We start from the raw sequence: 57,671 nt of genomic DNA on the forward strand, positions 1-57,671 counted from the left end.
CGACGGGCGACTTAATGTTGAGCGCCGCCCACAGGGCCGCCGTGGCCGCGACGACTGCGATCAGGACGGAGAGTCCGACGAGTACGGGGTCGTAGCTGACGTCGCCGTGGAGTCGCACCGCGGCCATACCCAGGTAGTGCATGCTCGCGACGCCGAGCCCGGTGGTGAGCCCGCCGAGGAAGAGCGCGCGGGTCCGGTCACGGCTGTAGCCGACGGCGAAGACGCCGCCGCAGACGACGGCCATGGCGACGAGGAGGCTCACGATGGTGAGCGGCACGTCGTAGCGGATGTCGGTGCCGCTGACGCTGAAGCCCAGCATGGCCACGAAGTGCATGGTCCAGATGCCGGTGCCGATGGCCGAGGCGGCGGTGATGAGCCAGTTGCGGCGCGACCGGCCGGTGGCGCCGAGCGCGCGGACGGTGCAGCGCAGGCCCAACGCGGCGCCTATGCACGCCATCACGTACGACAGCACGGGGGTCAGCCACCCGAGGGCGGCGTGGTCCAGGTGTCCCATGGCTCCGGGACGCTAGCCGGGGCAGGGGCGCGCGGTGGGGGCGCATTTCGAAAGCTGTTGGAATATGACACAGAGATGCAGCGGAACGATCGCGTCACGCTCGAACGTGTGCACAGCGGCGCCATCCGTGCCAGTGAGGAATCATGCGGAACATGAGCGACGACCACACACATGTGCAGGAGTTCTTCACGGCCCGCGCGGCAGACTGGGACAGCAAGTTCCCCGGCGACGGGCCCGCCTTCGCGGCCGCGGTCGCCGAACTGGGACTGCGCGAGGGCGACCGCGTACTCGACGCGGGCTGCGGCACCGGGCGCGCCCTGCCGCCGCTGCGTGCCGCCGTGGGGCCCTCGGGAGTGGTCCTCGGGGCCGATCTGACCCCGGCCATGCTGGAGGCCGCCACCCGGGCCGGACGCGGCGCCGACGCGCAGTTGCTGCTCGCCGACGTGGCCGCGCTGCCGTTGCGGGCGGAGTCGCTCGACGCCGTGTTCGCGGCCGGTCTCATCGCGCACCTGCCCCATCCCGCCGAGAACCTGCGGGAGTTGGCCCGCACGGTGCGCCAGGGCGGCATGCTCGCGCTGTTCCACCCGATCGGCAGGGCGGCGCTCGCGGCACGCCACGGCCGCCAGATCACCCCGGACGACCTGCGGGCCGAGCCCAACCTCCGGCCACTGCTGGCCGGTTCCGGGTGGCGCATGACGTCGTACGTCGACGAGGACGACCGTTTCCTGGTGCTGGCCACGCGGGAGTCCTGAGGTCTCAGCCCTACCCGACGACGGCTGCCACGAAGGCGTCCGGATTGTCGAGCATGATGTTGTGCCCGGCGCGGGGCACGGTCACCACGCGCACTCCGGCCGCCTCCAGAGCCTGCCTGCCCAGGAGTTCTCCGCTGAGCTCACCCTGAAGGAACACACGATCGATCGACAGCCCTTCGAGGATGTCCCGCATGACCGGCCCGGAACCGCGCCGCAGCCCCACCGCGCTGCGGTGCAGGGCCCGCGGATCGGCCAGCCGCATGGTCGCCGCCCACAGCGGCCCGACCGCGTCCAGCACGCGTGCGTACGCCCCGCCGACGAACTCCTCCTCCTCGTATGCCGTGATCCATACGCTCCCCGCGGCGGGTGGCGGCGAGGCGTCGAGGTTGGCCTCGGTGAGGACCAGCCGGGAAACGAGGTCGGGCCGCCGATGGGCCAGCACGAGGGCGACGGAGCCGCCCATGCTGTGCGCGATCAGCTCTGTGTCGCTCTCCCCCGCCGCGTCCAGGGCCGCCGCCAGGGCGTCGGCGTGATCCTCCAGCCGGTACCCGAAGTCCGCGGGCCGGTCACTGATGCCGTGGCCCGGCAGATCGACGAACAGGCTCCGTCGACCCGCGACTTCCGGCCGGGCGGCGATGTGGGCGTGGTACACGGAGGCCATCGACCCCAGTCCGTGCACGTACACGCGCGCGGGTCCAGCCCCCGCTGTTTCCGTCCAGCGGATACAGCTGCCCTTGCCGTCGAACTCGGCCTGCCTCATCGCATCCTCCCTGGAGCCTTGTCGGCCACGTTGCCAGCCCTTCGACTATATACATCGGCACCGATGCATCAAGACTTCGATGTACCCCGCCTATGATGTACAACCGATGTGAGCGAGAATGCGGGCATGCTGGAGCTCGCCATCCTCGGATTCCTCTACGACACCCCGCTCCACGGCTATGAGCTGCGCAAACGCCTTACCGCGCTGACGGGGCACGTGAAGCCGGTCGCCGAGGGCACGCTGTACCCCGCGATCAAACGGCTGGAGAAGGCGAGCCTGCTCGCCCGTGCCACGGAACCGGGCTCAGTGGCCGCTCCGCGTCACGTCCTGACGCTGACCGAGGCAGGCCGACAGGAGTTGCGCCGCCGGCTCGCCGAGCCCGACCCCCGCGACATCAGCGACGAGAACCGGTGGTTCACGCTGCTCGCCTTCCTGCGGCACCTGGACGATCCGGCCGCCCAGTCCGCCGTACTGAGGCGTCGACTGGCTTTCCTCGAAGAGCCCGCGAGCTTCTTCTACGACGGCGACCGGCCCCTGCGCGCCGAGGAGCTGGACGATCCCTTCCGACGCGGCATCCTGACCATCGCTCGGGCCACGTCCCGGACCGAACTCACCTGGCTGCGCGAGACGATCGCTTCGCTCGAAGGCTGACCACGCGCGCGTACCGGCCGGCAGCTCTCCGACGCCTCGCAAGGACACCTGGCAAAGACGCCTCACAAAGGGACCGTCCGCCGGCTCTGTTCGAACGGCTCGAAGCGCTTCACCGCGCCGTTCCCCTTCTGCCGCCGAGACTCCAACTCTACGTTGGATAGGGGAAGATGGAAGATCAGTCGGATCAGCCACGCAGGGGGAAGGCGGCCAGTATGTGGGACAGGGTGCGCAAGTTGTGGACGAGATTGCTCCGTTCCCCGCACACGGAGGAGGACACCAACAGAGCCGAGCCCACGCACAAGGACAAGCGCACGCACAATCTGTTCGAGGCCGCCGCCGTCTATGTGTCGGCCTGCGCGGAGGACGACCAGGAGCAGATCGACGAGGCCACCGGCTGGGTGTCTCCGGAGGCGCTGTCGTTCGGCGTGAGCGAGCTGGCGTGCCGGGCGGTCATCGCGCTCGCTCGGGAGCGCGACGAGTCGCCGCAGACCGTCGCCCGCACCCTCCTCGGGCTCCCGGCGGCCTGACGCTGTGCACGATCTCGGTCGATTCGCCCCGACCAGTCGGAAAGCTGCAGCTCGGGTGTGCCGGGGAGTCGTGACAAGCGGCTTCCGCTCGCACTAGGGTGCGCGCCGATGGACGAACCGATGGGGAGGCTGGGATGGCCGGGACGGACGAGGAGGCCGTCGCCGCCGCGGACGATGCGCTCTATGTGCTCACGGCGGTGCTGCTGACGCCGGCGAAGTTCCCGAGCGTGCTGGGCGACGACTATCCGGAGGCCTGCGCGGCGCTCGGCCTCGCGCCGCTCGCCGACGGATACGGCCTGGTACTCGGCCAGGACGGCGACGGGGCCCGGTGGACGGTCGTCATCGACGACGTCTCCCTGGTCGCCGTCGCCATCGCGTCCTGGGACTGCGGCATGGAGTACGACCTGTCACCGGACGAGCGTACGGTCGTGGCCGCGCTGCCCGGCTGGCCCCTCGCGGTCGCCGTCGCCGCCCCCAATGTGCCGGAGCCGCACGATCCCGACCCCGAGGTGGCGGACGGTCCGGCGTTGACACCACCGGACACGAGCGTGTGGGGGCCGGCCCAGCGGCGCCTGGGCGCCGACGAAATCGCCCTGCAGTGGGCAATGTGGCGCGAGCAGATCGACGACACCGACTTCGCGACGCCGGGCGGTGGAGCGGCAGACGCCACCGAGGGCACGGACACGGGCGAGCGCGAAGGCGCAGGGGCCGAGCCGGGCGAGAAGGGCGAGAACCAGGGCGGCCACACGGGGATCCGGCGGGTCCTCACCGAGGCTCGCGCGTACGTCGACTCCCCGCCGCCCCTCGGCCGCGTACGGTCGTCCTTCGCGCCCGGCGACGCGCGGACCCTGCGCGCGGACGGACCCGGCTGGTCGCTCGTCGCCAGGACCGACGACATCGCGTTCGTCCTCCTCGACGACGAGCCCGGCGAAGTTCTGCCGGTGGGCCGCGGGCCCGAGCTGCCCGGGTTGCTGGAGGCACTCGACAAGATGGCCGTACGCCCCAGCTGAGCTGCGCGCCGGACGACACGGCAGCGGGCCCGGACAGAGCAGTCGGTGTCTGGTGGCCCCATCCCACTGCGACCTCCCATGTGGCCCCAACCCATGGATGGCACGGAGCCAGGACCGCACTATGAGCCAGCCGTCACGGCTCCGCTCTCTCATGCGTCCGTCCCCCGCTGCCAGGAGGCTGTCATGCGCCTGTCCCGAGGTGTTCCGTTCGTCGCCGCGATGCTGCTGGCCGGCGCTTTCAGCGGGCCGAGTCCGGTAGCTGCCACTGCGGCCGCGGAAGTCGACGAGCAGCACTGCGCCCGGCAGGAACGCGTACGGGTGCCCGGCGCGGCCTACCAGCAGGGCGCCTGCCTTGCGGATCTGACCACGGCGGGACTCGCCGGCACGCCCTACACCGACATGGCCGACCAGGCAGGGCTGACGGCCCGGGGCACCCGGACACCGGCCGGGGTTCCGGGGGTTCAAATCGACGGCTATTTCCCCGACTCCTCCCACTCCAACACCACCCACGGATGGCGTCATGACGCGCAGTTCGTGATCCGGCTGCCGGACCGCTGGAACGGTGGACTGGTCGTCACCGGAGCCCCCGGTACCCGTAGGCAGTACGCGACGGACACGGCGATCTCCGACCAGGTGCTCGCGCTGGGTTATGCCTACGCCGCGACCGACAAGGGCAACAACGGCGCCGACTTCTACCGCGACGGCAAGCGGCCGGGTGACGCCGTCGCCGAGTGGAACACGCGGACCACTCAGCTCACCCGGGCCGCCCGCACGGCAGTGGCCCAGCGTTACGGGCACCCTCCCCGCCGTACTTACATGACCGGCATCTCCAACGGCGGCTACCTCACCCGCTGGCAGTTGGAGAACCATCCCGAGCTGTACGACGGCGGCGTGGACTGGGAGGGCGCCCTGTGGACCGCGAACGGCCCCAACCTGCTCACCTCCTTGCCCACGGCAGTCGCACGCATGCTCGGCTCCGCGCGGGACGAGGATCTGTACGCGGTCGGGTTCGCACGTGGCTCCGAGTTTCTGTGGCCGTACCACGAGCACGCGTACTGGGGCGTCACGCAGAAGATCTACCGCGCCGAGTTCGACCCGGCCTTCGACCCCGGCTGCCCCGGCAAGTCCACCGGGACGACGCCGGAGCAGATCCTGGCCCCGTGCGCGTCCGACGCCTCGTACGCTTACGCGTCGCGCCCGACGTCCGTCCACCGCGCCGTGGCCCGCGTCGCACTGACCGGGCGCATCGGACGACCGCTGATCACGCTGCATGGCGATCTGGACGCGCTGTTGCCGAAGACGGCCGACTCGGACGTGTACGCGCGCATGGTCGACGCGAGCGGTCGGGGCCCGCTGCACCGCTATTTCACGATCGCGGGCGGCACTCATGTCGACGGCCTGTACGACACCTATCCGGATCGGCTTCGGCCGATCCTGCCTTGCTACCGGTCGGCCTTCGACGCGCTGGCCTCCTGGGTGGAGCGAGGCACCCGACCGCCCGCGGACCGTACCGTCGGCAGGCCCGCGAGCGGCGATGTGCTCAACTCCTGCTCGCTGTCCGCCCCGGTCGCGCGGGCGGCCGGGTGAGGGTCAGCGACCGAGTTCCTTGCGCGAGACGCGGCGCAGCCTGCGCCGCTGTGACGGGTCGAGCGTGAGGTACGCGGCGGCCGGGACTCCCAGGACTATCAGGAGCGCGGCCCACCAGGGCAGCCAGATCAACAGGATGAGACCGGCCGCCACACCTCCTGCGGCGATCTTCGCGTTCTTCGACATGTGCGTCGCCTCCTTCGCGGCCACTGCCGCTCTCTGACCTGAAAACGGGTCCGCGCTTCCAGCGGTTCCGGACCGCGACCCTGAGACGACCCTGAGGTGTGGCCCCTACTGGTCGCGGAGAGCCGGTTTCCGCCGATGTGCGGTCGACGCGCCGGGGTCCGCACCAGGGAGATACCCCGACGGTCGGCGGGTGACCCAGGTCACGGAGTCAGCATGCCCGACTTGCCCCGGGCGTGCTGTACCCTCGGCCACTCGACCAGGTAGTCAAATTTGAGGAGTAATGCAGAGCCGTGCCGAGGCTTCCCGACGCAACACCGTCCGAGATCTCCGAACTGGCCTCCTGCTGTGCCGTCTTCGTCCCCGGTGATCCGGCCCGCACCGGCCGGGTCGCCTTCTGGCGAGCGGACGGTGGTGCCGTTCCACTCATCGCGTCCGGATCCGTCGAGGAGCTGGCCGTCGCACTGCCCGGCGACGACGGTGTCGAGCTGGTGAGCGTGCCGGCCGTTCTGCTCCCCGTGCGCGCCGCTCTGCCTGTGCTCACACGCGCGCGTACGTCCGCGCAGTCGCCCCGAGCGGGCGTCTTCTGGGGTACGGCCGCCGTGCTGGCCCTGCAGCTCGTGGCACGTGGACTGCTGTTGCCCGGCCTCTCGGCGGACGACCACGACGCCTGGCGCACCGGCCCCCTGCGAGCGGACGACGTCGAACGGGTCCGCGCCCTCGCCGCCGCGATGCCGCCTGAAGCGCACGCCCTGCCGTTGATCGGCGCGCAGCCGTTGCGGCTGCCGGATCCGGAGCGGCTGCTGCGTTCCTTCCTGGACGCGGTCGCCGATGCGCTTCCCCGTTCCCCCGCGGCGGAGCTCGTGACGGGTGGGCCCGCCTACGCCGCGCAGGAGCCGCAGCACGTGCCCGGTCAGCGCGCGTGGGCCGCGGATGTCGCGGCGGGCCACGACGCAGGCGTACGGCTCTCGCTGCGGCTCGAGGTCCCCGGCCTCGCCGCGGAGACGCAGGACGATGCGGCGCTGTCGTTCCGGGCGGTGCTACAGGTGCACAGCGTCAGTGACCCGACGCTGGTCGCGGACGCCGCCGACGTGTGGGCGGGATCCGGCGCCTTCGGCCCACGCGCGCGGATGGACACCCTGCTGGCCCTGCGCCGCGCGGCCCGCGCCTGGGCGCCGCTCACGCCGCTGCTCTCCGCAGCAGTGCCGGATGCGGTGGAACTGGCCGACGAGGAGGTGACCGACCTCCTTCAGGAGGGCACTCGGACTCTCGCCGGAGCCGGCGTCGACGTGCACTGGCCCAAGGGGTTGGCCCACAAGCTGACCGCCCGCGCGGTGATCGGTCCGCCGGATGAGGAATCCACGCCCGGCAGGGCCTTCTCCGACACTCCGTCGTTCCTGTCCGCGGACGCGCTGCTGGCCTTCAACTGGTCCTTCGCGCTGGGTGACGAGCGGCTCACACGTGAGGAGCTCGACCGTCTCGCCGAGGCGAACCGCCCCATGGTGCGGTTGCGCGACCAGTGGGTCCTCGTCGATCCCCAGGAGGTACGCCGCGCCCGCGCACAGCAGGACCGCAAGGTAACGGCCATAGACGCGCTCGGCGCCGCACTGACAGGCGCCACGGAGGTCGACGGCCGCCAGGTCGAGGTGCGGCCCACGGGCTGGCTGGCGGCGCTGCGTGAACGGCTCGCGGACCCCGAGGGCCAGGCGCCGGTGGGCCAGCCGGCCGCCCTCACCGCCACGCTGCGGGACTACCAGCGGCGGGGACTGAGCTGGCTGGCCCGGATGACGTCCCTGGGCCTGGGCTGCTGTCTGGCCGACGACATGGGCCTCGGCAAGACGATCACCCTGATCGCGCTGCATCTTCACCGGCAGTCCGACGCCTCGTCCGCCGGTCCGACGCTCGTGGTGTGCCCGACGTCCCTGATGGGCAACTGGCAGCGAGAGATCGAGAAGTTCGCGCCCGGCACGCGCGTGCGTCGCTTCCATGGGTCACGGCGTGATCTGGACTCCGTGACGGACGGGGAGTTCGTGCTCACCACGTACGGCACGATGCGCATGGACGCGCGCCGCCTCGCCGAGGTGCCGTGGGGCATGGTCGTGGCGGACGAGGCCCAGCACGTGAAGAACCCGTACTCGGCGACCGCGCGGGAGCTGCGCTCCATCGGCGCACGCGCGCGCGTGGCCCTCACCGGCACCCCTGTGGAGAACAACCTGTCGGAGCTTTGGGCGATCCTCGACTGGACGACGCCCGGACTGCTGGGCCGCCTGGGCACCTTCCGCGCGCGTTACGCCCAAGCCGTCGAGAGCGGCCAGGACCCGGCCGCCGCGGAGCGCCTCACCCGGCTGGTGCGCCCCTTCCTGCTGCGCCGACGCAAGTCGGATCCCGGGATCGCACCAGAGCTCCCACCGAAGACGGAGACCGATCGTGCCGTGTCCCTCACCACCGAACAGGCGGGTCTGTACGAGGCCATGGTCCGCGAGACGCTCGCGGAGATCGCCGGAGCCGACAGCATGGCGCGGCGCGGTCTGATCGTGAAGCTCCTGACGGGCCTGAAGCAGATCTGCAACCACCCCGCGCAGTTCCTCAAGGAGGAGCGCCCCAGGATCGCCGGGCGCTCGGGAAAGCTCGAGCTGCTGGACGAGCTGCTCGACACCATCCTCTCCGAGGAGGCGAGTGTCCTGATCTTCACGCAGTACGTGCGCATGGGACGCCTCATCGAACAGCACCTGGCCGCTCGCGGTATGCCCTCGCAGTTCCTGCACGGCGGAACACCCGTCACCGAACGCGAGACGTTGGTGCGGCGCTTCCAGGAGGGTGAAGTGCCCGTCTTCCTGCTGTCGTTGAAGGCCGCGGGCACCGGCCTGAACCTCACCCGCGCCGAACATGTCGTGCACTACGACCGCTGGTGGAACCCCGCCGTCGAGGCACAGGCCACCGACCGCGCGTACCGCATCGGCCAGACCCGGCCCGTTCAGGTGCACCGGCTCATCGCCGAAGGAACCATCGAGGACCGTATCGCCGACATGCTGAGCCGCAAGCGGGAGCTGGCCGACGCGGTGCTCGGCGCCGGCGAGGCGGCACTCACCGAGCTGACCGACGCGGAGCTGGCCGATCTTGTGGAACTGCGAGGGGGCGCCCGATGACTCGATACGGCGGTGACATGGAGCGCACGTTCGCCGCGCTGCCGCCCGCGCAAGGGCGCGGGTTCGCACAGACCTGGTGGGGGCAGGCCTGGCTGAAGGCTCTGGAGGAGACGGCGCTGGACTCCGGTCAGCTCAAGGCAGGCCGCAGGCTCGCGCGGGCGGGAGCGGTCGGCGCGGTGTCCGTGCGCCCGGGGCGCATTACAGCCGTCGTTCAGGGCCGCGACCGTACGGCGCACCGGGCCGACGTGCTGCTGGAGGAGCTGACCACCGAACAGTGGGACCGCTTCCTGGACATGGCGGTCGAGCGGGCGGGGCATGTCGCGGCGCTGCTGGACCGCGACATGCCGCCGCACCTGGTGGAGGACGCGGCCGCCACAGGCATCGAACTGCTGCCGGGCATGGGTGATCTGGAGCCGGAGTGCGGCTGCGGTGCCTGGGACCACTGCGGGCACACAACGGCCCTCTGCTACCAGGTGGCGCGGTTGTTGGACCAGGATCCCTTCGTTCTGCTGCTTATGCGCGGACGGGGCGAACGCGGCCTCCTGGACGACCTCCAGGCCCGCAGTGCCGCACCGGCCGCACCCGCAGATACGCCGTCCGAACCGTCCGCGTCACCCGAACCGGAGGGCGTGGACGCCGCCGAGGCCTATGCGACCGGCGCCATCCTGCCGCCGCTGCCCGCTCTGCCCGAGCTGCCGGCCGAGCCGGGAGTGCCGCCGTCCCTCGACACCGAGACGCCTCCCGCGCCCGGCGTCACCCCGGCCGCCCTGGAGTTCCTGGCTGCCCAGACAGCCACCGAAGCACACCGCCTGCTTGCGGAAGCCCTGCGGACGGATCTGGAGCACCACGTCCCCGGCTCGGAGTTGACGCTCGACCAGGACGCGGTACGCCTCGCCGCAGGCGCCCCCGCCGCCGGCGTCGCCGAGCGGCTGGCCGAGGGATCGGGACGCGGCCGGGAAGGGCTGGAGATCGCAGTACGCGCCTGGCACCTCGGCGGTGTCGCCGCGCTCTCCGTGCTGGAGGAGGAGTGGACCGTGGACGGCGAAACGCTCGCACGCGCGCGTGCCGCTCTGGAGTCGGCCTGGGACGAGGGCGAACGGCCGTCGCTGCGGATGAAGGGCAACCGGTGGACGGTCGTCGGCGCCCCGAGGCAACTGCGCCTGGGGCGGGACGGACGCTGGTGGCCGTACCGCAGGGAACGGAGCCGCTGGGTACCCGTAGGAGGCGCCGCACAGGATCCGGCAACCGCGTTGGCCTCGGCGGAGGTTGCGCCCGAGGAGGCGCCCCGGTGAGGCCGGCGTTGCCGCTCGCAGGGCTGCCCCGGCCAAGGTGACCGGCGACGGTCCGGTCCGCCGGTTCGCGGAAGGTTGACTCGGGGGCGGCGACTCACGGGAACGTCGACTCGGGGACATCGGGCTCACGGAACGCCGGCTCGGGGACTTCGGCTCCGAAGACTTCGGCTCGACGAGCGCCCGTCTTCCCGAGTTCACCCCACAGTCGTAGGGCGTTCCGCATGGGCTCCAAATCTGGCCGCTGTCAGTGAACTTGGTCCTCAGGAGGCCCGATGTCCCCGCACGCCACCGGTCGGCGCCGCACCCACCGTCTCGTCGCCGGGGGCGTACCCCTCGCCGTGATCGCGGCGCTCGCGGCCGGCGGCCCCGCGGTCGGCGCCGGGGGCGGGGACTGCACCACGCGCGTCGTCCGTACCGCGACGCTCGACGACATCCCGCTCGGCGCGTTCAGCAACGCGCTGCTGCCCGGCACCGTGGGCAACGACCGGGGCGTGGACCTCGGCGGCATCGGCAGCGACATCTATCCGGCGGGCCGCACGGGCGAGTTCTGGACGGTCACGGACCGCGGCCCGAACGGCCAGGTCAAGGTCGACGGCACAAAGCGCCGCACGTTCCCGGTGCCTGGCTTCGATCCCGCGATCGTGAAGATCCGGGTGTCCGGAAACACCGTGCGGGTGCTGGACGCGATCCCGGTCACAACCGCTTCCGGGAAGCCCGTAACCGGACTGTCGAACCAGGAGGGACGCGACGAGGCGCCGTACTCCTACGACGCGCGGACCGCTCTGCAGTACAACCCGAACGGGCTGGACACCGAGGGCATCGTGCGGGCCGCCGACGGGAGTTTCTGGCTCGTCGACGAATACGGACCGTCTCTCGTGCACGTCTCCGCGCGCGGGGAGGTCCTCACGCGCTACGTGCCCAAGGGGCTCGGGCTCACGGGCACGGACTACCCGGTAGTGGAGGCGCTGCCCTCCGTCCTGCGTCACCGGAAGACCAACCGTGGCTTCGAGGGGCTGGCCCAACTGCCCGGCGGTGACCTGGTGATGGCCGTGCAGAGCCCGCTGTCCCTCCCGGACACGGATGCAGGGGAGGCGTCGCGCACCACGCGGCTTCTGCGCTTCTCACCGAAGAAGAAGGCGGTCATCGCGGAGTACGCGTACCGCTTCGACCCGGTGAACGTGGTCGACCCGAGCGAGGACGACACCTCGGAGTTGAAGATCTCGTCGGTCGTGGCCGTGGGCGGGAACCGGCTGTTGGTCGAGGAGCGGACCGACAAGGCCGCGCGCCTGCACACGGTCCGCCTGGACCGTGCCGCCAACATCCTCGGCGGTCCCTGGGACGACGACACCACGTCCCCGTCGCTGGAGCAGCTCGAGGACCCGGCGGCCTCGGGTGTGCCGGTCCTCACCAAGAAGCTCGTGGTCGACCTGGGCACGGTCGCCGGTGTGCCCGGGAAGATCGAAGGCATCGCGCGCGTGGACCACGAAACCCTGGCGCTCATCAACGACAACGACTTCGGGATGACGGACGGCGAGGGTGCTTTCGACGCCCGGGGCAGGCTGGTCGACAGCGGTGTGGAGACCTCGGTGATCTACGTGCGGTTGCCGCACGGAATCTGACGCCCGCCGGCCGTCGCCTCCAACCGCCCGGCACGCGTGCGTGGCCGCCAAGGAGAGGCACGCACGCGTGCCGCTCCCCCATCGCGCTCGGCCTCGGGGTGGTGACTACGGCAGCTCGTCCGGCAGCGACGGGAAGAGCGACTCGACGTCGCTGGGAAAGCCGCTCGGCAACTCCGTGGGGAACCCCGACGGCAGTGATGTCGGCAGTTCGCTCGGCAGCTTGGTGGGCAGTTCGGTCGGGATGCTGAGGGAAGGCCGGGGTGAGCTGCTCGTGCTCTCGGCGGGCGGATTCTCGTCGGGCGCATCGTCACTCCCCGACGCCGTCAGGACCACTGCCACGACAACGCCGACGGCCACGATCACGGCGAGCAGGACGACCAGCGGATTGAGCCGTCGCCCCGGTCCACCGCCACCGCCACCGTCGGACGGCTCCGGCGGAGGCCAACCACCGTACGTGGGCGGGCCGCTGTCTCCCGGCGGGGGACCGTAGCCTCCAGGAGGCGGTCCGAAGCCACCGCCCGGAGGCGGTGTGTCACCCGGCGGTCCTGGCGGCTGAGGCGGTACGGGCGGCATGGCCATACCGTCAAGGGTCGCCTCGTAGCGGTCAGGACGCGACCCCCGCGCGGGAGTTGATACGGGCCCATGCCATGGACCACATGGTTCCGGAACACTACGCGCGAAATTCGGTCACCTGGCCGGACCGCGTGTGACCGGATCCTCGGCGCGCCCGAGGCGGGGGTGGTCACACGCGGTCAGGCACGCGCGCGTGAGCCTCAGCCGCGAGCGCCCAGCAGGTGGTCCATCGCCAGCTGGTCCAGGCGCTCGAAGGCCATCCCGCGCGCGGCGGCCGCCTCGACGTCGAACTCCTCGAAGGCCGCGCGGTCCGCGAGCAGCGCCTTGAGGCCGTCCGCCGCCGTGGGCTGCGCCAGCTCGTCCAGGCGCGAGGCACGCAGCGCCTCCTGGACCTCCGGGTCGGCACGGAAGGCGGCCGAACGCTCCTTGAGGATCAGGTAGTTGCGCATGCAGCCCGCGGCCGACGCCCACACACCGTCGAGGTCCTCGGTCCGCGGCGGCTTGAAGTCGAAGTGGCGGGGCCCGGCGTAGCCGGCACTCTCCAGGAGGTCGACCAGCCAGAAGGCGGAGCGCAGGTCGCCGGCGCCGAAGCGCAGGTCCTGGTCGTACTTGATGCCGGACTGGCCGTTGAGGTCGATGTGGAAGAGCTTGCCCGCCCACAGCGCCTGCGCGATGCCGTGCGGGAAGTTGAGCCCGGCCATCTGCTCGTGGCCGACCTCGGGGTTGACGCCGTACAGCTCGGGCCGCTCCAGGCGCTCGATGAACGCCAGGGCGTGGCCGACGGTGGGCAGCAGGATGTCGCCGCGCGGCTCGTTCGGCTTGGGCTCGATCGCGAACTTCAGGCCGTAGCCCTGGGAGGTCACGTACTCGCCGAGGAGGTCGAACGCTTCCTTCATACGGTCCAGAGCGACGCGTACGTCCTTGGCGGCGCCCGACTCGGCGCCCTCGCGGCCACCCCAGGCGACGTACGTCTCGGCGCCCAGCTCGGCCGCCAGGTCGATGTTGCGGATCGTCTTGCGCAGGGCGTAGCGGCGCACGTCGCGGTCGTTGGCGGTGAAGGCGCCGTCCTTGAAGACGGGGTGGGTGAAGAGGTTGGTGGTGGCCATCGGCACCTTCATGCCGGTCGCGTCGAGGGCCTCGCGGAAGCGCTTGATGTGCGCCTCGCGCTCGGTGTCGGAGGACCCGAAGGGGATCAGGTCGTCGTCGTGGAAGGTGACGCCGTGGGCGCCGAGCTCGGCCAGGCGCTGCACCGTCTCGACCGGGTCGAGGGCACGGCGGGTGGCGTCGCCGAAGGGGTCCCGTCCCTGCCAGCCGACGGTCCACAGGCCGAAGGTGAACCTGTCCTCGGGGGTGGGCTGGTAGCTCATGCCGCGGCTCCTTGCTTGCTGACGACTGCTTGCACGACTCGCTACGACTATTTCGTCATGGCGGTTTACAAATTAGTATGCCCACGCGTCCCTGGGAAGGGACAAGATGTCCCCGAAGGGGTGAGGTCCGGGTCGTGACACTCCGGGCACCCTCGAAACAGCAGGTCAGATCCCCTAAGAGCCGCGGAAAAGGGAGAGCCCGATGTCAGCAGCCGAGGGTCCGCTCGTAGTCGGCGTGGACACGTCCACCCAGTCCACCAAGGCACTGGTCGTCGACGCGTCGACCGGGCAGGTCGTCGCGAGCGGCCAGGCACCGCACACCGTGTCCTCCGGGGCCGGCCGCGAGAGCGACCCGCGCCAGTGGTGGGACGCCCTGTGCGAGGCGCTGCGCCAGTGCGGCGACGCGGCGCACGAGGCCGCCGCGGTGTCGATCGGCGGGCAGCAGCACGGCCTGGTCACGCTGGACGACCGGGGCGAGCCGGTCCGTCCGGCTCTGCTGTGGAACGACGTGCGCTCGGCGCCGCAGGCCCGCCGGCTGACCGAGGAGCTGGGCGGCGCGAAGTTCTGGGCCGAGCGCACCGGCTCCGTCCCGGCCGCCTCCTTCACCGTGACGAAGTGGGCCTGGCTGGCCGAGAACGAGCCGGAGTCCGTCCGGGCCACCAAGGCGGTACGCCTCCCCCACGACTACCTCACCGAACGCCTCACCGGGCAGGGCACCACCGACCGCGGCGACGCCTCCGGTACCGGGTGGTGGGCGTCGGGGACGGAGTCGTACGACGAGGAGATCCTCGCGCGCGTGGGGCTCGACGCGGCGATGCTGCCCCGCGTGGTGCGCTCCGGCGAGGTGGCGGGCACCGTGCGCGACAGCCACGACCTGCCGTTCTCCAAGGGCACCCTGGTCGCACCCGGCACCGGCGACAACGCCGCGGCCGCGCTGGGTCTCGGTCTGCGTCCCGGCATGCCGGTACTGAGCCTCGGCACGTCGGGCACGGTGTACGCAGTGTCGAAGCGGCGCCCCGCCGACCCGACCGGCACCGTGGCGGGCTTCGCCGACGCGCACGGGGACTGGCTGCCGCTGGCGTGCACCCTTAACTGCACGCTCGCCGTCGATCGCCTCGCGACCCTGCTGGGCCTGGACCGCGAGGCCGTGGAACCCACCACCGACCTCACGCTTCTGCCCTACCTTGACGGCGAACGCACCCCGAACCTGCCGAACGCCTCCGGCCTGCTGCACGGCCTGCGTCACGACACGACCGCCGGCCAGCTCCTTCAGGCCGCCTACGACGGTGCCGTCCACGCGCTGCTCGGCGCGCTGGACCTGGTCCTGGACGAGGACGCGGACCGTTCCGCGCCGCTGTTGCTGATCGGCGGGGGCGCCCGGGGCACGGCCTGGCAGCAGACCGTACGACGGCTGTCGGGGCGCCCGGTGCAGGTCCCCGAGGCCAGAGAACTGGTCGCGCTGGGCGCCGCGGCCCAGGCGGCCGGCCTGCTGACCGGCGAGGATCCGGCGGCGGTGGCCCGGCGCTGGAACACCGCACGGGGGCCCGTGCTCGACGCCGTGCAGCGGGACGAGGAGACGCTGGCCAGGATCAGCGGGGTACTCTCCGACGCGGCCCCGCTGCTGGAGCGGAGCCCCGAGGCGCACTGAGGACTGACGGAGGCATGACCGCACCGCTGCACGAGGCCCACCCTTCCGGATCGGGGCGCGCGCTGCCCAACACCCAGCAGGGCATGCGCCGCCGCAACCTCGCCAAGGTGATGCACACCGTCAGCGCCGAGGGTCCGCTCTCGCGTGCCGCCGTCGCCTCCCGCATCGGGCTGACCCGTGCGGCGGTGTCCACTCTCGTCGACGAGCTGATCCGCTCGGGACTCCTGGAGGAACTCGGACCCGAGCGGCCCGGCCGGGTGGGCCGACCCGGGTCGGCGCTTGCGGTCAGCGGGCACGGTCCGGCCGGGATCGGTGCGGAGATCGGCGTCGACCATCTCGCCGTCTGCGCGGTCGACCTGCGCGGAGAAGTGCGTTCCAGGGCGGTGCGGCACGGCGCGAACCGGGGCCGGGCCCCGGAACCGGTGATCGAGGAAATCGGTGAGCTGGTACGCCGGGTCGTCGCCGAGGCCGAGCGCGAGGGGCTGTGGCCCGCCGGCCTGGCGGTCGCCGTGCCGGGTCTGGTGGCGCGGGACGCCCGCACAGTCGTACGTGCCCCGAACCTCGACTGGCGCGACCTGGACCTCGGCGATCTGCTGCCCGTGGACTTCCCGCTGACCGTGGGCAACGAGGCCAACTTCGGCGCACTCGCCGAACTCTGGCTCGGCGACGGCACTCCCCATGACTTCCTGCACGTGTCGGCGGAGATCGGCATCGGTGCGGCGGTCGTGGTGGACGGAGGGCTGCTGCGCGGAACGCACGGTTTCGCGGGCGAGTTGGGCCATGTGCCGGTCCAGCCGGACGGGCCCGAGTGTCCCTGCGGAGGCCGCGGGTGTCTGGAGCAGTACGCCGGTGAGGAGGCGGTGCTGCGCGCGGCCGGACTGGAGCCGGGTGAGGACCGCGTCGGGCTGCTCGCCGGGCGGGCCGCCGAGGGCGACGAGGACGTACGGCGGGCCCTGCGCGACGCCGGAACGGCGCTCGGCGTCGCGCTGACGGGCGCGGTCAATCTGCTGGACCCGGAGAGCGTGGTGCTGGGCGGTGCGCTGGCCGGGCTCGCACCATGGCTGCTGCCCTCGCTGGAGGCCGAGCTGGACCGGCGCACCGCCGGGCCCGCCTGTCCGGTGTCCGTGTCGCGGCTGGGCCCGGCGGGACCGTTGCTGGGGGCCGCCCACTCGGTGGTGCGCAGTGTGCTGGACGATCCGGTGGCGGTCGCGGAACACGCCTGATTCCGGGTGGGGGTCGGGGCTGTTCGGACCTGGTCCACTAGTGTGAGTGAGCGAGTTATCCACAATCCCGCGGCTGTCCACGGAACCCCGGCTCGCTCTTCTGCCCAACCCGTCGGCGCCGTACCGTGATTCACGCGAGGCGCAGCCGTCGTGTCACTGCGACGCGGGGCGCATCGCAGTGAACAAGGGGGATTCACATGTCGGGGGAAACGGCTGGGCAGACAGCTGTGGGGCTGCGGCGCGACGCGATCGGGTTGCGGGAGGTCCTGTTCCAGAGCATCACGGCCATGGCACCGGCGGCGGCGGTCGCGGCGTCCATTCCGTCGGGCGCGGCCTTCCCCGGCGGCAGCCTGCCACTGTCGGTGCTGATCGCACTGGTGGCATGTCTGTGCACGGCGTCGTGTGTCGCCGAGCTGGCGCGGGAGCTGCCGAGCGCGGGCTCGGTGTCCACGACCGTCGTCGCGGTCGCCGCCGTACTGGGGTTGGGGTTCGCCTATGACCCCGTGACGGCGTTCATGCTGCTGGCCACGGTGATCGTCACGGTCGTGATCGGCGTTTACATCGTCGTGGACCTCGCCTGTGCCGGCTACTTCCTGCGCCGCAGACGGGAGGCCCTCAAGCCGGTACGGCATCTGCCGCTGCCCGGCCTCGGCATCGTCACGTTCGTGCCCGCGCTGCTGACCGCGGCGGGACTGCCCGTCTTCGACTTCGTTTCCGAGTTGACCGCACCCGCGTCGTACGCCGGAACCGTGGTCGGGGTGTGGATGGCGGCGGGAACGGTGGTGCTGGTCGTGTTGCTGCGGCGCCATCCGGGACGCATAGCCGAGACCGCCCGTGTCCATCTCGACGACCCCTCCCCCACCGGTCTTCCGCAGAACGGAGCTGTCCAGCGATGAGCGACCCCCGGATCCTCACCGTGCGACCCGAGCCCGGCGAGTACACCTGGACGTTCGGCGGCGCACCGCCCGTGGCGCGCATCGCGCCCGGTACGGTCCTCGACCTGTACACGGAGGACTGCTTCGCCGGGCGGGTGCGGTCGGAGAAGGACCTGGTGTCTCAGGTGTGCGAGTTCCCCTACCTCAACCCGCAGACGGGCCCCTTCCACATCGAGGGGGCCGAGCCCGGCGACACCGTCGCCGTGCACTTCGTGTCGGTCGAGCCGGCCCGGGACTGGGCCGCGTCGACCACGGTCCCGTTGTTCGGCGCACTGACCTCCACGCACACCACGGCCACGTTGCAACCGCCACTCCCGGAGACCGTCTGGATCTGGCAGCTCGACCGGACACGACGTACGGCGCTGTTCCGGGCGCACGACAGTGACATCGAAGCCGAGCTGCCCATGAACCCGATGCACGGCACCGTTGGGGTGGCTCCCGCCAACCTGGAGGTGCGCTCGGCCCTGGTGCCCGACGCGCACGGCGGGAACATGGACACCCCCGAGATGCGGGCGGGCGTCACCTGCTATCTCGGGGTGAACGTCGAGGGCGCCCTGCTCAGCCTCGGCGACGGGCACGCCCGGCAGGGTGAGGGCGAGACGTGTGGGGTCGCTGTCGAGTGCGCGATGAACACCGTGGTGATCGTCGAGCTGCTCAAGGGGCTCGCCACACCCTGGCCCCGCATCGAGTCGGACACACACATCATCTCGACGGGCTCGGCCCGGCCGCTGGAGGACGCGTTCCGGATATCCCAGCTCGACCTGGTGCAGTGGCTGGTGCGGGACTACGGGTTCAGTGAGCTGGACGCGTACCAGTTCGCGACCCAGGCCGTCGAGTCGCCGCTGGCCAACGTGTGCGACACCAACTACACATGCGTGGCCAAAATCCGCAAGCAGTGGCTGCCCGCGCGTGAGACGCACCGCGGACTGCATGCCCGACTGCGGGAAACAGCGGCGACGCTGCGCTGAGCACACCCGGCCGACCTCACCCCTGAAAGGCAATCCCCCTCTTGGAACGCGAAAGACCAGGCCCCAGCCGACGGCGACTCCTCCAAGGCACCGCACTCGCCGCCGTCCCTTATGTCCTTCTTCCTGAATGGCAGGCCGGTGCGCATGTCCCGGGACCGGACTACCCGCTCGCCGAGTGGCGACCGGCGAGCACCGCGAACTACACGGCGGCGAACCGCCCTGTGACCCATCCCGTCGATCGGGTGATCATCCATGTGACACAGACCACTTACACCAAGACCCGGTTCGTCTTCGAGAGCCCCAGGAAGAAGGTGTCCGCGCACTATGTCGTCCGGTCGGCCGACGGACACACGTCCCAGTGCGTTCGGGAGACGGACATCGCCTGGCACGCCGGGGACTGGGACTACAACACACGGAGCATCGGCATCGAACATGAGGGCTGGGTGGACCAGTCCAGCTACTTCACCGGCGTCATGTACGAGGCGTCCGCCCGGCTCACTGCGGCCATCTGCACCAGGTACGGCATACCGATGGACCGCACGCACATCATCGGGCACTACGAGGTGCCGGGCACGGATCACACCGATCCAGGCCCGCACTGGGACTGGGCGCGCTACATACGACTGGTCAACGGCGTCTGAAGGCTCGCATGGTTCAGGTCTCCACGCCGGCGTCGTCATCGTTCGGGTGAGCCGGGTCGAAGAGGTTGTCCGCGTGGGCACCCGGAGTGACGATGTCCCCAGCCGCATCGCCTTCCGGGGAGGCCGAGTTGAGCGATCCGTGGGTGGCCCTGGAGCCGGGGACCGACCCTTCCGAGCGTGTACGGATGCTGCGTCGTGCGCATGAGACGTTCACCGAGGTGGGGACCGTGCCGAAGCCGGTGCGTGCCGTGGTCGCTGACTCGTGGCGGCGTTCCGCGCGGGCCGGGGTCGGCCCGGACGGGACGGCGAGCGTGGAGCTCGCGGACAGCGATCTCGGCGCCTATCGCGCCGATCATCCGCTGGCGCGGGTGATGCCGCTGTTCCGGGAGCTGCTGGGCACGTTCGCCGCCGACGGGGAGCATCTGCTCGCCGTGTGCGACGCGCACGGCAGGCTGCTGTGGGTCGAGGGCCATGCGACGACCCGGCGGAAGGCGGGAGGGATGAACTTCGTGCCGGGTGCGCGGTGGGCGGAGACCGCCGTCGGAACGAACGCGCCGGGTACGGCGGTCGCCGTGGACCGGCCGGTGCAGGTGTTCGCGGCCGAGCACTTCATCCGCCGGGTGCAGCCCTGGACCTGCGCGGCGGCACCGGTGCACGATCCACGCACCGGGCGGGTGCTCGGCGCGGTGGACATCACCGGCGGGGACGGGCTCGCGCATCCTCACAGCCTGGGGTTCGTGCAGGCGGTCGCCCGTGCGGCGGAGTCCCACCTGGCGCTGCTCGGCCCGCAGTCGCCCGCCACCGACGCGCCCGAGCTGTGCGCACTGGGCCGCGACGAGGCGCAGCTGCTCATCGACGGCCGCAAGGTGAGGCTCAGTCGCCGGCACAGCGAGATCCTGGTGCTGCTGTCCCGCCACCCGGAAGGACTGACCGGTGACGAGCTGCTGTGCGCGCTGTACGAGGACGAGTCGGTGACACCCGTGACCCTGCGCGCGGAGTTGGCCCGCCTGCGCCGGATCCTGGGCCCCGGGCTGTTCGGCTCGCGGCCCTACCGGCTCACGGTGCCGGTCGAGTCGGATGTGGCAGTGGTCGAACGTCGCCTGGAGACCGGTGCGGTCACAGGGGCGGCCATGGCCTACGCCGGCCCGCTGCTGCCGGGCTCCCAGGCGCCGGCGGTGGTTCGGCTCAGGCACCGGCTCGCCGACGGTCTCCGTACGGCGCTGATCGCCCGGCGCGATCCCGACCTGCTGGCCGACTGGGCGCACGCGCCGTGGGGCGAGGACGACCTCGACGTATGGCGGGCACTCGCCGCGGTGCGCCCGACATCGGCGGTACGGTCGCGGCTGGCCGCGCTGGAGTGCGAACTGTCGGCACCGCCACCCGCCGGGCGGCGCCGCCCGGGGCCCTGACGGAACCCCCGGCCCGCGCAACGTACTTGCAACCTCACCGTACCTAGCCTCGCGGCGAGAGCTGCCCAACGGCGGGCAGCGCTTCTTCGGGAGGCAGAGCAGTATGACCCGTTACGCGGCGCCCGGCACCGAGGGCGCGATCGTCTCCTACCAGGCGCGCTACGACCACTTCATCGGCGGTGAGTACGTGCCGCCGATCCGGGGGCAGTACTTCGAGAACCCGTCGCCGGTGAACGGGCAGCCGTTCACCGAGATCGCGCGGGGCACGGCGGAGGACGTGGAGCGGGCGCTCGACGCGGCGCACGCGGCCGCCCCCGCGTGGGGCCGGGCCTCGGTGACCGAGCGCGCCGACATCCTGCTCAAGATCGCCGACCGGATGGAGGCGAATCTGGAGAAGCTGGCGGTCGCCGAGAGCTGGGAGAACGGCAAGCCGGTGCGGGAGACGCTGGCGGCCGACATTCCGCTGGCCGTCGACCACTTCCGCTACTTCGCGGGGGCGATCAGGGCGCAGGAGGGCTCGCTCGGCGAGGTCGACGACGACACGGTGGCGTACCACTTCCACGAGCCGCTCGGCGTGGTCGCGCAGATCATCCCGTGGAACTTCCCGATCCTCATGGCGACATGGAAGCTCGCGCCGGCGCTGGCCGCGGGCAACACGGTGGTGCTCAAGCCGGCCGAGCAGACCCCGGCGTCCATCCACTACTGGCTGAGCCTGGTCGCCGATCTGCTCCCGCCCGGCGTGGTCAACATCGTCAACGGCTTCGGCGTGGAGGCGGGCAAGCCGCTGGCGTCCAGCCCCAGGGTGGCCAAAGTGGCGTTCACCGGGGAGACGACGACCGGTCGGCTGATCATGCAGTACGCCTCGGAGAACATCACCCCGGTCACCCTCGAACTCGGCGGCAAGTCACCGAACATCTTCTTCGACGACGTCTGGGCGGCCGACGACGACTTCCGGGACAAGGCGCTCGAGGGCTTCACCATGTTCGCGCTCAACCAGGGCGAGGTGTGCACGTGCCCGTCGCGGGGGCTGGTGCAGCGCGGCCAGTACGCCGAGTTCATGGAGGCGGCGGTCGCCCGCACCGAGCAGATCAAGAGCGGTCACCCGCTCGACACGGACACGATGATCGGCGCGCAGGCCTCCAACGACCAGCTGGAGAAGATCCTCTCCTACCTGGACATCGGCCGGCAGGAGGGGGCCCGGGTCCTCACGGGTGGCGAACGCATCGAGCACGACGGTGAGTTGAAGGGCGGCTACTACGTCCAGCCGACGATCTTCGAGGGCGACAACCGGATGCGGATCTTCCAGGAGGAGATCTTCGGCCCGGTCGTCTCGGTGACGTCCTTCGACGACTTCGACGACGCCATCAAGATCGCCAACGACACGCTGTACGGGCTTGGCGCGGGTGTGTGGACACGGGACATCAACACGGCGTACCGGGCGGGCCGGGCCATCCAGGCCGGCCGCGTGTGGACGAACTGCTATCACGCGTACCCGGCGCACGCGGCGTTCGGCGGCTACAAGGGCTCCGGCATCGGGCGGGAGACGCACAAGATGATGCTGGAGCACTATCAGCAGACCAAGAACATTCTTTGTTCTTACAGCCCTCGGAAACTTGGCTTCTTCTAGAGCGTGAAGGCACGCCACGCGATCCACTCAACACCTTGCGCCGCTGTGCGGACTCCAAGGGAATTCGCCCCGGGCGGGCGAGACCTCCCTCCGCGAGGGTGTGTTCCTCGAACCCTTTCTGATCTGAGATAGGCGCCGACGGAGTGGAGCCAGGATCATCCTGGCTCCACTCCGTGGTGCGGGCGTGTGTCACTGGAACTGTGCGAAGAACCTCCAGATCTCTGCTTTGGTCCAGGTGGTGACGCCGCTTTCGCCGGTGGAGCCGTCGACCGGACCGGGTATGTGGCCTCCGTCGAACGCGGCCCATTGGACCGGGTATCCGGCGCGGCAGCCCGAGTAGGTGGTGGTGATGTGCGTTCGGCTGCCCGGGGCGGGCTCGCGCGGGCTTTGGGCAGTGCAGCCGTTGTTGGCGACGAACTTGTCGCGCAGGGACCGTCCTTGCGCGATGCCGAGGACGTTGTCGCTGATGCCGTGGATCCCGAAGTAGGCGATGGGCTGGCTGCCGCCGCTGCACCCGCTGATCTGGGCGCCGGAGATGACCGCGACGGCCCTGAAGACGTTCGCCCGGCTGCATGCGAGTGCGTAGCTCATACCGCCGCCCCAGCTGAATCCCGTGGCGAAACGCTGTGCCGGGTTGACACAGAGGCCGCCCTCGATTCGCCGGATCATGTCGTCGACGAAGGTGATGTCCTCACCGCCCGAATTGGCCCAGCCGTTGCCGAGGCCCTGGGGGGCGACGAGGATCGCGCTGTTGTTCGACTGTTCCTGTTGGCCGTAGTAGGACCAGGCGTTCCCGCTCGTGCCGCCCGAGGCGACCTCGCCGGCGGTTCCGCCCCGCCAGTGGAACGCGAAGATCAGCCGATAGCGGTGGCCGTTGTCGTAGTTGGCGGGAACCCTGAGGATGAAGCTGCGGCTCTTGCCGCCGCTCTGAATCGTGTGCGTACCGCTCGCCAGAGTCGGGGCGCTGCCGCAGCCGCCACCACCACCGCCACCGGACGACAGCTTGACCATCTGCCACTGCTGGTTGGCGCCGCCCCAGTCGGTGTACTGGACGACGTTGCCGCCGTCGGCGGTGGAGGCGCCCTGCACCTCCACCGCCTTGTTGCTGGTGCGGTTGATCAGCCGGACATGGCCCGCGTCGGAGTCGGCCAGGCGGAACTGCTGGTTGGCCCCGTTGTGGTCGGCCCACTGCTGGATCGCGGCACCGTCGGCGGTCGAGGCGCCGGCCACGTCGAGAACCTTGTCCGAATGCCGGGCCTTGAGGCGGTAGAAGCCGCCGCCGGAGTCCACGAACTGCCACTGCTGGTTGGTTCCGTCGCTGCGCGTCCACTGGCCGACCCGCGCGCCGTCGGCGGTAGACGCGCCGGAGACGTCCAGCGCCTTGCCGCTGTTGCGATTGACCAGGACGTACCAGGCATTGGTGTCCACCGTAGCCGCCTCGGCGGGCGCCGGATTCACCGCGGTGAGCATGCCGATCGCGAGGGTCGCCGCCACCACGGCCGCGACCCGGGACCACCAGCGATGTCTTGGTGGAGGGGCGAGGGAAGCCGCACCGTAGGTCTTCATCGATTCACCCTTTCGTCTGTGGCAGGTCCCATCAGGTGCGGGTCCAGCGCTGGTTGCTGCTGTTCGAGCAGGAGTAGAGCTGGATCAGGGTGCCGTTGGCGGTGCCGCCTGCGACGGCGTCGAGGCAGAGGCCGGACTGGACGCCGACGATGGATCCGTCGGAGTTGAGGCGCCATTTCTGGTTGTCGCCGCCCCAGCAGCTGTAGATCTGGACTTTGGTGCCGTTGCCGGTGCCGGCGGCGTCCAGGCACTTGTTGCCGTAGACCCTGAGCTCACCGGCGGCGGTGTGCGTCCACTGCTGGTTGGTGCCGTTGTGGCAGTCCCACAGGTGGAGCTGGGTGCCGTCGGTGGTACTGGTGCCGGGCACGTCCAGGCAGCGGCCCGAACCGACGCCCTTGATCTGTCCGGAGCCCGGAGAGGGCGTGGAGGAGCCGCCGTTGAGTGCGTTGAGGACGGCGGTGTAGGCGGGCTTCTTGCTGCCGTCGTTGTTGAACAGCAGCGGCGTGTGCTGCGGCCGCCAGGAATCGCTGTCGCGCACGCCCCAGACGGTGATGCCCAGGCAGCGCGGGACGGCAAGGCAGTCGTTGGTCACATTGGCGTAGGTCGTGGCCGAGGCGCCCTGGATGTCGAGCTCAGTGATGGCCACATCCACGCCGAGGGCGGCGAAGCTCTGCAGGGTGGTGCGGAAGTTGCTGTTGTACGGGCTGTCGTTGTTGAAGTGGGCTTGGAAGCCGACGCAGTCGATCGGGACGCCGCGCTGTTTGAAGTCGCGGACCATGTTGTACATGGCCTGGGTCTTGGCCCAGGTCCAGTTCTCGACGTTGTAGTCGTTGTAGCAGAGCTTGGCGGCCGGGTCGGCGGCGCGCGCGGTGCGGAAGGCGACCTCGATCCAGTCGTTGCCGGTGCGCTGCAGGTTGGAGTCGCGCCGGGCTCCCGAACTGCCGTCGGCGAAGGCCTCGTTCACGACGTCCCACTGGGCGATCTTGCCCTTGTAGTGGGCCATCACGCCGTTGATGTGGTTGATCATCGCCTGGCGCAGCGTGCTGCCGCTGAGGCTCTGCATCCAGCCGGGCTGCTGGGAGTGCCAGGCCAGGGTGTGGCCGCGCACCTGCTTGCCGTTCTGCACCGCCCAGTTGTAGACGCGGTCGCCGGCGGTGAAGTTGAACTGGCCCCGCTGCGGTTCGGTGGCGTCGATCTTCATCTCGTTCTCGGCCGTCACCGAGTCGAATTCGCGGCTCGCGATCGACGTGTACGCCGAGTCGCCCAGCCTGCCCGAGGCGATGGCGGTGCCGAAGTAGCGGCCACTCTGCGCCGCCGCGGCGCCGAGCGTGTTCTCGGCGGAGTGTGCGGTCGGCGGCGCGACCAGTGCGGCGACCGTACCGAGGACGCCGACGACCAGCGCCAACAACAGGTTGCGGATCTTCCGGCGGACAGCGGGTCTGGGAAGGGTGTACGAGCCCATGGCTGTGCCTCCAAGGTAGACATCACGGAAGGACTGAAGCGCGGGGGAATGCCTCATCCGCTCCCACTCGGCAGACGGACGGGGCGGGCGGGCCGGAACCCGGGCGGCACGGAATCGCCGGACACCGCGGTCATGGGACCGCGACGATCTCTACCGGCACGAGACGGCACCCGGTCGGCCGTCGGGTGACCTACGGCGGGCGGCGGTTGTGTTTCGACACAGGCATGGGGTACTCCATCGCGGCTCAGCCGGGGGACCGTCACGCGGCGCCGCATACCTCTCCGACTGCACGAAGAGCCAGGATGCGCTGGCGCGAACCTCACCGGGACGAAACGGGGTGGCACAGTGCTTCGGTGCGCGGATCTGCCGTGCAGCAGTGCGTGGATCTGCCGTGCAGCACCGTTTGCTCAGGCGACTTAGTTCGGAATCTCGAACTGCGGCCAGTCACCCAGAGATGGATGATTGAAGGATTGACCGTGAATCGTCAATCCTCACAGCAGAGAAAATTTCCGTTCACCGATCGAAACATTCGGAATCGCGTCGAGCAGGACGACGAACCCTTCGGCGCGGCCGTCGGCGGATGCCGTAGGGCCTGACCGGGCCGGGACCAGGGCAAGTGTGCGGGCGCTGCTAGGTCAACTTCCCACCCCGCAAGGCCCCTTGGAGGAGCTGTTTGTGGACAGATCGGCGACAGGCCTTGACCAGAGGGCCCCGCATTCCTAGCTTGTGGCGTCAAAGAATCGGGGAACTATTCGAAAGTTTCGAACCCGTCCTCTGCTCGCTCGACACGACCGCTCCTCGGTTCATCGGCGTCACCTCGCCCCGCCCCCAAGGAGGTCCTCTGATGCGGTTTCGCCACCCGTCCCCGGTCCGTTTGAGACACTTACTCGCTGTCCTAGCACCCTTGCTGCTCGTGGCCACCTTCCTCGGCGCCCAGCCCGCCGCCGCGGCGACCGTAGACCCCAACGCCTCGTATGTGCTGGTCAACCGCAACAGCGGCAAGGCCCTGGACGTCTACAACCTGGCCACCAACGACGGCGCCCGCATCACCCAGTGGACCAGGAACGACCAGAACCAGCAGCAGTGGCAGTTCGTCGACTCCGGAGGCGGCTACTACCGCATCAAGTCCCGCCACTCCGGCAAGGTCCTGGACGTCCACAACTGGTCCACCGCGAACGGCGGCTCGATCGTCCAGTGGGCCGACCTGAACGCCACCAACCAGCAGTGGCGGCTGGCAGACAGCTCGGACGGCTACGTGAGGCTCATCTCGCGCCACAGCACCAAGGCCCTCGAAGTACAAGGCGCCGCCACCGCCGACAACGCGAACATCGTCCAGTACGACGACTGGGGCGGCACCAACCAGCAGTGGCAGCTCGTCAAGGTCGGCGCCGACACCCCCGGCCCGTGCGATCTTCCGCCGACATACCGCTGGACCTCAACGGGCGCACTGGCGCAGCCCAAGCCGGGGTGGGTCTCGCTCAAGGACTTCACCGTCGTCCCCTACAACGGCAGGCAACTCGTCTATGCGACGACGCACGACACGGGGACGCGTTGGGGCTCGATGAACTTCGGCCTGTTCACCAACTGGTCGGAGATGGCCTCGGCCGGCCAGAACACGATGTCGAATTCCACCGTCGCGCCCACGCTCTTCTACTTCGCGCCGAAGAACATCTGGGTGCTCGCCTACCAATGGGGGAGGACCGCCTTCTCCTACCGGACGTCGAGCGACCCCACCAACCCGAATGGCTGGTCATCCGAGCAGGTGCTCTTCTCCGGAAGCATCCCCGACTCCGGAACAGGACCCATCGACCAGACGCTCATCGCTGACGGGACGAACATGTACCTGTTCTTCGCCGGCGACAACGGCAAGATCTACCGGGCCAGTATGCCGATCGGGAACTTCCCGGGCAGCTTCGGCACGACCTCGACAGTGATCATGAGCGATACGACGAACAACCTGTTCGAGGCCCCGCAGGTCTACAAGCTGCAGGGCCAGAACCGCTACCTCATGATCGTCGAGGCGATCGGCTCGCAGGGCCGCTACTTCCGCTCGTTCACGGCCACCAGTCTGAACGGCTCATGGACACCCCAGGCCGCGACCGAGAGCAATCCCTTCGCCGGCAAGGCCAACAGCGGCGCCACCTGGACCAACGACATCAGCCATGGCGAACTGATCCGCACCAGCGCCGATCAGACCATGACCGTCGATCCCTGCAATCTGCAGTTGCTCTACCAGGGGCGCAGCCCCAACTCCGGGGGCGACTACGGCCTCCTGCCCTACCGTCCGGGTCTGCTGACACTGCAGCGCTGACGGCGTGGCACGAGTCCGGCTCCGGTATGGAGCCGGCGTGGCGGGCTCGGCGGAAGGCCGAGCCCGCCCGGGTCACGCGACCACGTCAGCGCTCTTACGGCGACGGAGTGCGGGTCGGGCAACGCTCACCAGCCCGAGGGCCATCCCGTAACGCGGTGCCGCCGCCGGTGGCGCTTACCAACGGTCCAGGCGCACCGGGTCGCCTGGTGCGCTGCGGCGGACGAGCCAGGCTTCGGTGATGTGGTGAACCTCGCCTCGGCCGCACCGCTCGGGTCGTAGCCGGCGATGCGCTCGTACACCTGGCGATGGCCGCGGCTGGAGGCGACGCACAGGGCGCACTCGGGCCGGCCCATGTACCGCGCGGTGTTGACGACCTGGCTCTCCGGCGCGCGGACCACCCCACGGGCGATGCGGTTTCCCGACGGCTGCATGATTTCGTCGTGGAAGGCGACCCCGCTCGCCCGGCGCGTCCGGTGAAGGGGATCCGCGCCCGACGAGCGTCGGGTTTGTCCTACGCCGATCGCACAGTTGGTTGATCTTTGAGTGCCCAGTGGTGGGCCTGGACAGTCCCGGGATGGACAGTGGCCCTCCCTGGTCCGCACCGATGCGAGTTCTCACCCAACACGTCGTCGCGGACCAGCCAGGAGGCTCTACTGGCGGCGATGCCAAGCCGGGGCCGTAGTGCCCTGATCGCGGCTCATGCCAGGGGAGGTGTCTGCGGCGGAGTCTTGCCATCCCGCAGAGACCTTCGCCCCAAGGGGCCGCGCTCATGAACGCCGGTCCGGCCGGCCCGAGGGCGACCGGATACAGTGCGCGAGACGGCAGCCCGGTCAGGGAGGGAAGCGTGACCGACACCAGCAACACCCGACCCGCCGACAGCGAAGCGCAAGCTCCGCGACAGAGCCGCCTGCACCGCCCCCTCACCGACCTGTTCCACCTCGATCTCGCCGATCCAGGGGCCACCACCCGCACGCGCCTGTGGAGGAAGGTCCGCGCCGCTCACGAGGACTGGGCCGCTACCCGCGACAGTTGCCTGACGGCGGCACAGTGAGTGAGGACGTCGGTCCCGGTGCCGAGCCGCCGCCCAGAAACCGCCACAAAAGGCCCGTCCAACTGCGTTCCCACAGGTCGGATGGGCCCTGCGCCGAATCTGCGGGGTCAGCCGACAGCCGGCGAGGACCGGTCATGCGATTGACTGAGGCCGGCAAAACCGATCGGCACGGAACTCATGGGGGCCACGCAGTGAAGAGCACCGACACACCGCTGATACCGGACGCGGCGTGGCTGGAGGAACGGCTGGGCGAAGGGGCGCTCTGGCGACCGGAGGAGGCCGCTCTCCCGGTCGAGCTCACCGATGCCGGGTCGAGGGAGTTCCTGCTCACGGTCGGCTTTCCCGCCGTCTACCTCGACGTCGTGGGGATCGACAGCAGGCACCTGCGGAACGAGGACGGGCTGAAGCCGCTCGACGCCGACGAGATCTACGGCAATCGCTACCCCGACGACGACTCGCCGCCCGAGAACTTCGCCCTCGCCGTGGTCCTCGCCGGCGACCAGCACCTGATGCTCGACGCGGCGGACGGCGGCATCACCCATTACGACCCCAACGGATGGGATCACGGCGCCGGTTGGAAGGGAGCCGCCGCCGATTCCCTGCCTCACCTGGCCGTGCTCATCGCACTGATCGCGGAGTCGAGCACCGCTCTGGAATCGGACGACGACGCCGTACGCGCGGCCGCCGTCGACGCTCTGCGCCGACGCATGGTCGCCCACGACTCGTACGTCGAGGACTCCGAGTTCTGGGACGAGATCTTCGAGCTGTTCGACTGACCGAGGCTCACGGAACCCGAAAGGTGATCCGCAGCGCCCGTCGGCCCGGCCCTCCGGTGGTGTGCAGCACCGCCTCGCCCGGGGCCGCGGCGCGGATGTCCCAGGCACGGAAGCCGGGATCGCTCTCGTAGTCGACCGGCACGAGGACGATCGCCGTGCCGTCGACGGTGGGGGTGGCCGCTCGCCAACTGCCGGAGAGGCGCAGCTGGGTGGCGTCGCCGAGGGGGAGGGGGACCGTGCGGCCCGTGTCGTCCTGGGTGAGGACAGCCGGGGCAGGCGCAGGGGTGGCCGTCGTCGGCGCGGGGGTTGGAACGGGAGTCGGAGTAGGAATGTGAGTAGGAATGGGGGTGGGGGTGGCAGTGGGCCTGGGCGTGGGCGGGGCCGTATGCGAGGGCGGGGTCGGGGTCGGGCGGGTTGGTGCGGGGGTGTCGGTGCACGCGGCCGCCGCCACCCCGAGGAGCAGGGCGGCGGCGGCGCGCGGCAGAAGCGTCATCCGTGTCATACGAGCGGGATGTTGATGCAGGTGAGGATGGCCGCCTGGGCCTTGAGCTGCTGGGTTGTGGCGTTGGGGTCGAGGCGTACCTTCTCGGCGTTCTGGACGGCCTCCAGGAAGGGGGTGTCCGCCTTGAGGTCGCTGTCGGTGTCGACGAGTTCATCCGCCTCGAAGGCGCCGTTGGCGAAGTTGAGCCAGGCAGCGAGCAGTTGACGGTCGAGGGAACGCTTCGGGTCGAGGAGCAGGTTGAGGAAGAGGACGTCCGCGGCCTTGTCCTGGGTGGACACGTCGACCTTCTCGGAGAACACGGCGCTCGCGTGCTGGACGATCTTCAGATAGCAGTCCAGCGTCTTCTTGCCGAGCCCCGTGAGATCGCCCGTCAGGTACTTGACGTACCAGACGTCGGCGAGGAGTGACAGCGGCGCATTGCCCTGGACGATGACGGGGATCCCGTCGGTGCCCGTGCCGCCGTCGTCGTCGCGTGCCGTGAAGGACAGGTCGTACAGGCAGGGCTTGGCGTACGTGTGGGCCTGGGCGTCCGTCAGGTCGCGCGGCTGGACGCTGGGGCTGCGGGCGGGATCGGGGTCCGGCGGGTTGACGAGCGAGGTGGTCGTGGTGGGCGGTGTGCCGTCACCCCACGCCCAGCTCATGGTCTCGTCGTCGCTGCCGGGGTCGGTGACACGGGCGGTGTACTGCTTCTCCTTGCCCGCGTGGACGACGAGTGTCTTACCGCCCGCGAGCGGCACGGCGCCGGACTTGTCGATGGCGGCGGTCGGATCGACGTTGGCGACGGTGATCTCGGCGTCGCGGCAGGTGGTGGTGTCGTCGTCGCTGCCGCAGATCTTCACGGTGAAGGTGCCGTTGTCGCCGAAGACGAGCTCGCGGCTGAAGGTGAGGGTGGCGTCGGGGCGGTTGTTCTCCAGCTGTCCGGGCAGGGGGACGGGCTTGCCGTCGCCGGGGTCGATGGTGGCGGTGAGCGGGTCGAGCCAGCCCGGGTCGGTGATGGTGCCGGCGACGGTGAGCTTGCCGCCCTCCTCACGCGGGCCCTGGACGGTGAAGGTCACCGTGGGCGCGACGTTGGTGACGGTTACGGTCGCCGTGTCGGTGTCGGTCCCGGCGGCGTTGCCGACGCGCAGGCCGACGGTGTACGTGCCGTCCTGTCCGACCCGGTCGAAGAGCGGGCTGACGCCGGTCGCGTCGTCGTAGGCGCCGTCGCCGTCGAAGTCCCACGTGTAGCTGCCGCCGCCTCCGGGGACGGTGGATCCGCTCGCGTCGAGCCGTACGTCGGTGCCCTCCTTGGTGGAGTACGGGCCGCCCGCGTCGGCGGTGGGCCGGCAGCTCGCGGGGTAGTCGGTCGCCGGGTTGGCCTGGCTCTGGCTCGGTGAGGTGGCGCTCGCGCCCATGCCCCGGCGGGCGAACACGCCCCACAGCAGGCACTGGTTGGCGCCGCCGTGGTTGGCCCGGTCGGCGGCGAGGATGCCGTCGCGGGCGTCGAGGAAGTCGGGTGAGGTCGGCGTCAGCTTCATGCCGTCGACCATGAGCTGCTCGTGCCGCTGCTTTCCGGTGGCGTAGCCGTACGCGCCGACGAGCGCGGTGCGCATGTCCCACATGGCGGTGGCCCAGATCTCGCCGTCGGAGTGCACCTGGCAGCCGCCGGAGCAGAGGTCGGCGTAGGTGAGGTCGCTGTCGTTGTACGCGACGCTGCGTATGCCGGTGGGCCGGCCGTTGTTGTACTCGCCGTACACCGGATCGTTCCACAGCGAGGTGGCCACCGCGTCGCTCCAGCCCTCGCCGAGCGCGCCGGTCTGCTCGCCGTCGCCCATGTCGCCGCCGCCGACGAGCCGGTTGGACAGGCCGTGGCTGTACTCATGGGCGATGGTGTCGCCGTTCATGGCCCGGTGGATGTTGTGGTTGCCGCAGGAGGCGCGTCCGACGAAGAGCCGCATGGTGCCGTTCTGGCCGTCGGCGGGGGTGCTGAAGTTGGCGTTGCAGGCGGAGTCCCCGTTGGCGTCGAAGTCGACGTAGACGTCGACACGGTCGCCGCCGGAGCCGCCGCCTCCGAGGTTGTCCTCCTGGAAGTTGCCCGACGCCTCGTCGAAGCCGAGCCCGTAGAGGTGGTCGTGCATGCGGTTGGTGTAGTAGAAGGCCTGGGTGACGACCGCGTCCCGGTCGGTGGTGAGGTCGGTGCCGCCGCTGGTGCGGAAGGCGTCGGTGAACGTGTAGTCGAAGTGCTGGTACGCCGGGTCTCCGGCGGCCGGCGTCTGGGGCTGGTGGCCGAGCGTCTCGTCGCCGTCGGGGTCCTGGGAGACCTCGGCGTTGTTGCCGGTGGTGACCCGGCCGCCGACCCAGGAACGGCCGAGGCCGCTGAAGGGGACGGTCGTCGCGCTGCCGAGGGTGGGGTTCTGGCCGGTGAAGACCCGGCCTTCGGGGCCCTCGTTGCTGGTGAGGTCGGTGCGCGAGAGGACGGTGCCGTTCCCGGCGTCGACGACGGTGTCGTACAGGTGGTGGTTGGCGGCGGTGAGGGTGGTTCGCCAGGCCGGTCGGGCGGTGCCGTCGGCGAGCGGGAAGGTGACCCTCGTGGCGGTCGCGGTGCCGGGCGGGGTGTCGGTGCCGACGGCGGCCGCGGCCCGGTCAAGGGCCTCGCTCCTGTCGAGGGTGACCGTCCCGGTGGCCCGGGCGTCCGGGACGAGGCTGCCGGTGACGGTGAGGATACGGCCGGCCTTGTCGACGGCGACCGAGAGGCGGGCGTCGTGGACGGGGACGCCCCGGTCGGTCTGACCGATGAAGACATGCCGCACGCCGTTGTGCTCGGTGCGGTACGACTTGACGACGGCGAGGGCGTCCAACTCGGCGGCCGTGAGGCCGTAGAGGTCCGCGTGGTCGCGTACGTGGTCCAGCGCGAGGGTTCGCGGGTCGGCGCCGCTGGTGGCGGTGAGGGCGTTGCGGCCCTGCGGGGCGAGCCTCTTCGGCGTACCGAACCGGCTCCAGCGGATCGCCGTGCCGTCGAGTTCCTGTGCGGCGCGCAGCTGCCCGGCCGTGGGCGCGACGCGCTTGTCACCGCGTACGTCGATGTTCGGGTACGGCATGTCCGGCTGTTCCTGGGCCGGTCTCTGCTGCGTCCCCGGACGTTCGGCGGCGGTGGCGGCCGACGGTGTGACCGTGACCGCCGGCAGTGCGAGCAGGACCGCTCCGACGAGCAGTGATCTCGCGCGTTTCGCTAAGCGTGTGGGTGGCATTCCCTCTCCCCCGTTGTTGGCTTCCTGATTGCGGACCGAGCACACGGTACGTGCGCATGACAAGTCAGCGAAAGAGGGCGTAACGCCCCATCGAGGCACTCGGCGTTTCGGCCACCGCCGTTTCCGGCCGGGCCCTTGCGCGGCAAGGGTCCGTGCAACGCGCATGCCGCGGTGCGCGCTGAATCCCTGAGTTCACGATCCGACTGAAACACATGTGTTCGATACCGGCCGTCGCGTCGTTGTTCCGGTCATCAGCAGCCGTTCCCTCAAGTCGGCGCCGGAGGTGCCCAGTTGACCGATGTTGTGCAGCCTGTTGTTGTGCAGCTTGTTGTTGCGCAGCCTGCCTCGATTGATCTCCCCACGGCCCTACGGCCGTTGAAGGCCGTCCGGGGAGGTGCCCGGTGAGTGCCGAGCCGAGCTCTTCCGCGTCGGACGTGGCGGCACGTCGACGGTTGCCGCCCCCACCGCCCGCCGAGCTGCGCTACGGCGGCCGGTACGCCAGGAACCCGCTGGCGGACGCGTCGTTCGCGAAGATGTGCCGCCGGCTTCCGTCGGTGCTGGCGCAGACCGCGCGGATGGCATGGGCGATCGACCGGTCGGCGGTACTGCTGCTGGCGGGCTGTCAGCTGGCCATCGGGGTGAGTGCCGCCGTCCTGCTCACCGCCACCGCCCGCGCGATGCACTGGGTCCTGACCGACGGCGAGGTGTCGGACCGGCTCCGTCAGGCGCTGCCGGCACTGCTGGTCATCGCCTGTGCGGCGGCGGTCGGACGAGTGGCGACCGCCCTGTCCTCGTACGCGGACGGCCGGATCACGCCGCGGTTGACGACCGCGTCCGACTGCGCCCTGGTGGCGGCGGTGTGCCGGATGGAAGCCGCCGCCCGGGCGGAGGACGGCTGCGCGGACCGGCAGGAAGCGGCCGAGATGGGGGTGATCCGCAGCCATGCGATGGTGCTGGACGCCACCCGGTTCACCGCCGCCGTCGTGCGCATGATCAGCGCGAGCGGAGTGCTTTCCGTGCTGCACCCGCTGCTGCTGCCGCTGCTCCTGCTCGCCGTCGTCCCCGCCGGTGCGGGCGCCGTCCTGCACGCCCGCGTCAACTACGAGACCCACTACGCCAACGTGGGCGACCGCAACGTACGGCAGAACCTGCGCGGCTGGGCGACCAGCCTGAAATTCACGGACGAGATCCGCGCCAACGGCATGACCTCGTATCTGGTGTTCTGGTACCGGTCGATCTCCGAGCGGATCGACGCGCGCACCCTCGCCGCGGCACCGAGGACGCTGCGGATCGTGCTGGTCAGTTCGGCGATCGGCGGCATCTTCCTCGTCGCGACCTGGGCTGGCCTCGCCTGGCTGGCCGCCGTCGGACGGATCGCGCCGTCGATCGCCGCGACCGCGGTCGTCGCCGTGCAGACCGCGCTCGCCGCGCTGAGCCAGCTCGTCATCTACGGCGCGGCCATGTTCCACACCTCCCTCTACCTCGCCGACATGGCGGGCTTCCTCGACTACGCCGCCGAACGCGCCCCGGACCGAGGTGAGTTCACGCCGTCCTGGCCGGTGGAGGAGATCCGCCTCGACGAGGTCGTCCACAGCTATCCGGGCAAGGACACGCCGGCCGTCGCGGGCGTGTCCCTGACGGTCCGGCGCGGCGAGATCCTCGCCGTGGTCGGCGAGAACGGCTCGGGCAAGTCCACCCTCACCCGGCTGCTCGCCGCCATCTTCCTGGCCGACAAGGGAAGCGTCTCCTGGAACGGCCGCGATGTGGCCGACATCGACCCCGACCGACTGTGGGACCTCAGCGCGCTGGTACCCCAGAACTTCGCGCAGTGGCCGCTGTCGGTCCGCGACAACGTCACCCTCGGCCAGCCCCGCGAGGTGGGCGACGATCTGGTGTGGCAGGCCCTGGAAGAGGTCGGGCTGCGGGAGGCCGTCGAGGAGTTCCCCGACGGCCTGGACACGCTGCTGGCCCGGGAAGTGTGGGGCGGAACGGAACTGTCCGGCGGGCAGTGGCAGCGCCTGGCCTGTGCACGGGCGCTGTACCGCAGGTCGAGCCTGCTGATCCTGGACGAGCCGACCAGCCAGATGGACGCCCGTGGGGAGCACGCCATCCTTGAGGAGATCAAGACCATCGCGGCCGGCCGCATCACGATCGTCGTGACCCACCAGTTGGTCAACACCAAGATCGCCGACCGGATCATCGTGATGGAGCACGGCCGGATCGCCGAGCACGGCACCTACGACGAACTCGCCGCGGGAGGCGGCCTCTTCGCCGAGCTCCTGGCTCTGTCGCACGATCGCTGACTGCCGTACGGATGGAGGATTCGTGACCACACCGACTGTCGCCACCACGACCGCAGCCCTGCTCGTCAACGATGACCGTCACTATCTGCTGCACCTGCGCGACGCCAACAAGAACATCGCCTGCGCCGGGCAGTGGTCCCTGCCCGGCGGACATCCCGAACCCGGCGAGAGCCTCGACGACACGATCTCCCGGGAACTCCTGGAAGAGGCGGACCTGCGCGTCCCCGGCCTGACCCCGCTCGTCGTCATCGAGGACACCGACGCGGACGACCGGCCCACGAGCCGGGTCCAGGTGTATGTCGGGACCTGGAACGGTGACCCCGCCCAACTGCCCCTCACCGAGGGGATCATGCTGCGCTGGACCGACCCGGAGCAGATCCCGTATCTGACCATGGATCCCGGGACCACGGCGGTCATCCGTCACCATCAGCAGCTGGAGCGGGGGCCGGGACATGGGCAGGGGCAGGGGCAGGGGCAGGGGCGGCAAGGGCCGCATGCCCGGGCCCGTGGTGACGGGCACCTGCCCGTGCTCCGCATGCGCAGCGCCAGCACCAGCACCAGCACCAGCACCAGCACGAAGACGGTCCCGAACGTCATCGGCGTCCACCTGTATCTGGAACGGGACGGCGAGATCCTGCTGGGGCTGCGGCACCCCGATTCCGCCTACGCGCCCTTGGAGCACCACTTCCTGGCCGGTCACTGCGAGCGGGAGTCGGCCGTCGACTGTCTGGTGCGGGAAGCGTGGGAGGAGGCCGGTCTGGTGATCAAGGGCGAGGACGTCGACCTCGTACACGTCGTGCACCTGGTCGACGCACCCGGCGCCCCGCCGCGCCTCCAGTTGGTCTTCCGGGCCCGCCGGTGGCAGGGCGAACCCGAGCTGCGGGAGCCGGACAAGTGCGTGAGCTGGGGCTGGTGGCCCGTCGACGCCCTGCCGGAGCCGACCGTCCGCTACACCCGCGCCGCCCTCGACGGCATCCGGCACGGACGCCTCTACACCGAACTCGGCTGGAGCACTCGCCTCGCTCACGGCGCCGCTGTTGGCACTGCCCCGGCAGGAGTTGACGCCGCCGCAGACGTACGCGGCCCCGCCGACCCGTGCCATGCCCCGGAAGGTGAAGTATGAGCGGACAGGCCACCGGCAGGCGGTACATGGTTCCGGTCGACGTGCACCTGATCCTGCTGCGGGACGGCCCGAAGGGCCGACAGGTGCTGCTGTCGCGGCGCGCCGGTGACGTCTACGCGGCGGGGATGTGGCATCTGCCGTCCGGCCACCTGGACGGACCGCACGAGGACGTCGTCGAGGGCGGGATCCGGGAACAGGCCGAGGAGACGGGCCTGCTCAGCGACCGGTCGGACATCCGCGCGGCGGTCACCGTGCATCACCGCGCCCCGTCCGGCTCCGCCCGCGTCGGCATCTTCCTGGTGGTGCTGGACTGGCAGGGCGAGCCCCGGATCCTGGAAGAGGACCGGTGCGACGGGATGGACTGGTTCCGCTGGGACGGACTGCCGGAGCCTATGGTGGCCTACTGCCGGGCCGGGCTCGACGCCTACCGTGCCGGGGCGCGCCTGGCCGTGCACTTCCAACAGCCCGGCGATCCCGTCGCCCACGATCCGGCCCGCGATCGGCTGCGCATCGTGCCCGACGGCCCCGAGACCGTTGGCGTGACGCCGCCGGACGACGCCGTGCGTGCCTTCGCCGAGCGCGCGGTGGGGCGGATCGGCAGCTGGACGGATACGTCGTCGGCGGGCGAGACCAGCCGGGTATGGCGGGTCGCCCGCGCCTCCGGCGGCACCTGGTATGTCAAGCAGCACCAGAACGCCACGTTCCACCATCGGGAGGTGCACGCCTGCCGCCACTGGGTTGCGGCGCTCGGCCCCCACGCCCCGCGGCTGGTCGCCGCCGACCCGGTGCACCGGACGGTGGTGCTCACCCGCCTGCCCGGACGCCCCCTGCACGGCCAGGCCCTGCCCGTCGGCATGGAGTGCGAGGTCCACCGCCAGGTCGGTGAGCTCACCGCCCGCTACCACCAGGCCGCCGACGCGATCCCGGCCCCGCCTCCCGGCCCGGGCAGTCTCCTCCGCCACCTGGAGGTCGCCCGGCCGCTACTGGCCCCTGGTGAAGAGGCCCTCGTCCTCCACCTCGCCGAGCTGCGCGGCACCCTGCCCCCGACCGAGCACGTGCCGATCCTGGGCGACTTGCAGCCGCGCAACATCCTCGTCGACACGACCGTCACCGCCGACACCACCGGCAGCACCGGCAGCACCGGCAGCACTGACATCCCCGCCAGCCCTGTCTGGGCCGGGCTGATCGACTTCGAGCGCAGCGAACTCGGCCTCGCCGTACGCGATTTCGTCCGCCTTCTGGACACCTGGGTGGGGCGGCCCGACCTCTGTGAGGCGTTCTTCACCGGCTACGGCCGCGCGCTCACCGACGACGAACGGCAACGCCTGCGGTGCGAGGCGGCGCTGGACGCCGTCAGCGGCATCGCCTACGGCCACAGCCGCCACGACCCTGAGCTCGTCGAACGCGGACGCCGAACCCTGCGCGCCCTGCGCACCGACACCCTCATCTGATCACGCCGGTTGACCAAGCAAGGAGCTCTCCGAGTGGGATACAACTCGCCCGACGCGTGGGACGCGCACTACGCCGGCGGTCACACCTTCCAGCCCCTCGGCGACGCCGAGCGCCAACTGCTCGCCGAGCACGCCCCGGCGCCCGCCGACGGCCTCGCTCTGGATGTCGGCTGCGGGCTCGGTGAACTGGCCCGCCACCTCGCCGCCGGTGGCTACACGGTCGACGCCGTCGACTTCGCCGCTGCCGCCCTGACCCACGCCGAAGTCCGGAACACCGCAGCCACAGCCGTCACTTACCACCTGCGCGACATCGAGCGGGACGGCCTCGACGGCCTGTCTCACCCTGCGTACGACCTGATCACCTTCCGTCTCAGCTGGGCCTTCGTCCACGACCGCACCCGCGTGCTGAACCGGCTGCGCGCGCACCTGCGCCCCGGCGGCACGCTCTGCGTGATCACACCGGTCCCCGCCAGTGTGCCGGAAGGCAAGCGGAACATCGCCCTCGACGACGAGGAGATCGGACTGCTGTGCGCGGGCTGGGGAGTGGTGGAGCGTCATGACGCGGACGGCCTCGCGTTTCTCGTGCTGCGCGACCCCTCCGCCTGCCGCTCCTCAGTCCCCTCCGCCCGCCCCTCCCCATTCCCGATCGCGTAGTCCGCCGAGGAACGCCCCGCACCGCACGCCCTGACCGGCGCCGGCGTCGTCGACTGCAACACATCCTCACGACCATCGCCGTGAAACATCGAACGCCTCAGCGGTCAGCCAGCGACCGAGGAAGCCTCTTCGCCGAGACCGCCGACCGCTTTCCAGACCTTCCTGGACCAGAACGAGATCCCCCGGTCAAACTCCTGGCGAACCCTCGGCCGTTCACCTGACCCTCTGATCTTGGTTCATCCCGGGACAACAGGGCGGCCGTTCTTCACGCTTCGAGGTGTTGAGCAATGTTGCGTGAAGGAACGGCCGCTGGAAGCGCCTCGATGGCCAGTGACTTGTCGGGACTTTCCGGTCCGCTGCTCGCGGGCCGGACGCAGAGAAGGCGTGAGATCCCCCGCTGGGTGACCGCCGGCCCGGTCGGCATCGACGGCAGATGGGCAGGGAACCCCGACGAGCTTGCGTGACGCCGCGCCTGACGCCCCATGAGGAGAAGCGCTTCGACGCGCAACCTTTCGAAAGCTCGATTGAGGTTCCATGCGGATTAGCCCGTTCTCTCCGTCGTCAGGTTGCGCTAGGCTCCCGCACCGTGTCGAAGCGCTTCGACGATGACGTCTTCGACGCAGGGGGCATGCCTTTCGACTCAATGGAGAGTTCTATGCCGAGTTCAGCCGGTTTCACTCGCCGCCAGGTCATGACGACCTCCGCGGCCCTCGCCGTCACGGCGTTGTCCATCCCGACGGCCGCCCAGGCCGCCGCCCGGTCCACCGGTTCCGCCGCGTCGGCGTCCGCGATGGATGTCGTCGCACACATGCAGCCCGGCTGGAATCTGGGCAACAGCTTCGAGGCCATCGGCGCCGACGAGACGGCGTGGGGCAACCCGCGGGTGACCCAGGCGTTCTTGCGCAGGGTGAAGGCGCAGGGATTCAAAAGCATCCGGATACCGGTGACTTGGGGTCAGCACGAGGGCCCCGCTCCCACCTACACCCTCGACCCGGCGTTCCTGGCCAGGATGAAGCAGGTGGTCGACTGGGCCCTGGCCGAGGGCTTCTACGTTCTGATCAACATGCACGGCGACGCGTGGCAGTGGGTGCCTAACATGCCGACCCAGCATGACGCGGTCCTGGCGCAGTACACGGCCACCTGGCAGCAGATCGCGGCCGCCTTCCGGGACGCATCGCGCCGACTGCTCTTCGAGAGCATCAACGAGCCCTTCTTCACCGGCAGCTCCGGCGATCAGCAGAACGCCGTTCTGATGAACGAGCTCAACACGACCTTCCACTCCGTCGTGCGCGCGACCGGCGGAGGCAATGCCGACCGCCTGCTCGTCATGCCGACCCTCGGGGACACCCCGGATCAGCCCAAGATCGACACCCTGCTCGCCACCTTCTCCGCGCTCGACGACCCCAACCTCGTGGCCTCGGTCCACTACTACAGCTTCTGGCCCTTCAGCGTGAACCTCGCCGGCTACACGACCTTCAACGCGGCCACCCAGCAGGACCTGACCGACACGTTCGACCTGCTGCACAGGTCCTTCGTGGCCAAGGGGATCCCGGTCGTCGTCGGTGAGTACGGGCTGCTCGGCTGGGACTCCGGCCCCGGCACGGTCGAACAGGGCGAGACGCTCAAGTACCTCGAGTATCTCGGCTACTACGCGCGCTACCGGGGCTTGACCACGATGCTGTGGGACAACGGCAGTCGCTTCAACCGCCGCACCCTGCAATGGAACGACCCGAGCCTCTATGCGCAGATACGGTCGAGCTGGACCGGGCGCTCCGGCACCGCGTCCACCGATCAGCTCTTCGTGCCCAAGGGCAAGACCCCGACGGACGCGACGATCACGCTGAACCTCAACGGCACCAGGCTGCTGAGGATCGATGTCGGCACCCGCCCCCTGATCCGGGGCGTGGACTACACCGTCAGCGGCAACACGCTGACGATCGCAGCGGCGGCGCTCAGCAGGCTGACCGCGTCGCAGGAGTACGGCACGAATGCCGTCCTGTCCCTCCGGTTCACGGACGGAACTCCTTGGGCCGTCAACGTCATCACCTATGACAAGCCGGTACTGACGAGCGCGACGGGTACGACAGCCTCGCTGGTGATACCCACCGCGTTCAACGGAGACAAGTTGGCGACCATGGAAGCCGTCTATGCCGACGGCACCGCCGCCGGTCCGCAGTCCTGGACCACGTACCAGCAGTTCAATGTGGCCTTCACACCGGACTACACCGCAGGCACGATCACCTTGCCGACCGCGTTCTTCGACGGTGTCACCGACAACACCACCGTGACCCTCACCTTCCACTTCTGGAGCGGGGCGATCTTGACGTACACGCTGACCAGGTCCGGCACCGCGGTCACGGGCACCTCTGCCTGAAAACGGGTCCACCAGGAATGAGGCGATGTCTCAGGTGGTGAGTTCGGCACGTTTCTTGTAGCAGGTCAGGGCGGCGGCGAGGCCGAGGAAGGCGCGAGGGGTGGCTGCCTTTTCGTTCGTACCGGATGGTGAGGCGGCGGTAGCCGAACAGCCAGGAGACCGCTCGATCTCCCAGCGGTGCCGCCCGAACCGTTCGGAGGACTCGATGCCCGGCCGGGCGATCCGGGCGACGATGTCGCGTTCCCGCAGCCAGGAAAGGATGTCGGCGGAGTGGTAAGCCTTGTCGGCGCGGAGTTTGGCGGGGTGCTTGCGGCGCGGTCCACGCCGGGACCGCACGGCCGGTATCCCTGTCACCAGAGGCTTGAGGGCCAGGCTGTCGTTGGTGTCCGCGCCGGAGGTGCCGACCACCAGCGGGACGCCCTGAGCCTCGGACAACACGTGCAGCATCCAGCCAGCCGTAGGTCCTCTCGACCGTCCACCGCTTCGGGATCAGGTGAAGCCGGGTGAAGCCCCTGGCCCCGGGGGTGCGTTGGACGATTTGCATGTCGATGCCGAGGGTGGCGGTGTGCTCGACGAAATGCCTGCGACAGCCGCCGTCGACCCAGACCTTGCGCATCGAGGCGTGAGTGGTGGCGACGTGGTCGATCAGTTGGGTGCCGGCCACGGAGTCCTGGACACTGGCCCCGGTGACCAGCACCGCGAGGAGGAGGCCGAGGGTGTCGGTCACGATGCTGCGCTTGCCTGTTGGCTTGCGGCTCACGGCGCCGTCATGCAGCTCACCGATCACTGACCTCGGGCGGCCGACCGATCCGCTTCATGCCACTCCGTTCCATGCCCCGGGTGGTGTGGTGTCTGAACCGCGCGATCCAAGGCAGCGGCTCGCATTGGCCCGCTTGTCTGCCTCCTCGGCTCGCGCGTCCGCCCGGATGGAGGCGGGTTCCTCGGCGGACAGCCGCGGGTGGTCCTTTGGGGCCGCGGTGGAACTTCGACCAGATCGGGCCTGGAGCGGAGCAGCGCGGGTCAGGAGCGGCAAGGTGCCCTGGTGGTGCTTCGTATGACGAGGTGTGGTGTGACGACGACTTCTCGTTCGTCGTCCGCCGCCTCACCCTCCAGCCGGGCGACGGCCCGGCTCACGGCCCGGCGCGCCAGCTGGCGGGCTTCTTGCCCGACCGTGGTGAGTTGGACGTGGGCGAGGCGGGCGAGGTGGCTGTCGTCGAAGCCGACGACCGAGATCTCGTCGGGCACAGGGATACGGGCGCGCAGGAGGGTGTCGAGGACGCCGATGGCGCAGTGGTCGTTGAAGGCGAGGATGGCGGTGGGGCGGGAGGAGTCGGTGAGGAGTGTTCGTGCGGCTGCGGCGCCGTGGTCCTCGGTCAGCCCGCCCGGCACGAGGCGGACGCGGTCGGTGAGGCCGTGGTGCTTCATGGCCGACTTGTAGCCGCGGCGCCGATCGGCAGCGCCCGGCGCCCTGCCCCCGTCGATGTGGACGATGTCGCGATGGCCCAGTGCCACGAGGTGGTCGACCGCCTGGCGGGCGCCCTCGTCGTCGGCCGCGCGGACGACGTCGACGCCGTCGGTGAGCGGACGCAGCCGGCGTGCCACGGAGACGACGGGAAGCTGCGCCGCGAGTTCTGCCAGCCGGGCCGCCGGGGCATGGGGGCTGAGCAGGATCAACGCCTCGCAGCGGTCGGCGAGCAGCGCCTCCACCGCCTCCTGTTCGCTGCGGCTCGCGGTGACGGCGCTGAGCGCGATCTGATAGCCGGCCGCCCCTGCCGCGGCGTAGAGCGCCTCAACCATGTCGGCGTGGAAGGGCTGTCGCAGGTCGAACTGCACTCCCACCAGGTGCGAGCGGCTGCTGCGCAGGAGGCGGGCCCTGCTGTCCGGCCGGTAGCCGATCTCCTGCGCGGCCCGCAACACCCGCTCGCGACTTGCCGCGCTGGGCCCCTTGGCACCGCGCATGACCATGGAGGCAAGCGGCACGGAGACACCTGCCCGCGCCGCGAGGTCGCTGAGCGTCGGCCGCTTTCCGTCCGGGACGGCAGAGCGCGATGGCACCGTCGGCCTTCCTGATCGAGGGTCTTCTCCGAGGTGATCGTAGACCGGGCCAAGCAGGACACGCACTGGTCAACGTTGTTACAACGTTATAAATCAAATGTCCGCACAAACCCTTGACAGGCTGCCCGGAGCCTGGCGTACTGCTCCTGTTCTCTTAGAACGTTATAAGTCTGGAGCTGCGATGTACACGTTGGCGGTCTGTGCCGAGATGGTCTACCGCGACCTGCCGATCGAGGAGCGGGCCCGGCGCATCCACGAGGCCGGCTTCCAGGTGGAGATCTGGGACTGGACCCGGCACGACCTGGACGCACTGGCCCATACCCCCGCCGAGTTCTCCTCGATGACCGGCTACATCCGCGGCACTTTGACCGACCCGGACGGCGCAGCCGAACTCCTGCGCACAGCCGAGGAGTCGATCAAGGCCGCCGAGCGTCTCGGCTGCCCCCGGCTCAACCTGCACGGCACCGGCCTGGACGGCGAGGGCCTGCCCGTGGTGCCGGTGACCGGCGAGGCCACCGGCGACATGTGGATCACCGCCCACCGCACGCTCACCCGCCTGGCCGAACTGGGTGAGAGCGCGGGCGTCACCTTCACCTTGGAGAACCTCAACACCGCCGTCGACCACCCCGGCGTCCCGTTCGCGCGGGCCGCCGACACCTACACCCTGGTCGCGGCAGTCGATCGGCCCGGTCTGCGGATGAATCTGGACCTGTACCACGCCCAGATCGGCGAGGGAAACCTCATCGAACTGATCCGCCGCGCGCACGGCGCCGACCTGATCGGAGAGATCCAGGTCGCTGACGTGCCCGGCCGCTGCGAACCCGGCACCGGAGAGATCAACTATCCGGCCGTCGCCCGCGCCCTCACCGACCTCGGCTACGACGGCACGGTCGCCCTGGAGGCATGGCCCTCCGGCGACAGCCACACCGCCATGGAGCGGTTCCGCGCCGCGTTCACCCTCTGATCCCACCCCGAGTCGCACAACAGGCCACCCAATAGCTCCCCGCCCGACCCGCGACGGGATGTGTTGCGTCCCGCCGGTGGATCACCCCTTCCCGCAAGTCAGCACAGTGAGGTGCCGAATGAACCGCTCGCTCCCCTCCCGCTCCCGCAGATTCACCATCCTGGTGGCCATGACCGCCAGCGCAGTCCTCACGGTCGCCGGCTGCTCCAGCAGCTCGGGCGGCAAGAAGTCGGAGGAGAGCGCCGGTGGCGTCTCTGCCGGCAAGGCCACCACGCCCCGCATGACCATCGCGATGATCACCCACGCCGTCCCCGGTGACACGTTCTGGGACACCATCCGCAAGGGCGCCCAGGCCGCGGCCGCCAAGGACAACGTCAAGCTGATCTACTCCTCCGACCCGAACGGGGGCAACCAGGCCAACCTGGTGCAGAACGCGATCGACCAGAAGGTCGACGGCATCGCCGTCACCCTCGCCAAGCCCGACGCCATGAAGGGCACCGTGGCCAAGGCGGTGCAGGCCGGTATACCCGTGGTCGGCTTCAACTCCGGTGTGGACGACTGGAAGAAGCAGGGCCTGCTCCAGTACTTCGGCCAGGACGAGACCGTCGCGGGCGAGGCGGTGGGCAAGAAGCTGAGTTCCCTCGGTGCCAAGAAGGTCGCCTGTGTCATTCAGGAACAGGGCCAGGTCGCCCTCGAGGCACGCTGCGCGGGCGTGAAGAAGGGCTTCTCGGGCACGACGGAAAACCTGTTCGTCAACGGCGCCGACATGCCGTCCGTGCAGTCGACCATCACCGCCAAGCTCAAGCAGGACCCCTCCATCGACTACGTCGTCACCCTCGCCGCCCCGGTCGCGCTGACCGCCACGCAGGCGGTGTCCGACGGCGGCAGCAAGGCCAAGGTCGCCACCTTCGACCTCAACAAGGAACTCGTGAAGGCGATCCAGGACGGCAGCATCCAGTTCGCCGTCGACCAGCAGCCCTACCTGCAGGGGTACCTGGCGGTCGACTCCCTCTGGCTCTACAAGAACAACGGCAACTACAGCGGCGGTGGCGTGGCGCCCGTGCTGACCGGCCCGGCTTTCGTCGACAAGTCCAACGTCGAGGCCGTCGCCACGTTCGCCGCCAAGGGAACACGGTGACGCGTACGACCCGGGTCACGGCCGGACCGTGTGGGTTCGGCCGGCCCTCTGCTGACCGTCACCGCCATCGCCCACCCTCGAGTCAAGGAACCACATGACCTACCGCACCTCCCTCGGAGTCGCCGTGATCGGCGCCGGCCGCATGGGAGCCGATCACGTACGCCGGATCAGCGAGGTGACCAGCGGCGCCCATGTGGCCGCCGTCGTCGACGTCGACATCGATCGCGCCAAGACGGTCGCCGCCGACGTCGAAGGATGCGCGGCCTACGGCGACGTCGCCGAAGCGATGGCCTCACCCGACGTCGACGCGGTACTGCTCGCCTCCCCGGGCGTCGCCCACGAGGCGGCACTGCTCACCGCGTTCGAGCACGACCTGCCCGTCCTGTGCGAGAAGCCCCTCACCCCCGACGCCGCCTCCGCCCTGCGCGTGCTGGAGGCCGAGCAGCGGCTCGGGCACCGCCGGGTGCAGGTGGGCTTCATGCGCCGTTACGACCACGAGTACATCAAGCTCAAAGCGCTGCTGGACAGCGGGGCACTGGGCCGGCCGCTGATGCTGCACAACCGGCACCGCAACCCGTCCTGTCCGCCGGACTTCACCAGCGCCATGCTCATCAACGACTCCGTGACCCACGAGATGGACATCACCCGCTGGCTGCTCGGCCAGGAGATCACGTCCGTCACGGTGCTGCGGCCGCGGCCCTCCGGCAACGCGCCCGAAGGGCTGGCCGATCCGCAGTTCGTCGTCTTCGAAACCGACGGCGGCGCCGTGGTCGACGTCGAGATCTACGTCAACGCCCGCTACGGCTACCAGGTCCAGGCCGAGGCGGTGTGCGAGCACGGCACCGCCCGCATCGGCGACCGGCACGACATGCTCGTCAGCACCGGCGGACGCTGGGGCGGCACGGTCACCCCCGGCTTCGTCGAGCGGTTCGAGGATGCGTACGACCGCGAGGTCCAGGCATGGATCGACGCCACCCGGCGGGGCGAGGTCACCGGCCCCAGCGCCTGGGACGGCTACGCCGTGGCCGCGGTCTGCGAGGCGGGCATCCGCGCCCAGACCGAGGGCCGCCGCGTCGAGGTGGAACTCGCCGACCGCCCAGCCCTCTACATCTGACCCCCACCGCCGGCACACCGAACCAGCGGGGAACGCCCCCTCCCCGCCCGACCGCACCGCAGACGGGACGCATCATGAAGATCGGTCTGAACACCGACAGCGTCGGGCAGCTCACGCTCGACGAGACCCTGGACCTGGCCGCCGAACTCGGCCTGGACCACGTGGAGTTCGTCACCGGCGCCTGGTCCACCGCCCCGCACATCGACATCGACCGGCTTCTCGACAGCGATGGCGCGCGCCGCGAACTGCTGGCCAAGGTCGCCGACCGAGGGCTCACGATCAGCGCTCTCACCTGCTCGGGCAACCCCCTGCACCCCGGGCCCAGCGGCCGCGAGCACGACCAGGTCACGCGTAGGACGATCGCTCTCGCCCCGCTCCTCGGCGTCGACCGCGTGGTGATGATGTCCGGGCTGCCGGGCGGGCCGGGCGACGCCAACCCCAACTGGATCACGGTCTCCTGGCCGCCGGAAACCACACAGATCCTCGACTGGCAATGGACCGAGGTCGTCATCCCGTACTGGCGAGACCTCGTCGCCCACTCCCGTGACCGGGGCGTACCCAAGCTCGCTCTGGAGATGCACGCCCACCAGGCGGTCTACAACGTCCCCACCCTCCTGCGCCTGCGCGAGGAGGTCGGGCCCGTGGTCGGAGCCAACTTCGACCCCAGTCACCTGATGTGGATGGGTGCCGACCCGCTGGCCGCCATCGAGGCCCTGCACGAGGCGATCTACCACGTGCACGCCAAGGACACCCGGCTGGAAGCCTCCCGCCAGGCCCTGACCAGCAGGCTGGAGACGCTGCCGGTCATGGCCGCCAAGGAACGCTCCTGGAACTACGTCACCCTCGGCTACGGCCACGACGACGCGTTCTGGCGCGCTTTCTGCCTCGCCCTGCGCCGAGCCGGCTACGACGACGTCCTGAGCATCGAGCACGAGGACGTTCTTGTGGCCCCCGTCGAGGGCGTCACCAAAACCGTCGACCTGCTGCGCCGCGTCATCCTGCGCGACCCCAGCTCCTACAAGCCCCAGGAGATCTGAGCCGTCCTGAGCCGCACGGACACGAGTTCCGCGCGGCTCGGTCCGCCAGGCCGAGGTCGGCCGCGACGAGCGGGACGACCGGCTGTCGACCGCCGAACACGAGAAACTGAAACAACTCCGCATGGTAGACGCCGAGTTCAGGCGGGCGAACAAGATCTTCAAAGCGGCGAGCGTGTTTGGCTTCCTCTCCTGGCTCGCCGACCGAGGCTGAACTGGACCTGGGGTGCGACATCGAAGAGGAGTTCCTCAGCCGGGCAGCCCTTCCACGAACCCGGCGACCAGCGTCGACACCGCTTCCGGAGTCTCCAGGATCATGGGGTGAGTGGCGTCGATCCGGCGCACGCTGATCGTCGGCCGGGTACGGAAGAGCGCGGCCAGTGCGTCGGAGACCTCTCGTGCGAACCGGGCGCTGAATTCGTCGAACCACTCCATGCCGGGCGCGGGCGAGAGGCGTCGCCCGGCCTGTACCACCAGCAGCGGGCAGTCGATCCCGGCCAGCCACGGGGTGACACCGAGCGCGCCGAGCCTGTCGAGTTCGCCGAGGATCTCCAGCGCCTCCGCCCGTTCCGGCAGGGTCTGCCACCTGCCGTCGGGCAGCGGGCGGGCGGCCGCGCGGGCAGCGGCCTCCGCGCGGGCAGCGGGAATCCCGAACCGGGCGTGTTGGACGACCTGTGCCTCGATGTACCCGGGTGGCGCGATGGTGCCGGCGGATGCCAGCAGTCCCTCTCTAGCCCGTTCGGCGCCGGGGTACTCACGTCCCCACCAGAAGCCGTCGAGGTTCACGGCGGCACGGGCGCGGGCGCGGTCCGGGTTCGCCCGGGCGTATTCGACCGCGAGCAGGCCGCCGAGGGAATGGCCCACCAGGACGGCCTCCGGTACACCGTGAGCGTCGAGCGTGTCCGCGATGTACCGCACCACGGTGGGGACGGTCCAGGGGGAGATTCGGGGCGAGCGGCCGTGCCCGGGAAGGTCGACGGCCAGGACGCGGTGTTTGGCGGTGAGCAGGGCGGCCGACGCGTCCCAGTCGGTGAGCGAGCGTCCGTAACCGTGCAGGAGAACCAGTTGAGGGCCGTCGCCCCCGTAGTCATGAACTTGTAGGAGTGTCATCGGAGTTCATGCTAGGCGCCCCAGATCGTTCCGGCGTCGAGAGCCGACGCCGTCCGGTGGGCTCGGCCGAGATCCCTGGCGAGCCTGACCGCCTCCTCCTACACCGGGCCAGGTGCCTCGACGGACATCAGTCGGGTACCGTGCGGGCCATGTCGAGTCCTGAGTCAGACAAGGTGGGGGCTTTCGGTCACGCCGTCAGCCCCCTGAACCACTGAGTTCGTAGCCCTCTCGTCGCGCCGCGTTCTGCGGCCGGGCGAGTGTGCCTTCGGGGCTGGCCGCGGTGACGAGATGACCTTCTCGTGCTTCTCCTCACCTCGGAGCCACTCGATGCCTCTCCCGCTGTACCTGCTTGCCGTGGCCGTCTTCGCCATGGGCACCTCGGAATTCATGCTCGCCGGCCTCCTGCCGGACATCGCCTCGGATCTCGACGTCACAGTCGGGACAGCAGGCACGCTCACCTCGGCCTTCGCGGTCGGCATGGTCGTCGGCGCTCCCCTTGTGGCCGCGCTTGCCCGCAACTGGCCCAGGCGCTCCAGCCTTCTCGGGTTCATCCTCACTTTCGCGGCAGCTCACGCCGTGGGCGCCATCACCACCAGCTTTCCGGTCCTGTTCGCCACCCGGGTCGTCGCCGCGCTCGCGAACGCGGGGTTCCTCGCCGTCGCTCTCACGGCTGCCGCCACGCTGGTCTCACCCGACAAGAAGGGACGTGCGCTGGCCGTGCTGCTGTCAGGTACGACGGTGGCCACGATCGCCGGTGTCCCTGGCGGGTCGGTACTCGGCACGGTGCTCGGCTGGCGGGCCCCATTCTGGGCCGTCGCCGCTCTCTGCCTGCCTGCCGCTCTCGGCATCGCGAAGGCAATCCCGGCGGGACGTGTGAAGGAAGAGGCGACCGGCGGGCCGGCGTTGCAAGCGGAGCTCGCCCGGCTCACAAGGCCGCCATTGATTCTGGTGATGCTGCTCGGCGCGCTGGTGAACGCAGCCACGTTCGGCAGCTTCACCTTCCTCGCCCCCGTCGTGACCGACACCGCCGGGCTGGGCGAGTTGTGGATCTCTGTCGTCCTGGTGCTTTTCGGCGCCGGTTCCTTCGCCGGGGTCACCGTCGCCGGCCGGCTGTCCGACCAGCGTCCCGGTCTGGTCATCGCGGTCGGCGGCCCGCTGCTGCTCATCGGCTGGCCGGCCCTGGCGGTGCTGGCCGACGAGCCGGTCGCCCTGTTCGTCCTCGTGTTCGTGCAGGGTGCCCTGTCGTTCGCGCTGGGCAGCACCCTGATCACACGGGTCCTCTATGAGGCCGCGGAAGCCCCCACCATGGCCGGGTCGTATGCGACCGCGGCACTCAACGTCGGCGCCGCCATCGGCCCCCTCATCGCCGCAGCCACCCTCAGTACCGCGGCCGGGGACCTCGGGCCGCTGTGGGCGAGCGGACTCCTGGTTGCGATCACACTGCTCATCGCGTTCCCCTTCCGCACTGTGGTCGCGGCCGGCCGAAGCGCCGAGGTGCTCCAGTGACACATACGAACGCCCCCTGAACATCGAGGGACACCGAAGGCTCATCGAAGGCTGCCGCAGCCGTCCGATCGCCCACGTGGCCGCCGAGGCCGACGTCTCCCGCGCCTGCCCGTCCAAGTGCTACGGACCGCCCACTCCTGGGAGGGCCCGCCGCCGATCGCCAAGGCTGTTTCCAGGTCGGCAGCCGGCCCCAGGAGCTGGCCCGGACCGGCGGCCGGTCAGACCGTGGAGAGGTCGATCGCCCGGTCGACGTCCTGTGGCTGGAGCACCCGCAGGATGCCCTCCAGCAGGTAGTAGTCGGCGTACGGGAGGGAGATCTCGATCCCGTCCTCGGCCGGGCGGTTGCGGGTGCAGCGGGCCACCACCGCCTCCGCGCGGGTCGAGTTCCTCGTCAGGCATGTCTCCGAGAGTGCGGTGAGCAGCCGCAGCGCCACCTCTCGGTAGGCGTGCCTGCCGGTGGCCGCGGCGAGGTCGAGGAGGCCGCACGCCATGACCGCGCCGGCCGACGCGTCCTTGATGTCGTACGGCTGTTGCGGGGCGTGGTAGTCCCACACGGGCACGTGGTCCGGGGTCAGCGCTCCCACCGCGAAGTCCGCGAGTGCGCGTGCGGTGGCCAGGAACCGTGGGTCTCCGGTGCGTCGGTACATCGTGGTGAACCCGTACAGCCCCCACGCCTGTCCGCGCGACCAGCACGACGTGGGGCTGTAGCCCTGCACGGTGTTCGGGCCGATGGGCGCACCGGTGTCCGGGGCGAAGTCATAGACGTGCGGGGTCGATCCGTCCGGGCGTGGGAAGACCCGCCGGGTGGTCTTCGCATGCTCCACGGCGATGTCCAGGTATTTGCCCTCACCGGTCTGGGCGCTCGCGAACGCCAGCAGGTCGAGGTTCATCATCGTGTCGATGATGACCCGGCCGGCGTTCTTCGGATCGTTCAGGGCGCCCCAGGCTCTGATGAAGTGCCCGCGCGGGTTGTACCGCTGGATCAGGGAGTCGGCCGCCCGGACGGCGCCGGTCCGCCAGGTGTCGTCGCCCGTCAGCCGCCAGGCGGTGACCCAGGACGGGTAGAAGAGGAAGCCGAGGTCGTGCGTGCCGGTGTCGTACCGGCGAGGGGCCAGCTTCTCCGCCGAGGACTCCGCCCGGCTGCGGAAGGTGTCGTCCCCGCTGTAGAGCCAGGCCATCCACAGGGTTCCGGGCCAGAACCCGCCCACCCAGTCGCCGTTCTGCGAGTAGACCCACTTCTCGAACTTCGTGCCGACGGGGAAGGCGGTCACGGTCGGTGCGACGGCGTGCAGCTTCTCGACGGCGTAGTCGGCCGCCGTAGCCAGCACAGTACGCCGGGAAACACTCATGCTGATCCCTCCAACTGGTGGTCGGGAGAACGGAGTTGCCCGAGCGTCGCACGGTCGGCTCAGTGCTGTACACCCACGTGAGCAATGTTCATCAGTGTGAACATGTTCAGCGGTAACAGCTGTCGACACCAGGGCGCCACGGACAGGCGATCCCCGCGAAGCCGCCGTTGGCGACGACGTCCACGCCGAGCGTGTCGCCGCCGCGCAGCACCTGCCGGTTCCTGACGAGCCCTTCGGCGCCGTCCTGAACCGTCTCGACCAGCCAGCGCCCCGGGCCGAGGGTCAGCGGCACCCCGGCCGTGCGGGCGGCGCCGGCGTACACCCCGCCCAGGAACCAGCGGTCACCGCTGCGACGGGCGAGCACGGCTTCCTGGCCCGGTCGGCCGGCGAGCAGCCGGGTGTCGTCCCAGGCCGCGGGGACCTGGTCGAAGTAGGCCCGGGCGAGCGGCCGTTCGTCGTACGACTCGGGCGTGCCCGCGAACATCTGGAGGCCCGACTCGTAGGCGACGGTGAGCCCGACCTCGGCCGCGTCGGAATTGGGGCGCAGACCGACGCGCTGGAAGGCACCGGGAGTGAAGTCCATGGAGCCGATGACGTTGCGGGTGAAGGGGAGGGTGGTGAGGTGGGCGGCCGTGTTGGTCCGCTTCTCCTCTCCCGCGACCCCCTCCAGGGTCATGACCTGCGGCCAGGTGCGCTGGAGGCCCTTGGGGATCGTGGAGCCGTGGAAGTTGACCATGAGGTGGTGGGCGGCGGTCTCCGCGAGGATGGTGTCGTACCACTGGAGCATGGGCTGCGCCTCGGAGTCCATGAAGTCGATCTTGACGCCCTTGACGCCCCAGCGTTCCAGGGTGGGCAGCCACCGGGCGCGCTCCTCGGGGGTGTCGAGGTCGCGCTGGTGGATCCAGACGATGATGCCGACGCCCTTGGCGCGCGCGTAGTCGACGAGTTCCGGCATCCAGCTGTTGGTCTGCCAGTCCGGGTCGGTGGTGTCCCATGCGTCGGCCTTGAAGTACCAGCCCGCGTCGACGGCCTCGTAGGGCCAGTCGCGTTCGGCGGCGTAGTCGACGTACGCCTTCTGCGCCGCGAGGCTCTGGCCTGCCTCCTTGCCGCCCGCGAGCCAGGTCCACAGGACGGTGCCGGGCCGGATCCAGGAGGGGTCGGCGACCCGGGAGGCGGGGGCGAGGTCGTCGGTGAAGGTCGACCGGGTGACGGTGGCGAGGTCGCCGGTGACCATGGCCCGCCAGGGAGTGGCCAGGGGGCCGTCGGTGCCATCGGTGCGGACCCGGTCGTCGGCGAGCTTGACGCGGTAGGTGCCGGTGCCCTGGTCGTGGGCGAGCCGGGCGCCGGAGTAGGCGCCGGTGAGGTCGGACTCGGCGAGCAGGGTGTAGCCGCCGTCGGTCGCGAACAGGGCCTGGTCCGAGTACTCGCCGGTCGGGGCCGCGGCAGCGGTGTACGGCCACGAGGCCGGCGCAGAGTCCGGTGACCGTGGTTCTGATCGGAACGGCCATGAGATCCCTCGCTGTTGATGAGGCGGGGTGGCAGACATCGGCAGACATCGGGTGTATTGGTGAACTTAGCAGGGCACTACACCTGTCAATGGCCTCATCGCCATCAGAAGTCACCAACTCATCCGATGTATTGCGGGGACGGGGAGACCGGGCGTAGGGCCTCAGGACCCAGAACCCAGGGCCTCAGCCGTGAAGCCACGGCGCGAGCATCCCGCCCCGCTTCAGCGAACCGAGAACCATGGACACATCCACCGAGACCGCCTCACGCAACCACGAGGAGCGCGTGACGAACTCATGGAGAGCCGCCTCGTGCGGGAAGGCGGTCAGGACCAGCAGTTGGCGTTCGCCGGTGACGAAACTGACGTACCGGACGTGCGGGGACTCGGCGAGCGCCGCCGTCACCGCGTCGACCTCGGCCGGGACGGCACGCACCCACAGCACGGCCTCCACCGGCAGTCCGAGCAGCAGCGGCTCGATGACGGCACGGACCCGGACCCGGCCCTCCCGGCGCAGGACGCCCAGCCGGCGTCGGGCAGTGGCCTCGGAAACCCCGGACACCCGGGCCAGTTCGTCGTAGGTGCACCGCCCGTCCTCGGCCAGCGCGTTCACCAACAGCCGGTCGGCACGGGAGAGTTCACCGACGCCGTCGAACGGGGGCAACAGGTCGGCCGGCGCGGGCGGGGTGGTCGCGGCGGGCGCGGGGGGCGCGGGGGTCCCGTCGGCGAGCGCGGCGATCTCCGTCTCGGTGAGCAGGCCCGCGTGCCATTCGCGGATCGTCCGCACATGCCGCAGCACCGGAAGCGTCAGCGTCCGTACGACGCCCGGCAGGCCCGGGAGTTCGTCCATGACCAGTCCCGCGAGCCGGTCGCGGGGACACTGCACTTCCGCGACACAGTCCCAGGTCCCGGTCAGGACATGGGCGAAGACGCAGTCGGGGCGGCGCGCCAGCGCGGTCGCGACGACGCGTGCCCGGCCGGGTGCGCAGCGCACCCCGACCACCGTGCTGCGACCGCGCACCGCCATGGCGCCGATCCGTACGAGCCCGGAGTCCAGCAGCCGGGTGCCCCGGCGCACCACCGTGCGTTCCGGTTCACCGAGAGCCGTCGCGATGCGGTGCCACGAGGCGCGGCCGTCGATCTGTAGCGCGCTGATGATGCGCCGGTCCAGTGAATCGGCCACGGCGGCGGCGAGCGGTGCGTCCATCGGCCTGAGCGTATGGCCGATTCCGTCGATTTCACAGGGAATCTTGTTCCCTTCCGTCAGCCTGCCCGACTCTTCCGGGAAGCCGGACCGCACTCCCGTGACTCCCCCGCATCCGGAGGTGGCCAACGTGACCGCGACGCCTGGAAGTCCCCCGCACCCGCACACCGCCGCACCGTCCCCCGCGTCCTCACACGCCCCGACCACCGGGCTCGTGTACGTGGGCCGGTACACGCTGTTCGAGCGGGTGATGAGCGGGTTCATGCTGGCCAAGTTCGTCGGCATGGTGGTGCTGGCGGTGGTCACGCTCGTCACCATGGACGACCCGTCCGCTGTGGTGTCCTCGCTGAGGCCACGGCTGCCGGAGGGCGACGTGCTCACCGTGCTGGCGCTGGTCGGCGGGGTGGGCGGCACGGCCGGGGTGGCCTCCTACAGCTACTGGGTGCGGGAGAAGGGCTGGCGGGACCGGAGCTGGCTGCCCGTCCTGCGGGCGGACTCGGCGGTGAGTTACGCGGTCACGTTCCTGTTCGTGGTGTGCACCTCGATCGTGGGCACCGGCCTGCTGTACGGCAGCGGCCGGACGATCACCGGCAACGACGGGTTGGCCGCGCTGGCCGAACCGCTCGGCGCGGACCTCGGGTCGGTGGCCCGAGGGCTGTTTCTGGGCACCTTCTTCCTCGTGACCCTGAGCGCACTGGTCGGCGGTTTCAACGCCCTGTGCTACCTGTTGTCCGACTCCCTGCGCACCCTGCGCGGGGTCCCGGACGCCGAGGCCGAGCGGCACATGGGCCAACGCAGCCGCCCGTTCCGCCTGTTCGTGCTCTACTGCGCGGTCACGTCCGTGGCCGTGACCTTCATGGGACGGCCGGTCCCCCTGGTGCTCGCCTACGCCGCCGTGGGCTCCCTGGTCCTGCCGCTGCTGTCCGGGGCGCTGCTGGTACTCCTCAACCGGCGCGACCTGACGCGGCCGTACCGCAACAAGACCGTCTCGAACGTGCTGCTGTCGAGCTCCTTCGTCCTGTTCGGAGTGCTCGCCGTCGTCCAGCTCAAGGAAACCCTGGGAGGACTGTGAACCCCGCCGACCTGTGCTTCAGCACGGCCACCGCCCTCGCGGCGGCCCTGCGGCGCCGTGAGGTGTCCGCGCGTGAGGTCGTCACCGCCCATCTCGACCGGATCGACGAGGTCAATCCGTCGGTGAACGCGATCGTCACCCTCGTCGCCGACCGGGCCCTGGAGCAGGCGGCCGAGGCGGACGACCGGCTCGTCTCGGGAGCCGAGGTCGGGCCGCTGCACGGCCTGCCCGTCGCGCACAAGGACCTCCACGACACCGCCGGCATCCGTACGACGTACGGTTCACCGGTCTTCGCCGACCACGTCCCCGCCCGGGACCACCTGGTCGTGGAACGCCTCAAGCAGGCCGGGGCCGTCACGCTCGGCAAGACCAACGTGCCCGAACTCGGCATGGGTTCGCACACCGTCAACCCGGTCTTCGGCGCGACCCGCAACCCTTACGATCTCTCACGCAGCGCGGGCGGCAGCAGCGGCGGCGCGGGGGCCGCCCTCGCCTGCGGCATGCAGCCGCTCGCCGACGGCAGCGACACCGGCGGCTCGCTGCGCAACCCGGCGTCCTTCAACAACGTGGTCGGACTGCGCCCCTCCCCCGGCCGGGTCCCGTCGTGGCCCGACCGGGCGCCGTGGGGTCAGCTGTCGGTGAAGGGACCGATGGCTCGGACCGTGCAGGACGTCGCGCTGCTGCTGTCCGTGCTGGCCGGACCGGATCCGCGCAGCCCGCTGGCCCTGGAGACGCCGGGCTCGGTGTTCGCCGGGCGGCTCGACGGCGATGTCCGCGGATGGCGGGTCGCCTGGTCGCCCGACCTCGGCGGGAGCGTGCCCGTCGACCCGGAGGTCCGGGACGTGGTGCGCGACGCGGTGGAGGTGTTCGGCGCCCTGGGCTGCGAGGTCGAGGAGGCATGCCCCGACCTGTCCGGCGCCGACGAGGCGTTCCTGGTGCAGCGGGCCTGGCAGATGGAGCTCGGCTACGGACCCCTGCTGGACGAGCACCGGCACCGCATGGCGCCGGACGTCGTGTGGAACATCGAGGAGGGCCGCAAGCTCACCGGCCCGGACCTGGGCCGCGCCCAGCTCCTCCAGGCGGCCGTCTTCCACCGGGTGCGCGACTTCTTCACGGCGTACGACGTCCTGCTGCTGCCGGTCAGTCAGGTCGCCCCGTTCGACGTCCGGCTCCCGTACCCGGCGTCGGTGGACGGCACCGCGATGGAGACGTATCTGGACTGGATGCGCTCGGCCTACCTGATCACGATGACCGGCTGCCCGGCGCTGTCGGTCCCGGCCGGTTTCACACCTGCCGGGCTGCCGGTCGGGCTCCAGGTGGTGGGCCCGCACCGGGGGGACGCGGCCGTGCTGAGGGCGGGGTACGCGTTCGAGCAGGCGACGCGCGTCGGGGAACGGCGACCGGCGGTCGCGGCGGTCGAAGGCTCCGGTGCGGTGGAAGGCGGCCGGTCATGAGCCCGCGCAGTGTCGTCGTGGTGGGTGCCGGCATGGCGGGGCTGGCGACGGCCTGGTTCCTCCAGGAGGCCGGCGTCGAGGTCACCGTGGTCGACCGCCGGGGCGTGGCGGCCGGCGCGTCATGGGGCAACGCGGGCTGGCTGGCCCCGGCCCTGACCGTGCCCCTGCCCGAACCGGCCGCCCTGAAGCTGGGGTTGCGGCGACTCCTCTCCCCCACGTCCCCGCTCTACATCCCACCGCGCCCCGACCCGCGGCTGGCACGCTTCCTGCTGGCGTTCACCCGGAACTGCACCCACCGTCGCTGGACGGCGTCCATGGCCGCGCTCGCCGCCCTGAACCGCGGCGCGCTCACGGCCTACGACGACCTGGCACGGGGCGGGGTCACCGAGCCGACCCGCACCGGCGAGACGTGTCTGCTCGCCTTCACCTCCGAGGCCGGCCGGGCCCCGCTCGTGGCGGAGCTGGACGCGGTGCGCGCGGCGGGCCAGGAGGTCGACTACGACCTGCTCGACGGCGGCGAGGCACGCGAGCTGGAGCCGTCGCTCTCGGCGCGCGTCGACGCGGCCGTACGACTGCATGGCCAGCGTCATCTGAACCCGGGGGCGTATGTCGCGGCGCTGGCCGACGCGGTCCGCGACCGGGGCGGAAAGATCGTCACCCATCTGGAGGTCGCCCGGGTCCGGGACGTGGGCGCCGGGGTCGCCGCGCTCGCCTCCGACGGTACGGCGGTGCGGGCCGACGCCGCCGTGCTCGCCTCCGGAGCCTGGCTCGGCCGGCTGGCCGCGCCCTTCGGTGTGCGCACACCGGTGCAGTCCGGCCGCGGCTACAGCTTCACCGTGTCCCCGGAGGGGCTGCCCACCCGGCCCACGTACTTCGCCGAGCAGCGTGTGGTCTGCACGCCGCTCGGGGACCGGGTGCGGGTCGCGGGGATGATG

General features: G+C 70.4%; 46 protein-coding genes and 2 pseudogenes (2 of these 48 cut by a window edge). 31 read left to right on the forward strand and 17 right to left on the reverse strand.

Translation table 11 applies throughout. The features are described from left to right. Positions 1–514, reverse strand: the 5' portion of a protein-coding gene (locus tag ADK36_RS25725; protein ID WP_053199222.1) for an MHYT domain-containing protein. 260 nt of this gene lie to the left of the window's left edge; only the first 514 of its 774 coding nucleotides appear in the window; the start codon lies at positions 512–514; its stop codon lies beyond the left edge, outside the window. Between the two features lie 152 nt (positions 515–666). Here ADK36_RS25725 and ADK36_RS25730 point away from each other — a divergent pair, with 152 nt between their 5' ends. After that, a complete protein-coding gene (locus ADK36_RS25730; protein ID WP_053199296.1) occupies positions 667–1,266 on the forward strand; it encodes a class I SAM-dependent methyltransferase in 600 nt (199 codons plus the stop codon). A 10-nt stretch (positions 1,267–1,276) separates the two neighbouring features. Here ADK36_RS25730 and ADK36_RS25735 read toward each other — a convergent pair whose 3' ends face one another. After that, on the reverse strand, positions 1,277–2,026 hold the full coding sequence (locus ADK36_RS25735) for an alpha/beta fold hydrolase (RefSeq protein ID WP_053199224.1): 750 nt from the start codon (positions 2,024–2,026) through the stop codon (positions 1,277–1,279). Positions 2,027–2,152: 126 nt separating this feature from the next. Between ADK36_RS25735 and ADK36_RS25740 the strand changes: the two genes are divergently transcribed. From ADK36_RS25740 to ADK36_RS25755, 4 genes are all read left to right on the forward strand, one after another. Next, positions 2,153–2,677 (forward strand): PadR family transcriptional regulator, encoded by a 525-nt coding sequence (locus ADK36_RS25740; RefSeq protein WP_048580436.1) that lies wholly within the window; start codon positions 2,153–2,155, stop codon positions 2,675–2,677. Between the two features lie 212 nt (positions 2,678–2,889). Further along, complete coding sequence (locus ADK36_RS25745; RefSeq protein WP_048580437.1) at positions 2,890–3,204, forward strand: hypothetical protein; 315 nt, start codon at positions 2,890–2,892, stop codon at positions 3,202–3,204. Positions 3,205–3,338: 134 nt separating this feature from the next. Beyond that, positions 3,339–4,214, forward strand: coding sequence for a hypothetical protein (locus ADK36_RS25750; RefSeq protein WP_048580438.1), 876 nt, complete (start codon positions 3,339–3,341; stop codon positions 4,212–4,214). A gap of 183 nt (positions 4,215–4,397) precedes the next feature. Continuing rightward, a complete protein-coding gene (locus ADK36_RS25755; RefSeq protein ID WP_053199226.1) occupies positions 4,398–5,801 on the forward strand; it encodes a tannase/feruloyl esterase family alpha/beta hydrolase in 1,404 nt (467 codons plus the stop codon). Positions 5,802–5,804: 3 nt separating this feature from the next. On the opposite strand, the gene ADK36_RS25760 is transcribed toward ADK36_RS25755, so the two are convergent. Further along, complete coding sequence (locus ADK36_RS25760) at positions 5,805–5,987, reverse strand: hypothetical protein (protein WP_030047209.1); 183 nt, start codon at positions 5,985–5,987, stop codon at positions 5,805–5,807. Between the two features lie 290 nt (positions 5,988–6,277). Between ADK36_RS25760 and ADK36_RS25765 the strand changes: the two genes are divergently transcribed. The 3 genes from ADK36_RS25765 to ADK36_RS25775 all read left to right on the forward strand — a co-directional run bounded on the left by ADK36_RS25765 (position 6,278) and on the right by ADK36_RS25775 (position 12,041). After that, positions 6,278–9,130, forward strand: a complete 2,853-nt coding sequence (locus ADK36_RS25765) for a DEAD/DEAH box helicase (protein ID WP_053199227.1) — start codon at positions 6,278–6,280, stop codon at positions 9,128–9,130. Next, positions 9,127–10,422 (forward strand): SWF or SNF family helicase, encoded by a 1,296-nt coding sequence (locus tag ADK36_RS25770; protein WP_048580441.1) that lies wholly within the window; start codon positions 9,127–9,129, stop codon positions 10,420–10,422. The genes ADK36_RS25765 and ADK36_RS25770 overlap by 4 nt, the downstream gene beginning before the upstream one ends. Before the next feature lie 272 nt (positions 10,423–10,694). Further along, positions 10,695–12,041 carry an esterase-like activity of phytase family protein gene (locus tag ADK36_RS25775; protein WP_053199229.1) on the forward strand — a complete coding sequence of 449 codons (1,347 nt, stop codon included), beginning with the start codon at positions 10,695–10,697 and terminating at the stop codon, positions 12,039–12,041. Between the two features lie 105 nt (positions 12,042–12,146). Here the strand turns inward: ADK36_RS25775 and ADK36_RS25780 are convergent, their stop codons facing one another. Both ADK36_RS25780 and xylA read right to left on the reverse strand, forming a co-directional pair. Continuing rightward, positions 12,147–12,404: a hypothetical protein gene (locus ADK36_RS25780; RefSeq protein ID WP_048580443.1), complete on the reverse strand. Its 258-nt coding sequence runs from the start codon at positions 12,402–12,404 to the stop codon at positions 12,147–12,149. 410 nt (positions 12,405–12,814) lie between these two features. Then, on the reverse strand, positions 12,815–13,981 hold the full coding sequence (xylA, locus tag ADK36_RS25785; protein ID WP_048580444.1) for a xylose isomerase: 1,167 nt from the start codon (positions 13,979–13,981) through the stop codon (positions 12,815–12,817). 202 nt (positions 13,982–14,183) lie between these two features. On the opposite strand from xylA, the gene xylB reads away from it, so the two are divergent. The 7 genes from xylB (at position 14,184) to exaC (ending at position 22,432) form a co-directional block, all read left to right on the forward strand. After that, positions 14,184–15,629 (forward strand): xylulokinase, encoded by a 1,446-nt coding sequence (gene xylB / locus ADK36_RS25790; protein ID WP_053199231.1) that lies wholly within the window; start codon positions 14,184–14,186, stop codon positions 15,627–15,629. A gap of 14 nt (positions 15,630–15,643) precedes the next feature. Continuing rightward, complete coding sequence (locus ADK36_RS25795; RefSeq protein WP_053199233.1) at positions 15,644–16,852, forward strand: ROK family transcriptional regulator; 1,209 nt, start codon at positions 15,644–15,646, stop codon at positions 16,850–16,852. 197 nt (positions 16,853–17,049) lie between these two features. Further along, a complete protein-coding gene (locus ADK36_RS46635; RefSeq protein ID WP_078942695.1) occupies positions 17,050–17,748 on the forward strand; it encodes a hypothetical protein in 699 nt (232 codons plus the stop codon). Beyond that, positions 17,745–18,755 (forward strand): acetamidase/formamidase family protein, encoded by a 1,011-nt coding sequence (locus ADK36_RS25805; protein WP_048580447.1) that lies wholly within the window; start codon positions 17,745–17,747, stop codon positions 18,753–18,755. The genes ADK36_RS46635 and ADK36_RS25805 overlap by 4 nt, the downstream gene beginning before the upstream one ends. Before the next feature lie 41 nt (positions 18,756–18,796). Then, the gene (locus tag ADK36_RS25810; RefSeq protein WP_048580448.1) at positions 18,797–19,396 is read left to right on the forward strand and encodes an N-acetylmuramoyl-L-alanine amidase; all 600 of its coding nucleotides are present in this window, start codon (positions 18,797–18,799) and stop codon (positions 19,394–19,396) included. Between the two features lie 92 nt (positions 19,397–19,488). Next, on the forward strand, positions 19,489–20,805 hold the full coding sequence (locus tag ADK36_RS25815) for a GAF domain-containing protein (RefSeq protein ID WP_048580449.1): 1,317 nt from the start codon (positions 19,489–19,491) through the stop codon (positions 20,803–20,805). 103 nt (positions 20,806–20,908) lie between these two features. Next, positions 20,909–22,432 (forward strand): acetaldehyde dehydrogenase ExaC, encoded by a 1,524-nt coding sequence (gene exaC / locus ADK36_RS25820; protein WP_048580450.1) that lies wholly within the window; start codon positions 20,909–20,911, stop codon positions 22,430–22,432. A gap of 189 nt (positions 22,433–22,621) precedes the next feature. On the opposite strand, the gene ADK36_RS25825 is transcribed toward exaC, so the two are convergent. Together ADK36_RS25825 and ADK36_RS25830 are read right to left on the reverse strand one after the other, a co-directional pair. Beyond that, the gene (locus ADK36_RS25825) at positions 22,622–23,929 is read right to left on the reverse strand and encodes an RICIN domain-containing protein (protein WP_078916125.1); all 1,308 of its coding nucleotides are present in this window, start codon (positions 23,927–23,929) and stop codon (positions 22,622–22,624) included. Positions 23,930–24,029: 100 nt separating this feature from the next. Further along, entirely contained in the window at positions 24,030–25,460 is a 1,431-nt protein-coding gene (locus tag ADK36_RS25830; protein ID WP_053199235.1) for an endo-1,4-beta-xylanase, read from the reverse strand. A gap of 844 nt (positions 25,461–26,304) precedes the next feature. On the opposite strand from ADK36_RS25830, the gene ADK36_RS25835 reads away from it, so the two are divergent. Then, complete coding sequence (locus ADK36_RS25835; RefSeq protein WP_053199238.1) at positions 26,305–27,771, forward strand: non-reducing end alpha-L-arabinofuranosidase family hydrolase; 1,467 nt, start codon at positions 26,305–26,307, stop codon at positions 27,769–27,771. Positions 27,772–27,896: 125 nt separating this feature from the next. Here the strand turns inward: ADK36_RS25835 and ADK36_RS46640 are convergent, their stop codons facing one another. Beyond that, positions 27,897–28,202, reverse strand: a complete 306-nt coding sequence (locus ADK36_RS46640; RefSeq protein WP_199830244.1) for a hypothetical protein — start codon at positions 28,200–28,202, stop codon at positions 27,897–27,899. A 413-nt stretch (positions 28,203–28,615) separates the two neighbouring features. Here ADK36_RS46640 and ADK36_RS25840 point away from each other — a divergent pair, with 413 nt between their 5' ends. Next, positions 28,616–28,822 (forward strand): hypothetical protein, encoded by a 207-nt coding sequence (locus tag ADK36_RS25840; RefSeq protein ID WP_053199239.1) that lies wholly within the window; start codon positions 28,616–28,618, stop codon positions 28,820–28,822. Positions 28,823–29,013: 191 nt separating this feature from the next. After that, a complete protein-coding gene (locus tag ADK36_RS25845) occupies positions 29,014–29,598 on the forward strand; it encodes an SUKH-4 family immunity protein (RefSeq protein WP_048580455.1) in 585 nt (194 codons plus the stop codon). A gap of 7 nt (positions 29,599–29,605) precedes the next feature. Here ADK36_RS25845 and ADK36_RS48160 read toward each other — a convergent pair whose 3' ends face one another. Both ADK36_RS48160 and ADK36_RS25855 read right to left on the reverse strand, forming a co-directional pair. After that, complete coding sequence (locus tag ADK36_RS48160; protein ID WP_053199241.1) at positions 29,606–30,091, reverse strand: hypothetical protein; 486 nt, start codon at positions 30,089–30,091, stop codon at positions 29,606–29,608. Between the two features lie 5 nt (positions 30,092–30,096). After that, positions 30,097–33,327 (reverse strand): M36 family metallopeptidase, encoded by a 3,231-nt coding sequence (locus tag ADK36_RS25855; RefSeq protein ID WP_053199243.1) that lies wholly within the window; start codon positions 33,325–33,327, stop codon positions 30,097–30,099. Between the two features lie 401 nt (positions 33,328–33,728). On the opposite strand from ADK36_RS25855, the gene ADK36_RS25860 reads away from it, so the two are divergent. The 5 genes from ADK36_RS25860 to ADK36_RS25880 all read left to right on the forward strand — a co-directional run bounded on the left by ADK36_RS25860 (position 33,729) and on the right by ADK36_RS25880 (position 41,232). Next, positions 33,729–35,630, forward strand: a complete 1,902-nt coding sequence (locus ADK36_RS25860; RefSeq protein WP_234329869.1) for an ATP-binding cassette domain-containing protein — start codon at positions 33,729–33,731, stop codon at positions 35,628–35,630. 22 nt (positions 35,631–35,652) lie between these two features. Next, a complete protein-coding gene (locus ADK36_RS25865) occupies positions 35,653–36,753 on the forward strand; it encodes an NUDIX domain-containing protein (protein WP_063784881.1) in 1,101 nt (366 codons plus the stop codon). Next, a complete protein-coding gene (locus ADK36_RS25870; RefSeq protein ID WP_053199245.1) occupies positions 36,750–38,204 on the forward strand; it encodes a phosphotransferase in 1,455 nt (484 codons plus the stop codon). Before ADK36_RS25865 ends, ADK36_RS25870 begins: the two co-directional genes overlap by 4 nt. A gap of 33 nt (positions 38,205–38,237) precedes the next feature. Further along, complete coding sequence (locus ADK36_RS25875; RefSeq protein WP_048580459.1) at positions 38,238–38,858, forward strand: class I SAM-dependent methyltransferase; 621 nt, start codon at positions 38,238–38,240, stop codon at positions 38,856–38,858. 655 nt (positions 38,859–39,513) lie between these two features. Beyond that, positions 39,514–41,232: a cellulase family glycosylhydrolase gene (locus ADK36_RS25880; RefSeq protein WP_053199247.1), complete on the forward strand. Its 1,719-nt coding sequence runs from the start codon at positions 39,514–39,516 to the stop codon at positions 41,230–41,232. 30 nt (positions 41,233–41,262) lie between these two features. Here the strand turns inward: ADK36_RS25880 and ADK36_RS25885 are convergent, their stop codons facing one another. The 3 genes and pseudogenes from ADK36_RS25885 to ADK36_RS25890 form a co-directional block, all read right to left on the reverse strand. Next, positions 41,263–41,679, reverse strand: a complete 417-nt coding sequence (locus ADK36_RS25885; RefSeq protein ID WP_078942701.1) for a transposase — start codon at positions 41,677–41,679, stop codon at positions 41,263–41,265. Between the two features lies 1 nt (position 41,680). Further along, positions 41,681–41,971: pseudogene (locus ADK36_RS50425) on the reverse strand (transposase); the annotation flags it as partial. A gap of 281 nt (positions 41,972–42,252) precedes the next feature. After that, entirely contained in the window at positions 42,253–43,287 is a 1,035-nt protein-coding gene (locus ADK36_RS25890) for a LacI family DNA-binding transcriptional regulator (RefSeq protein WP_053199249.1), read from the reverse strand. A 181-nt stretch (positions 43,288–43,468) separates the two neighbouring features. Between ADK36_RS25890 and ADK36_RS25895 the strand changes: the two genes are divergently transcribed. From ADK36_RS25895 to ADK36_RS25910, 4 genes are all read left to right on the forward strand, one after another. Further along, complete coding sequence (locus ADK36_RS25895; protein WP_048580463.1) at positions 43,469–44,251, forward strand: TIM barrel protein; 783 nt, start codon at positions 43,469–43,471, stop codon at positions 44,249–44,251. A 169-nt stretch (positions 44,252–44,420) separates the two neighbouring features. Further along, a complete protein-coding gene (locus ADK36_RS25900) occupies positions 44,421–45,389 on the forward strand; it encodes a sugar ABC transporter substrate-binding protein (protein ID WP_425315472.1) in 969 nt (322 codons plus the stop codon). Between the two features lie 94 nt (positions 45,390–45,483). Next, the gene (locus ADK36_RS25905) at positions 45,484–46,503 is read left to right on the forward strand and encodes a Gfo/Idh/MocA family protein (protein ID WP_053199253.1); all 1,020 of its coding nucleotides are present in this window, start codon (positions 45,484–45,486) and stop codon (positions 46,501–46,503) included. A 74-nt stretch (positions 46,504–46,577) separates the two neighbouring features. Next, the gene (locus ADK36_RS25910) at positions 46,578–47,540 is read left to right on the forward strand and encodes a sugar phosphate isomerase/epimerase family protein (protein WP_053199255.1); all 963 of its coding nucleotides are present in this window, start codon (positions 46,578–46,580) and stop codon (positions 47,538–47,540) included. 246 nt (positions 47,541–47,786) lie between these two features. Here the strand turns inward: ADK36_RS25910 and ADK36_RS25915 are convergent, their stop codons facing one another. Beyond that, positions 47,787–48,647 (reverse strand): alpha/beta fold hydrolase, encoded by an 861-nt coding sequence (locus tag ADK36_RS25915; protein WP_053199258.1) that lies wholly within the window; start codon positions 48,645–48,647, stop codon positions 47,787–47,789. Between the two features lie 327 nt (positions 48,648–48,974). Here ADK36_RS25915 and ADK36_RS25920 point away from each other — a divergent pair, with 327 nt between their 5' ends. Beyond that, a complete protein-coding gene (locus ADK36_RS25920) occupies positions 48,975–50,153 on the forward strand; it encodes a Cmx/CmrA family chloramphenicol efflux MFS transporter (protein WP_053199260.1) in 1,179 nt (392 codons plus the stop codon). A gap of 218 nt (positions 50,154–50,371) precedes the next feature. Here ADK36_RS25920 and ADK36_RS25925 read toward each other — a convergent pair whose 3' ends face one another. From ADK36_RS25925 to ADK36_RS25935, 3 genes and pseudogenes are all read right to left on the reverse strand, one after another. Continuing rightward, positions 50,372–51,502 carry a glycoside hydrolase family 88 protein gene (locus ADK36_RS25925; RefSeq protein WP_053199261.1) on the reverse strand — a complete coding sequence of 377 codons (1,131 nt, stop codon included), beginning with the start codon at positions 51,500–51,502 and terminating at the stop codon, positions 50,372–50,374. Positions 51,503–51,608: 106 nt separating this feature from the next. After that, positions 51,609–52,955 (reverse strand): annotated as a pseudogene (locus tag ADK36_RS25930) (glycoside hydrolase family 97 catalytic domain-containing protein); the annotation flags it as partial. A 238-nt stretch (positions 52,956–53,193) separates the two neighbouring features. Further along, complete coding sequence (locus tag ADK36_RS25935; protein WP_053199264.1) at positions 53,194–54,213, reverse strand: Lrp/AsnC family transcriptional regulator; 1,020 nt, start codon at positions 54,211–54,213, stop codon at positions 53,194–53,196. Positions 54,214–54,340: 127 nt separating this feature from the next. On the opposite strand from ADK36_RS25935, the gene ADK36_RS25940 reads away from it, so the two are divergent. The 3 genes in view from ADK36_RS25940 to ADK36_RS25950 are tightly spaced (each overlapping or abutting the next) and all read left to right on the forward strand, a layout consistent with a single transcriptional unit that may run on beyond the window. After that, complete coding sequence (locus ADK36_RS25940; protein WP_234329870.1) at positions 54,341–55,282, forward strand: Nramp family divalent metal transporter; 942 nt, start codon at positions 54,341–54,343, stop codon at positions 55,280–55,282. Then, positions 55,279–56,736, forward strand: coding sequence for an amidase (locus ADK36_RS25945; protein ID WP_048580472.1), 1,458 nt, complete (start codon positions 55,279–55,281; stop codon positions 56,734–56,736). Before ADK36_RS25940 ends, ADK36_RS25945 begins: the two co-directional genes overlap by 4 nt. After that, positions 56,733–57,671: the 5' portion of an NAD(P)/FAD-dependent oxidoreductase gene (locus ADK36_RS25950; RefSeq protein ID WP_053199266.1), read on the forward strand. 303 nt of this gene lie beyond the right edge of the window; the window shows 939 of its 1,242 coding nt (coding positions 1–939); the start codon lies at positions 56,733–56,735; the stop codon falls past the right edge of the window. The genes ADK36_RS25945 and ADK36_RS25950 overlap by 4 nt, the downstream gene beginning before the upstream one ends.

It is taken from the genome of Streptomyces viridochromogenes (genome assembly GCF_001270495.1).
In the GTDB taxonomy this organism is placed as follows: Bacteria; Actinomycetota; Actinomycetes; order Streptomycetales; family Streptomycetaceae; genus Streptomyces; species Streptomyces viridochromogenes_A.

Coding starts and splice junctions, on each gene's coding strand:
- ADK36_RS25730 (WP_053199296.1), top strand. CDS start 667: ATGAGCGACGACCACACACATGTGCAGGAGTTCTTCACGGCCCGCGCG.
- ADK36_RS25735 (WP_053199224.1), bottom strand. CDS start 2,026: ATGAGGCAGGCCGAGTTCGACGGCAAGGGCAGCTGTATCCGCTGGACG.
- ADK36_RS25740 (WP_048580436.1), top strand. CDS start 2,153: ATGCTGGAGCTCGCCATCCTCGGATTCCTCTACGACACCCCGCTCCAC.
- ADK36_RS25745 (WP_048580437.1), top strand. CDS start 2,890: ATGTGGGACAGGGTGCGCAAGTTGTGGACGAGATTGCTCCGTTCCCCG.
- ADK36_RS25750 (WP_048580438.1), top strand. CDS start 3,339: ATGGCCGGGACGGACGAGGAGGCCGTCGCCGCCGCGGACGATGCGCTC.
- ADK36_RS25755 (WP_053199226.1), top strand. CDS start 4,398: ATGCGCCTGTCCCGAGGTGTTCCGTTCGTCGCCGCGATGCTGCTGGCC.
- ADK36_RS25760 (WP_030047209.1), bottom strand. CDS start 5,987: ATGTCGAAGAACGCGAAGATCGCCGCAGGAGGTGTGGCGGCCGGTCTC.
- ADK36_RS25770 (WP_048580441.1), top strand. CDS start 9,127: ATGACTCGATACGGCGGTGACATGGAGCGCACGTTCGCCGCGCTGCCG.
- ADK36_RS25775 (WP_053199229.1), top strand. CDS start 10,695: ATGTCCCCGCACGCCACCGGTCGGCGCCGCACCCACCGTCTCGTCGCC.
- xylA (WP_048580444.1), bottom strand. CDS start 13,981: ATGAGCTACCAGCCCACCCCCGAGGACAGGTTCACCTTCGGCCTGTGG.
- xylB (WP_053199231.1), top strand. CDS start 14,184: ATGTCAGCAGCCGAGGGTCCGCTCGTAGTCGGCGTGGACACGTCCACC.
- ADK36_RS25795 (WP_053199233.1), top strand. CDS start 15,644: ATGACCGCACCGCTGCACGAGGCCCACCCTTCCGGATCGGGGCGCGCG.
- ADK36_RS46635 (WP_078942695.1), top strand. CDS start 17,050: ATGTCGGGGGAAACGGCTGGGCAGACAGCTGTGGGGCTGCGGCGCGAC.
- ADK36_RS25805 (WP_048580447.1), top strand. CDS start 17,745: ATGAGCGACCCCCGGATCCTCACCGTGCGACCCGAGCCCGGCGAGTAC.
- ADK36_RS25815 (WP_048580449.1), top strand. CDS start 19,489: ATGTCCCCAGCCGCATCGCCTTCCGGGGAGGCCGAGTTGAGCGATCCG.
- exaC (WP_048580450.1), top strand. CDS start 20,909: ATGACCCGTTACGCGGCGCCCGGCACCGAGGGCGCGATCGTCTCCTAC.
- ADK36_RS25830 (WP_053199235.1), bottom strand. CDS start 25,460: ATGGGCTCGTACACCCTTCCCAGACCCGCTGTCCGCCGGAAGATCCGC.
- ADK36_RS25835 (WP_053199238.1), top strand. CDS start 26,305: ATGCGGTTTCGCCACCCGTCCCCGGTCCGTTTGAGACACTTACTCGCT.
- ADK36_RS46640 (WP_199830244.1), bottom strand. CDS start 28,202: ATGCAGCCGTCGGGAAACCGCATCGCCCGTGGGGTGGTCCGCGCGCCG.
- ADK36_RS48160 (WP_053199241.1), bottom strand. CDS start 30,091: ATGACGCTTCTGCCGCGCGCCGCCGCCGCCCTGCTCCTCGGGGTGGCG.
- ADK36_RS25855 (WP_053199243.1), bottom strand. CDS start 33,327: ATGCCACCCACACGCTTAGCGAAACGCGCGAGATCACTGCTCGTCGGA.
- ADK36_RS25870 (WP_053199245.1), top strand. CDS start 36,750: ATGAGCGGACAGGCCACCGGCAGGCGGTACATGGTTCCGGTCGACGTG.
- ADK36_RS25880 (WP_053199247.1), top strand. CDS start 39,514: ATGCCGAGTTCAGCCGGTTTCACTCGCCGCCAGGTCATGACGACCTCC.
- ADK36_RS25885 (WP_078942701.1), bottom strand. CDS start 41,679: ATGCTGCACGTGTTGTCCGAGGCTCAGGGCGTCCCGCTGGTGGTCGGC.
- ADK36_RS25895 (WP_048580463.1), top strand. CDS start 43,469: ATGTACACGTTGGCGGTCTGTGCCGAGATGGTCTACCGCGACCTGCCG.
- ADK36_RS25900 (WP_425315472.1), top strand. CDS start 44,421: ATGACCGCCAGCGCAGTCCTCACGGTCGCCGGCTGCTCCAGCAGCTCG.
- ADK36_RS25905 (WP_053199253.1), top strand. CDS start 45,484: ATGACCTACCGCACCTCCCTCGGAGTCGCCGTGATCGGCGCCGGCCGC.
- ADK36_RS25910 (WP_053199255.1), top strand. CDS start 46,578: ATGAAGATCGGTCTGAACACCGACAGCGTCGGGCAGCTCACGCTCGAC.
- ADK36_RS25915 (WP_053199258.1), bottom strand. CDS start 48,647: ATGACACTCCTACAAGTTCATGACTACGGGGGCGACGGCCCTCAACTG.
- ADK36_RS25920 (WP_053199260.1), top strand. CDS start 48,975: ATGCCTCTCCCGCTGTACCTGCTTGCCGTGGCCGTCTTCGCCATGGGC.
- ADK36_RS25925 (WP_053199261.1), bottom strand. CDS start 51,502: ATGAGTGTTTCCCGGCGTACTGTGCTGGCTACGGCGGCCGACTACGCC.
- ADK36_RS25935 (WP_053199264.1), bottom strand. CDS start 54,213: ATGGACGCACCGCTCGCCGCCGCCGTGGCCGATTCACTGGACCGGCGC.